This window comes from Providencia sp. NPDC089933 (assembly GCF_049545585.1).
Taxonomy (GTDB): Bacteria; Pseudomonadota; Gammaproteobacteria; order Enterobacterales; family Enterobacteriaceae; genus Providencia; species Providencia huashanensis.
This window is the reverse complement of record NZ_JBMWDT010000002.1, coordinates 1-57,671: the sequence shown is the minus strand read 5'-3', so window position 1 is coordinate 57,671 and position 57,671 is coordinate 1. Positions and strand designations below refer to the sequence as shown.

Annotated in this window: 56 protein-coding genes, 1 tRNA gene and 1 rRNA gene (1 of these 58 running past the window's edge); 43 read left to right on the top strand and 15 right to left on the bottom strand. The window is 40.8% G+C overall.

Going from position 1 to position 57,671, the window contains the following annotated elements; genetic code table 11:
- The 5 genes from miaB to lnt form a co-directional block, all read left to right on the top strand.
- Window positions 1–1,098: the 3' portion of a tRNA (N6-isopentenyl adenosine(37)-C2)-methylthiotransferase MiaB gene (gene miaB, locus ACPEH5_RS04025; protein ID WP_042848340.1), read on the top strand. It extends 333 nt beyond the left edge of the window; only the last 1,098 of its 1,431 coding nucleotides appear in the window; its start codon lies off the left edge, out of view; it ends in the stop codon at window positions 1,096–1,098.
- A 44-nt stretch (window positions 1,099–1,142) separates the two neighbouring features.
- Window positions 1,143–2,195, top strand: a complete 1,053-nt coding sequence (locus ACPEH5_RS04020; protein WP_042848420.1) for a PhoH family protein — start codon at window positions 1,143–1,145, stop codon at window positions 2,193–2,195.
- Window positions 2,196–2,669 carry an rRNA maturation RNase YbeY gene (gene ybeY / locus ACPEH5_RS04015; protein ID WP_042848341.1) on the top strand — a complete coding sequence of 158 codons (474 nt, stop codon included), beginning with the start codon at window positions 2,196–2,198 and terminating at the stop codon, window positions 2,667–2,669.
- A 242-nt stretch (window positions 2,670–2,911) separates the two neighbouring features.
- Window positions 2,912–3,796, top strand: coding sequence for a CNNM family magnesium/cobalt transport protein CorC (corC, locus tag ACPEH5_RS04010; RefSeq protein ID WP_042848343.1), 885 nt, complete (start codon window positions 2,912–2,914; stop codon window positions 3,794–3,796).
- Window positions 3,796–5,328 (top strand): apolipoprotein N-acyltransferase, encoded by a 1,533-nt coding sequence (lnt, locus tag ACPEH5_RS04005; RefSeq protein ID WP_281110675.1) that lies wholly within the window; start codon window positions 3,796–3,798, stop codon window positions 5,326–5,328. The genes corC and lnt overlap by 1 nt, the downstream gene beginning before the upstream one ends.
- 49 nt (window positions 5,329–5,377) lie before the next feature.
- On the opposite strand, the gene ACPEH5_RS04000 is transcribed toward lnt, so the two are convergent.
- Window positions 5,378–6,301 carry a sugar kinase gene (locus ACPEH5_RS04000; protein WP_042848345.1) on the bottom strand — a complete coding sequence of 308 codons (924 nt, stop codon included), beginning with the start codon at window positions 6,299–6,301 and terminating at the stop codon, window positions 5,378–5,380.
- Window positions 6,301–7,320, bottom strand: a complete 1,020-nt coding sequence (locus ACPEH5_RS03995) for an SPFH domain-containing protein (RefSeq protein ID WP_042848346.1) — start codon at window positions 7,318–7,320, stop codon at window positions 6,301–6,303. The genes ACPEH5_RS04000 and ACPEH5_RS03995 overlap by 1 nt, the downstream gene beginning before the upstream one ends.
- Before the next feature lie 151 nt (window positions 7,321–7,471).
- Here ACPEH5_RS03995 and ACPEH5_RS03990 point away from each other — a divergent pair, with 151 nt between their 5' ends.
- Window positions 7,472–8,185 (top strand): NUDIX hydrolase, encoded by a 714-nt coding sequence (locus ACPEH5_RS03990; RefSeq protein ID WP_042848348.1) that lies wholly within the window; start codon window positions 7,472–7,474, stop codon window positions 8,183–8,185.
- Between the two features lie 48 nt (window positions 8,186–8,233).
- Here the strand turns inward: ACPEH5_RS03990 and ACPEH5_RS03985 are convergent, their stop codons facing one another.
- From ACPEH5_RS03985 to ACPEH5_RS03965, 5 genes are all read right to left on the bottom strand, one after another.
- Window positions 8,234–8,761 carry a hypothetical protein gene (locus tag ACPEH5_RS03985; protein WP_210790194.1) on the bottom strand — a complete coding sequence of 176 codons (528 nt, stop codon included), beginning with the start codon at window positions 8,759–8,761 and terminating at the stop codon, window positions 8,234–8,236.
- A gap of 110 nt (window positions 8,762–8,871) precedes the next feature.
- Entirely contained in the window at window positions 8,872–9,372 is a 501-nt protein-coding gene (locus ACPEH5_RS03980) for a protein disulfide oxidoreductase (RefSeq protein ID WP_042848350.1), read from the bottom strand.
- 278 nt (window positions 9,373–9,650) lie between these two features.
- Window positions 9,651–10,382, bottom strand: coding sequence for a DsbA family protein (locus tag ACPEH5_RS03975; protein WP_042848351.1), 732 nt, complete (start codon window positions 10,380–10,382; stop codon window positions 9,651–9,653).
- Window positions 10,379–12,457 (bottom strand): protein-disulfide reductase DsbD family protein, encoded by a 2,079-nt coding sequence (locus ACPEH5_RS03970; RefSeq protein WP_048606351.1) that lies wholly within the window; start codon window positions 12,455–12,457, stop codon window positions 10,379–10,381. Before ACPEH5_RS03970 ends, ACPEH5_RS03975 begins: the two co-directional genes overlap by 4 nt.
- 48 nt (window positions 12,458–12,505) lie before the next feature.
- A complete protein-coding gene (locus ACPEH5_RS03965; protein WP_042848354.1) occupies window positions 12,506–12,916 on the bottom strand; it encodes a hypothetical protein in 411 nt (136 codons plus the stop codon).
- A 650-nt stretch (window positions 12,917–13,566) separates the two neighbouring features.
- Here ACPEH5_RS03965 and ACPEH5_RS03960 point away from each other — a divergent pair.
- The 4 genes from ACPEH5_RS03960 to ACPEH5_RS03945 all read left to right on the top strand — a co-directional run bounded on the left by ACPEH5_RS03960 (window position 13,567) and on the right by ACPEH5_RS03945 (window position 16,723).
- Window positions 13,567–14,460: an amino acid ABC transporter substrate-binding protein gene (locus ACPEH5_RS03960; RefSeq protein WP_042848356.1), complete on the top strand. Its 894-nt coding sequence runs from the start codon at window positions 13,567–13,569 to the stop codon at window positions 14,458–14,460.
- A gap of 118 nt (window positions 14,461–14,578) precedes the next feature.
- On the top strand, window positions 14,579–15,319 hold the full coding sequence (locus ACPEH5_RS03955; protein WP_166687230.1) for an amino acid ABC transporter permease: 741 nt from the start codon (window positions 14,579–14,581) through the stop codon (window positions 15,317–15,319).
- 1 nt (window position 15,320) lies between these two features.
- Entirely contained in the window at window positions 15,321–16,001 is a 681-nt protein-coding gene (gene gltK, locus ACPEH5_RS03950) for a glutamate/aspartate ABC transporter permease GltK (protein WP_042848358.1), read from the top strand.
- The gene (locus tag ACPEH5_RS03945; protein WP_042848359.1) at window positions 15,998–16,723 is read left to right on the top strand and encodes an amino acid ABC transporter ATP-binding protein; all 726 of its coding nucleotides are present in this window, start codon (window positions 15,998–16,000) and stop codon (window positions 16,721–16,723) included. Before gltK ends, ACPEH5_RS03945 begins: the two co-directional genes overlap by 4 nt.
- A 309-nt stretch (window positions 16,724–17,032) precedes the next feature.
- On the opposite strand, the gene ACPEH5_RS03940 is transcribed toward ACPEH5_RS03945, so the two are convergent.
- On the bottom strand, window positions 17,033–17,449 hold the full coding sequence (locus ACPEH5_RS03940) for a GFA family protein (RefSeq protein WP_042848361.1): 417 nt from the start codon (window positions 17,447–17,449) through the stop codon (window positions 17,033–17,035).
- Between the two features lie 374 nt (window positions 17,450–17,823).
- Here ACPEH5_RS03940 and leuS point away from each other — a divergent pair, with 374 nt between their 5' ends.
- From leuS to nadD, 4 genes are read left to right on the top strand one after another with little or no spacing between them, the layout of a single operon-like run.
- Entirely contained in the window at window positions 17,824–20,406 is a 2,583-nt protein-coding gene (gene leuS, locus ACPEH5_RS03935; RefSeq protein ID WP_048606348.1) for a leucine--tRNA ligase, read from the top strand.
- A gap of 31 nt (window positions 20,407–20,437) precedes the next feature.
- Window positions 20,438–20,977: an LPS assembly lipoprotein LptE gene (gene lptE, locus ACPEH5_RS03930; RefSeq protein WP_042848364.1), complete on the top strand. Its 540-nt coding sequence runs from the start codon at window positions 20,438–20,440 to the stop codon at window positions 20,975–20,977.
- A complete protein-coding gene (holA, locus tag ACPEH5_RS03925; RefSeq protein ID WP_042848365.1) occupies window positions 20,977–22,008 on the top strand; it encodes a DNA polymerase III subunit delta in 1,032 nt (343 codons plus the stop codon). The genes lptE and holA overlap by 1 nt, the downstream gene beginning before the upstream one ends.
- Window positions 22,001–22,675 carry a nicotinate-nucleotide adenylyltransferase gene (gene nadD / locus ACPEH5_RS03920; RefSeq protein ID WP_166687229.1) on the top strand — a complete coding sequence of 225 codons (675 nt, stop codon included), beginning with the start codon at window positions 22,001–22,003 and terminating at the stop codon, window positions 22,673–22,675. Before holA ends, nadD begins: the two co-directional genes overlap by 8 nt.
- On the opposite strand, the gene ACPEH5_RS03915 is transcribed toward nadD, so the two are convergent.
- Window positions 22,663–23,334, bottom strand: coding sequence for a YbgA family protein (locus tag ACPEH5_RS03915; RefSeq protein ID WP_226619104.1), 672 nt, complete (start codon window positions 23,332–23,334; stop codon window positions 22,663–22,665). The genes nadD and ACPEH5_RS03915 overlap by 13 nt on opposite strands.
- Window positions 23,335–23,655: 321 nt before the next feature.
- Between ACPEH5_RS03915 and rsfS the strand changes: the two genes are divergently transcribed.
- The 9 genes from rsfS to lipA all read left to right on the top strand — a co-directional run bounded on the left by rsfS (window position 23,656) and on the right by lipA (window position 32,276).
- Window positions 23,656–23,982: a ribosome silencing factor gene (gene rsfS / locus ACPEH5_RS03910; protein ID WP_080750930.1), complete on the top strand. Its 327-nt coding sequence runs from the start codon at window positions 23,656–23,658 to the stop codon at window positions 23,980–23,982.
- A 2-nt stretch (window positions 23,983–23,984) separates the two neighbouring features.
- A complete protein-coding gene (rlmH, locus tag ACPEH5_RS03905) occupies window positions 23,985–24,455 on the top strand; it encodes a 23S rRNA (pseudouridine(1915)-N(3))-methyltransferase RlmH (protein ID WP_048606343.1) in 471 nt (156 codons plus the stop codon).
- Between the two features lie 32 nt (window positions 24,456–24,487).
- Window positions 24,488–26,377: a peptidoglycan DD-transpeptidase MrdA gene (mrdA, locus tag ACPEH5_RS03900; protein ID WP_042848372.1), complete on the top strand. Its 1,890-nt coding sequence runs from the start codon at window positions 24,488–24,490 to the stop codon at window positions 26,375–26,377.
- 51 nt (window positions 26,378–26,428) lie between these two features.
- Window positions 26,429–27,541 carry a peptidoglycan glycosyltransferase MrdB gene (mrdB, locus tag ACPEH5_RS03895; protein WP_042848373.1) on the top strand — a complete coding sequence of 371 codons (1,113 nt, stop codon included), beginning with the start codon at window positions 26,429–26,431 and terminating at the stop codon, window positions 27,539–27,541.
- Window positions 27,542–27,554: 13 nt separating this feature from the next.
- Window positions 27,555–28,526 (top strand): endolytic peptidoglycan transglycosylase RlpA, encoded by a 972-nt coding sequence (gene rlpA, locus ACPEH5_RS03890; RefSeq protein WP_048606341.1) that lies wholly within the window; start codon window positions 27,555–27,557, stop codon window positions 28,524–28,526.
- A gap of 188 nt (window positions 28,527–28,714) precedes the next feature.
- Window positions 28,715–29,926, top strand: a complete 1,212-nt coding sequence (gene dacA, locus ACPEH5_RS03885; protein ID WP_042848376.1) for a D-alanyl-D-alanine carboxypeptidase DacA — start codon at window positions 28,715–28,717, stop codon at window positions 29,924–29,926.
- A 135-nt stretch (window positions 29,927–30,061) separates the two neighbouring features.
- Window positions 30,062–30,325: a DUF493 family protein YbeD gene (gene ybeD, locus ACPEH5_RS03880; protein ID WP_042848378.1), complete on the top strand. Its 264-nt coding sequence runs from the start codon at window positions 30,062–30,064 to the stop codon at window positions 30,323–30,325.
- A 246-nt stretch (window positions 30,326–30,571) separates the two neighbouring features.
- Entirely contained in the window at window positions 30,572–31,186 is a 615-nt protein-coding gene (gene lipB, locus ACPEH5_RS03875; RefSeq protein WP_370661216.1) for a lipoyl(octanoyl) transferase LipB, read from the top strand.
- Window positions 31,187–31,310: 124 nt separating this feature from the next.
- Window positions 31,311–32,276 carry a lipoyl synthase gene (gene lipA / locus ACPEH5_RS03870; RefSeq protein ID WP_042848383.1) on the top strand — a complete coding sequence of 322 codons (966 nt, stop codon included), beginning with the start codon at window positions 31,311–31,313 and terminating at the stop codon, window positions 32,274–32,276.
- 157 nt (window positions 32,277–32,433) lie between these two features.
- Here the strand turns inward: lipA and cspE are convergent, their stop codons facing one another.
- Window positions 32,434–32,643, bottom strand: coding sequence for a transcription antiterminator/RNA stability regulator CspE (gene cspE / locus ACPEH5_RS03865; protein ID WP_014657708.1), 210 nt, complete (start codon window positions 32,641–32,643; stop codon window positions 32,434–32,436).
- Window positions 32,644–32,860: 217 nt separating this feature from the next.
- Window positions 32,861–33,319 (bottom strand): methylated-DNA--[protein]-cysteine S-methyltransferase, encoded by a 459-nt coding sequence (locus ACPEH5_RS03860; RefSeq protein WP_042848385.1) that lies wholly within the window; start codon window positions 33,317–33,319, stop codon window positions 32,861–32,863.
- A gap of 287 nt (window positions 33,320–33,606) precedes the next feature.
- Between ACPEH5_RS03860 and nrdH the strand changes: the two genes are divergently transcribed.
- From nrdH to ACPEH5_RS03800, 12 genes are all read left to right on the top strand, one after another.
- Window positions 33,607–33,834, top strand: a complete 228-nt coding sequence (gene nrdH, locus ACPEH5_RS03855) for a glutaredoxin-like protein NrdH (protein WP_042848387.1) — start codon at window positions 33,607–33,609, stop codon at window positions 33,832–33,834.
- An 8-nt stretch (window positions 33,835–33,842) separates the two neighbouring features.
- Entirely contained in the window at window positions 33,843–34,256 is a 414-nt protein-coding gene (gene nrdI, locus ACPEH5_RS03850) for a class Ib ribonucleoside-diphosphate reductase assembly flavoprotein NrdI (RefSeq protein ID WP_042848388.1), read from the top strand.
- 12 nt (window positions 34,257–34,268) lie between these two features.
- Window positions 34,269–36,401 carry a class 1b ribonucleoside-diphosphate reductase subunit alpha gene (gene nrdE, locus ACPEH5_RS03845; protein WP_131680481.1) on the top strand — a complete coding sequence of 711 codons (2,133 nt, stop codon included), beginning with the start codon at window positions 34,269–34,271 and terminating at the stop codon, window positions 36,399–36,401.
- A complete protein-coding gene (gene nrdF, locus ACPEH5_RS03840; protein WP_261984780.1) occupies window positions 36,401–37,387 on the top strand; it encodes a class 1b ribonucleoside-diphosphate reductase subunit beta in 987 nt (328 codons plus the stop codon). The genes nrdE and nrdF overlap by 1 nt, the downstream gene beginning before the upstream one ends.
- A gap of 727 nt (window positions 37,388–38,114) precedes the next feature.
- Window positions 38,115–39,314 carry a glycine betaine/L-proline ABC transporter ATP-binding protein ProV gene (gene proV / locus ACPEH5_RS03835; RefSeq protein ID WP_281110676.1) on the top strand — a complete coding sequence of 400 codons (1,200 nt, stop codon included), beginning with the start codon at window positions 38,115–38,117 and terminating at the stop codon, window positions 39,312–39,314.
- Entirely contained in the window at window positions 39,307–40,470 is a 1,164-nt protein-coding gene (proW, locus tag ACPEH5_RS03830; protein WP_042848392.1) for a glycine betaine/L-proline ABC transporter permease ProW, read from the top strand. Before proV ends, proW begins: the two co-directional genes overlap by 8 nt.
- A 94-nt stretch (window positions 40,471–40,564) precedes the next feature.
- A complete protein-coding gene (gene proX / locus ACPEH5_RS03825; protein ID WP_042848394.1) occupies window positions 40,565–41,560 on the top strand; it encodes a glycine betaine/L-proline ABC transporter substrate-binding protein ProX in 996 nt (331 codons plus the stop codon).
- Between the two features lie 134 nt (window positions 41,561–41,694).
- On the top strand, window positions 41,695–42,894 hold the full coding sequence (locus ACPEH5_RS03820) for an MFS transporter (protein ID WP_042848397.1): 1,200 nt from the start codon (window positions 41,695–41,697) through the stop codon (window positions 42,892–42,894).
- A gap of 663 nt (window positions 42,895–43,557) precedes the next feature.
- A complete protein-coding gene (gene mprA / locus ACPEH5_RS03815) occupies window positions 43,558–44,073 on the top strand; it encodes a transcriptional repressor MprA (protein ID WP_042848398.1) in 516 nt (171 codons plus the stop codon).
- A 216-nt stretch (window positions 44,074–44,289) separates the two neighbouring features.
- On the top strand, window positions 44,290–45,471 hold the full coding sequence (gene emrA / locus ACPEH5_RS03810) for a multidrug efflux MFS transporter periplasmic adaptor subunit EmrA (RefSeq protein WP_042848400.1): 1,182 nt from the start codon (window positions 44,290–44,292) through the stop codon (window positions 45,469–45,471).
- Window positions 45,472–45,485: 14 nt separating this feature from the next.
- Complete coding sequence (gene emrB, locus ACPEH5_RS03805; protein ID WP_042848401.1) at window positions 45,486–47,021, top strand: multidrug efflux MFS transporter permease subunit EmrB; 1,536 nt, start codon at window positions 45,486–45,488, stop codon at window positions 47,019–47,021.
- Between the two features lie 109 nt (window positions 47,022–47,130).
- The gene (locus tag ACPEH5_RS03800; RefSeq protein WP_208292086.1) at window positions 47,131–47,553 is read left to right on the top strand and encodes a hypothetical protein; all 423 of its coding nucleotides are present in this window, start codon (window positions 47,131–47,133) and stop codon (window positions 47,551–47,553) included.
- Between the two features lie 150 nt (window positions 47,554–47,703).
- On the opposite strand, the gene ACPEH5_RS03795 is transcribed toward ACPEH5_RS03800, so the two are convergent.
- Window positions 47,704–48,066, bottom strand: a complete 363-nt coding sequence (locus ACPEH5_RS03795; RefSeq protein ID WP_042848404.1) for a winged helix-turn-helix transcriptional regulator — start codon at window positions 48,064–48,066, stop codon at window positions 47,704–47,706.
- A 103-nt stretch (window positions 48,067–48,169) separates the two neighbouring features.
- Here ACPEH5_RS03795 and ACPEH5_RS03790 point away from each other — a divergent pair, with 103 nt between their 5' ends.
- A complete protein-coding gene (locus tag ACPEH5_RS03790) occupies window positions 48,170–48,733 on the top strand; it encodes an NAD(P)H-dependent oxidoreductase (RefSeq protein WP_166687226.1) in 564 nt (187 codons plus the stop codon).
- A gap of 89 nt (window positions 48,734–48,822) precedes the next feature.
- Here the strand turns inward: ACPEH5_RS03790 and ACPEH5_RS03785 are convergent, their stop codons facing one another.
- Complete coding sequence (locus tag ACPEH5_RS03785; protein ID WP_131680476.1) at window positions 48,823–49,908, bottom strand: tRNA/rRNA methyltransferase; 1,086 nt, start codon at window positions 49,906–49,908, stop codon at window positions 48,823–48,825.
- 171 nt (window positions 49,909–50,079) lie between these two features.
- Between ACPEH5_RS03785 and ACPEH5_RS03780 the strand changes: the two genes are divergently transcribed.
- The 7 genes from ACPEH5_RS03780 (at window position 50,080) to ACPEH5_RS03750 (ending at window position 57,128) form a co-directional block, all read left to right on the top strand.
- Complete coding sequence (locus ACPEH5_RS03780; RefSeq protein ID WP_042848409.1) at window positions 50,080–50,781, top strand: tRNA-uridine aminocarboxypropyltransferase; 702 nt, start codon at window positions 50,080–50,082, stop codon at window positions 50,779–50,781.
- 227 nt (window positions 50,782–51,008) lie between these two features.
- Window positions 51,009–53,654 (top strand): bifunctional acetate--CoA ligase family protein/GNAT family N-acetyltransferase, encoded by a 2,646-nt coding sequence (locus tag ACPEH5_RS03775; protein ID WP_281110677.1) that lies wholly within the window; start codon window positions 51,009–51,011, stop codon window positions 53,652–53,654.
- Between the two features lie 159 nt (window positions 53,655–53,813).
- Complete coding sequence (pssA, locus tag ACPEH5_RS03770; protein ID WP_042848412.1) at window positions 53,814–55,169, top strand: CDP-diacylglycerol--serine O-phosphatidyltransferase; 1,356 nt, start codon at window positions 53,814–53,816, stop codon at window positions 55,167–55,169.
- 68 nt (window positions 55,170–55,237) lie between these two features.
- Window positions 55,238–55,570 (top strand): YfiM family lipoprotein, encoded by a 333-nt coding sequence (locus ACPEH5_RS03765; protein ID WP_166687235.1) that lies wholly within the window; start codon window positions 55,238–55,240, stop codon window positions 55,568–55,570.
- Window positions 55,571–55,715: 145 nt separating this feature from the next.
- Complete coding sequence (locus tag ACPEH5_RS03760; protein WP_281110678.1) at window positions 55,716–56,027, top strand: antibiotic biosynthesis monooxygenase family protein; 312 nt, start codon at window positions 55,716–55,718, stop codon at window positions 56,025–56,027.
- A gap of 5 nt (window positions 56,028–56,032) precedes the next feature.
- Window positions 56,033–56,458 (top strand): amino acid-binding protein, encoded by a 426-nt coding sequence (locus ACPEH5_RS03755; RefSeq protein WP_042848415.1) that lies wholly within the window; start codon window positions 56,033–56,035, stop codon window positions 56,456–56,458.
- Window positions 56,418–57,128 carry an ArsR/SmtB family transcription factor gene (locus ACPEH5_RS03750; protein WP_371025592.1) on the top strand — a complete coding sequence of 237 codons (711 nt, stop codon included), beginning with the start codon at window positions 56,418–56,420 and terminating at the stop codon, window positions 57,126–57,128. Before ACPEH5_RS03755 ends, ACPEH5_RS03750 begins: the two co-directional genes overlap by 41 nt.
- Before the next feature lie 82 nt (window positions 57,129–57,210).
- Here the strand turns inward: ACPEH5_RS03750 and ACPEH5_RS03745 are convergent.
- Both ACPEH5_RS03745 and rrf read right to left on the bottom strand, forming a co-directional pair.
- Window positions 57,211–57,287, bottom strand: a tRNA-Asp gene (locus ACPEH5_RS03745).
- A gap of 62 nt (window positions 57,288–57,349) precedes the next feature.
- Window positions 57,350–57,465, bottom strand: a 5S ribosomal RNA gene (rrf, locus tag ACPEH5_RS03740).
- Window positions 57,466–57,671 lie beyond the last annotated feature (206 nt).

Genomic DNA, 57,671 nt, shown 5'->3' with positions numbered 1-57,671 from the left:
CGCTTGCCTGAAATGATTAATCAGGTGCAAGGTACCCGTAGCCCTGTGATTGATATCAGTTTCCCTGAAATTGAAAAGTTTGATCGCTTACCTGAACCACGAGCAGAAGGCCCAAGCGCATTCGTTTCAATTATGGAAGGCTGTAATAAATATTGTACTTTCTGCGTAGTGCCTTATACACGAGGCGAAGAAGTTAGCCGCCCTTGTGATGATATTTTATTTGAAATTGCACAATTAGCAGCACAAGGTGTCCGTGAAGTTAACTTGTTAGGGCAAAACGTTAACGCTTATCGTGGTGAAACCTTTGATGGTGAAATTTGCTCATTTGCCGAATTATTACGCCTCGTTGCTGCTATCGATGGGATTGACCGTGTACGCTTTACAACCAGTCATCCAATTGAATTTACAGATGATATCATTGAAGTATACCGTGATACCCCTGAATTGGTGAGCTATTTACACCTTCCAGTGCAAAGTGGTTCTGACCGTATTCTTACCATGATGAAACGGGCTCATACCGCACTAGAATATAAAGCCATTATTCGCAAACTGCGTGAAGCTCGCCCTGGTATTCTTATTAGTTCAGATTTTATTGTTGGCTTCCCTGGCGAAACTAACGATGATTTTGAAAAAACCATGAAGTTAATCGCTGATGTGGATTTTGATATGAGTTTTAGCTTTGTTTACTCAGCGCGTCCCGGTACACCTGCGGCCGACCTTCCAGATGATGTCAGTGAAGATGAGAAAAAACAGCGTCTATACTTATTACAGCAGCGCATTAACCAACAAGCCATGAGCTTTAGCCGTGCCATGTTAGGCTCTGTACAACGCATCTTAGTGGAAGGCCCTTCACGTAAGAGCCTCATGGAACTTTCTGGCCGTACCGAAAATAACCGCGTTGTGAATTTTGAAGGCACACCGGATATGATTGGTAAATTTGTGGATGTAGAAATCGTGGACGTCTATGCAAACTCCCTACGCGGCAAAGTGATCCGCACAGAGGAGCAAATGGATCTTCGTGTTCACGAATCCCCTGCATCTGTCATTGCACGTACTCGTAAAGAAGATGAGCTAGGTGTTGGCAACTATCAACCCTAAGTAATAATCTAACGATAGGATATTCAGTGACCGATACAACAACTTTGCAAATCGCAACACAAGAAATCTTTCTAGAACCCGCAGATAACCAGCGTTTAATGAGCCTCTGCGGGCCATTTGATGACAATATTAAGCAACTTGAACGCCGTCTTGCCATCGAAATTAACCGACGCGATAACCGTTTTAAAATATCGGGCAAACCACTTAATGTACAAGCGGCAAGTAAAATTTTACGCCAGCTGTATGTGGATACCTCCCCTGTGCGCGGTGTTATTCCGGATATAGACCCTGAAAACATCCACTTAGCGATACTCGATAGCCGTGTCTTAGAGCAATCCGCTGACAGCGTGCCAGACTACGGTAAGGCCGTGAATATCAAAACAAAACGTGGTGTAATCAAGCCTCGTACACCAAACCAAGCGCAATATATCGCAAATATTTTAGACCATGATATTACGTTTGGGATTGGCCCTGCTGGGACAGGGAAAACATACTTAGCTGTTGCCGCTGCTGTTGATGCACTAGAGCGCCAAGAAGTTCGCCGAATATTGCTAACTCGTCCAGCTGTTGAGGCTGGTGAGAAGCTCGGTTTCTTACCGGGGGATCTAAGCCAAAAAGTTGACCCTTATCTTCGCCCCCTTTATGACGCCTTATTTGAAATGTTAGGCTTTGAAAAAGTTGAAAAACTGATTGAGCGAAACGTGATTGAAGTTGCGCCATTGGCGTATATGCGCGGTCGCACATTAAATGATGCTTTTATTATTTTAGATGAAAGCCAAAACACGACCATCGAACAGATGAAAATGTTTTTGACGCGTATTGGGTTTAATTCCAAAGCGGTGGTAACAGGGGATATTACCCAAGTTGACTTACCGCGCGGCAGTAAATCGGGTTTACGTCACGCCATAGAAGTCCTTTCTGGGGTTGATGATTTAAGCTTTAATTTTTTCCACAGTGAAGACGTTGTTCGTCACCCAGTAGTGGCTAAAGTTGTTATGGCTTATGAAGCATGGGAAGAGCAAGACAATAAGCGCCGCCAGCAGTTACGTGAAGAAAAAGAACGACAACAGCAATTTGAAAAGCAGGAAAACCAATAAATGAGTGGCATCGATATTATTCTCGATTTACAAATTGCATGTGAAAATCCGGACGGCTTACCCTCTGAAGCTTTATTTGAACGCTGGTTAGCCGCAGTACTGCCTAAATTTCAAGCGCAAAGTGAAGTCACCATTCGCATTGTAGACGAAGCGGAAAGCCATCATTTAAACTTAACCTACCGAGGAAAAGATAAGCCCACAAATGTATTATCTTTTCCTTTTGAAGCACCGCCGGAAATTGAGCTGCCATTATTAGGCGATTTAATTATTTGTCGTCAAGTTGTTGAGCAAGAAGCGATTGAACAACAAAAAAGTGCTGAAGAGCACTGGGCACATATGGTGATCCACGGTTGCTTACATCTACTAGGTTATGACCATATTGAAGATGATGAAGCTGAAGAAATGGAAAGCTTAGAAACGGAAATCTTAGCAGAATTAGGTTATGACGACCCCTATCTTGCAGAAAAAGCATGATCTAACTATAATTTTTCTAGTTATCTTTTATAAAAAAGCATTATTTTACAAAAAACTGACGGTAATTATGAGGATAAACCGTCAGTTTTATGCTAAAAAAGAATCAAGCAAGTTGTTTTTATTAACTAACCTAGCTCTAAATACTTTAACTTGTGCTATTAAACCCATAGCCGAGTACAGCTAACAACGCTGTAGTTCAAAGTATGTCGAGTATTTTATTGAGGAATACAAAATTAACCGCCATGAGCGACGATAACTCTTCGAGTAGCGATAACCCTGGTCCTAAGAAAGGGTTTTTTGCACTATTAAATCACCTGTTCCACGGTGAACCTAAAAATCGTGATGACTTAGTCGAATTAATCCGCGACTCTGAACAAAACGATTTGATTGATCCTGATACCCGCGAAATGCTTGAAGGGGTAATGGACATTGCGGATCAACGCGTACGCGATATTATGATCCCGCGTTCCCAAATTGTTACCTTAAAACGCAATCAAACGCTTGATGAGTGCCTTGATGTCATTATTGATTCAGCCCACTCACGCTTCCCTGTTATTAGTGAAGATAAAGACCACATAGAAGGTTTATTAATGGCAAAAGATTTGCTGCCATTTATGCGCACTGACGCAGAACCTTTTAGTATCGATAAAGTCTTACGTCAAGCAGTTGTTGTACCTGAAAGTAAGCGAGTAGACAGGCTACTCAAAGAGTTCCGCTCTCAACGCTACCATATGGCTATCGTCATTGACGAGTTTGGTGGTGTGTCAGGGCTTGTTACCATTGAAGATATTTTAGAGCTTATTGTTGGCGAAATCGAAGACGAATATGACGACCAAGATGACGTTGATATCCGTCAACTCAGTCGGCATTCTTATTCTGTCCGCGCGCTGACGCAGATAGAAGACTTCAATGATGCTTTTAATACACAATTTAGTGATGAAGAAGTTGATACCGTGGGCGGTTTAGTTATGCAAGCCTTTGGTCACTTACCTTCCCGTGGTGAAGTTATCACTATAGACAATTACCAATTTAAAGTTGCCATGGCAGACAGTCGTCGAATTCTTCTGCTTCACGTGAAAATTCCAGATGACGCGCCAGTTCCGACTTTGGAAGAAGAACAGACTTAATGAATTCAACGTCTATTTATCAAAGTCAGCGGTTACGGTTACTGCTGGCTTTACTATTTGGAGCCAGTGGAACACTGGCTTTTTCGCCTTTTGATATCTGGCCCGCTGCACTACTTTCTATTCTTTTCCTTCAATTACTCACCTTACAGCGGACGGTTAAGCAATCTTTTTCGATTGGCTTTGCTTGGGGGTTTGGTTTATTTGGTAGCGGTGTCAATTGGGTTTACGTGAGTATTGCTGACTTTGGTGGAATGCCTGGCCCTGTTAATGTACTTATCGTTATTCTGCTGGCGGCATATCTCTCTCTTTATACCGGTCTATTTGGGGCATTACTCACTAAATTTGCTCCCAGTGCCAATATCTGGCGTTTAGTCTTCCTTGCACCTGCACTTTGGCAGTTAACTGAATTCCTACGAGGTTGGGTATTAACTGGCTTCCCATGGCTCCAATTTGGTTATAGCCAAATTGATGGGCCAATGAAAGCATTAGCACCAGTTTTTGGTGTTGAAATGGTTACCTTGTTGCTATTTAGTATCAGTGGCCTATTAGTGCTAGCGATAATACGCCGCAGTTTTATGGCCTTAATAGCGGCTGCGGTTTTATTGTTTGCCCCCCTACTTGCCAAAAATATTCAATGGTTCACCCCTCTTGAAGCCAAAAAAATGCAAGTCGCTTTAGTACAAGGCAATATTCCCCAATCGATGAAATGGGAAGCCAGCTTTTTACAAAAGACCAAAGACACCTATATGGAGTTATCAAGGCCTTATATAGGTAAAGCTTCACTGATCATTTGGCCCGAATCTGCCGTCCCTTCCGTTGAACTCGATAACCAAGTATGGTTAAAATCCCTCGATCAACTGCTGGCAGGCTCTAATACGCGCTTAATAACTGGAATTGTCGATGCAAGGCCAGCGAATGGTGAGTATGAATTTTTTAATACTATTATCGTATTAGGTGATAAAACGCCGTATCTTTACCCTTCTAAAAATCGTTATAACAAACACCATTTAGTTCCATTTGGCGAGTTTGTTCCCTTAGAGGATATACTACGCCCTATTGCCCCTTTCTTTAACTTACCTATGTCAGGTTTTAGCCGAGGTGATTATCAACAAGCTCAGCTAGCGGTAGGGAATATGCATCTTACAGCCGCAATTTGCTATGAGATAATCTTAGGTACGCAAGTTAGAGATAACTTTAAGCCAGATAGCGATTACTTACTTACCGTATCGAATGACGCATGGTTTGGAAAATCGATTGGCCCATGGCAGCATTTCCAAATGGCTCGAATGCGTTCGTTAGAATTAGGTCGCCCATTACTACGCTCAACCAATAATGGAATTACTGCTGTGATCAGCGCTGACGGGACAATCCAAGATATACTGCCTCAGTTTAAAACAGCAGTACTTGCCAGTGATGTCATCCCGACGACAGGGTTAACGCCTTATGCACGTTGGAGCAATTACCCAATGTGGGCCGTGGTTGTCATCTTTGGCTTACTAGGTTTCACAATGAACCAACGTAGAAAAATTTAATCTGTCATCAGCCTCAATAAGCAAAAATATTGAGGCTGATGAAACTAAGCTAACCAACAAGTAACCCTCGTAAATCTGAGATTTTCACTGTAACAATACAGCCCGCATTAAACTGTAAAAAATCATCTTCTATTCCATCTGAGAAAATAACGCCATTATCAGGCATCAACGATTCAAGCATTAGAGGTGATTCTGTTTCTATCGTGCCAAACACCCATTTCGTGCCCGTTGTTTTACTTAAAAAAGGCTCCCTAACGCTAAATTGCAATTTATTGTCTCCCCAACCAAATCCATTAGAAAGGGGATGATGTGCCACGCCTGTAATCGCTTTAGCTCCAGCTAAAATAGATTGAAACCACCCCGTTGAACCCAACCCTGTTGAAACTATAATTCCAGAAGAAGATTGAAACTCTTTCTCCCCTTTCCAATTCAATAAATAACGCGCAGAGGTATGGCTTTTCGGGCCAATGAACAAGTCATTCACCGCTAATAATGATTGACCATCATTGGTTGTTGCTTGTGCAAAAGTAACTGTTTTTTGCTCTGCCTTGCCTTGTATTGTTTTTTGTACAACTTCCTTTAGTTGGCCTATTTCAAAAGGTAATAATTTGCCATCCCATCTCGCTGGGTCTGGGTTAATCGCAATAATAGGCTGCCCATTCAGGTACTTTAACGTATTGGCAACTAAGCCATCCTGCCCAATCACAACCACAATATCTTGCTTAGAAAATTGGTAACTGGGTAATAGTTTTCTTTCTAATAATTGAAACCTACCTAATGGTTTTAATATTGATTCAGCTTGGATTAATTGCCTCTGATAAAGATCATGCTCATTAAGATAATCATCAACTTCCACATGGTTATGCTCTAAATAGAATTTCGCTTGTGGCCATGTATTAAAGCGTTCAATCAATTCCTGTAAGCGCGTCTTACGTGTTACTAATACAAATCTAGCATTATCCATTCCTTCCATTACTTCCCTCCTTTTTTCATTAGTTGACCAAATAGATCAGGTGATAGATTAAGTTCCCCTATCTTCCCTGCATTTTGAGCCAGTGACTCAAAAGCCATTGCCATTAATTGTTCTGGGTTCATTTTTGCCAGCGCTAGCGCTTTTAAATTTTCAACGGGTAACTGGCTATAGGCTTTCATTTTGGTTTCAATAGCATAAGCATCTGCTTCTGATTGAATACGCTGGTTTCCCACACTGAGCGTGACTAACTCTTGGCGCTTTGCCTCTGCACTAACTTGTGCAACCAACTCTTCTTGCTCTATTTCTGCTCGTTCACGTAATAGCTTACGTTCATTATCAAGGCGAGCTTCTTCAATTTGTTGTTCTTTTGCTTGAACAGATAAATCCGTTTCTAATTCCGCTTCTTTAATCGTTCTTTCTTGTTCAACAGAAAATTTGCGTCTTGCGTAAATAGCATCATCCGCTTCTTTTAGAATTGACTCCCTCGCTTGCGCCTCTAACGCTTTAAGAGTTTCAGGTGAAGGCGCTATTGCAGCAAAAGAGACGTCTAAAATTTCAAGGCCTAATGATTCAATTAGCGTTTGTTCTGCCAGTTGTTGAGTGACTAAAGTCACTAATGATTGGCTAATAAGTAATGCATCACGCAATGAAGTCGTTTGAATTCTGGCTTGGATAATAGTTTGCGCAGCCCTCACTACTCTATCACTCAATTTAAGTGGGTCTTCAGAAGCGTGATTTTTTCCATCTTTAGTTAAATTGAAATTTAATACATTTGCTGTTTTTTCTGGGTTCTTCACTTGAAATGAAATTTGCCCCTGAATGCGTAAACTTTGAAAATCCGCAGTTTGTAAATTAAAAATAAAAGGAGCTTCTTGAGCACTTAACGGTAATGCCGCAATAGATGTCTTATCCGAGTTATACCAAAAACTAATCCCCTTTCCTTGCTTACGCACTTTCCCATTCACTGACTGAATAACAAATGTAGATGAGTCTGCTTTGAAATATTTAAAATTGAACATAGTCCACCTCTCATTAATGTCCTTATGACCTTAAGTAATTATTGTCCTATAGACACAAACAAGTCAAGCATTAAATGTCTTAATGACATTAATTGGCTTTTAGCGTATGATAGCTCTATTGATTTGAGTGCAATTTAAAGTAGGTAACAATATGAATGAAAAAGAATTTTTAGCAGGATATAACAAAAATGAATATCTCTCACCACTGCTGACTGTTGATGCCGTCTTGTTCACATATCATGAAAACACACTCAAAGTCTTATTAGTCGAAAGGGCAAATTTCCCTGAAAAGGGGAAATGGGGGTTACCTGGTGGCTTCGTTGATGAACAAAATGATAAAACTATCGAAGAGACAATCCTACGTAAGCTAAAAGAAAAAACTGGGGTTATCCCGCCTTATGTTGAACAACTTTGTACGGTAGGTAATAAACAACGTGATCCTCGGGGTTGGTCTGTCACTGTCTGTTATACCGCTTTAATTGCTTATCAAGATTGTGAAGCTCATATTGAGACCGTCGAATCAGTAAAATGGGTATCTATTGATGACATCGCTACATTGCCTCTGGCATTTGACCATTTACAACTCTATCAACAGGCTCGTGAGCGCTTACAACAAAAATCACTTTATTCCATCGTACCCGGCTTTGCTTTACCTGACGTTTTTACACTGTCTGAATTGCAGCATGTCCATGAGGTTTTAATTGGTAAGACTTTGCAAAACAAGTCTTTTAGACGTCGTTTAGAACAAGCAGACTTGCTTATCGATACAGGGGAAAAACGCCATGAGCGCGGCCGACCAGCCAATTTATACCGCTTAAAACCCCAATCGGCTGAATACCGTTTTATTCGTAATTTAGAGTTTTAATCATGAGTACGCCTGATAAATAGCGATTATCAGGCGCAATAATAAAGGTTAGAGGCAAATAGCAGGAGTAACAATATAGGTAAAAATTAATTTATTGGATTTATAATAATTATGCGTGATCCCATCAGGGAACATTTCATGTAAAATTTTCATTCCTGCATCCTTACCGCAGTAATTTATATCTAAGACCTTACGCATGTTCTGCTGCCAGCTATTACTCTCTAGCACATTGTCAGGGATCCCTTTGATAGTATATTGATAAAACAACATGCCATTTTTTTCTGTCACCTCTGTTAATAATGTTACATCATCAATCAACATAGGTAATGATTTCGCCATTTCAGACAAAAAAATGCCACGCAGCATTGTCGGGTCATCATCTGACTTGGCATTAAATGCATTGATTTTATCTTCTGTCGAATTGCTTTTAATTTCATCAACGCGCTGTTTTAATTCTGAATTCGCAGTTGCTACAGAAGACGGCTCAGATTTTGCTTTTTCTTCCGTATCAGGCGAGCACCCAGCCATTAATACTGCACCTAACAGTAAGCATACTGTTTTTTTGAACACTACCATCCCATCCACCTATTTTATTATTTATATAGCAGGATGAGTTTACCATAATGATAAATTAAACTTATAGACAGAAAAATCCCCTTTTAACGAGCGAGGGGATCATAAAAATATTAAAATGAGGCTAACCACATACGCATTTTTAAACCATAAGAGCTAGTCCAGCCTGAAGTAAAACTAACTAACTCGCCGTTATCAATTACCATAAACGTCGGTGTTGCACTGACTCCTACCGCATTCGAGAGCTGCCCACTACTGTCATTGATAACAGGGAAGTTTAAATCCTTTTTTTCCATCCCTGAGACTAAGCGAGCCGTTTCACCGGAACGTATGGCAACAGAAATAATCGGCATACCTGATTGATTTAAATCTGAAACTGTTGGCGAAGTTAGATTGCACACACCACACCATGTAGCCCAAAAATAAACCAATATCGGTTTTTCTTTACTTAACTCAGCTAATGAAACCGTTTCACCATTAACTAAAGTATGTTGTTCCAACAATGCAGGGGCTAAAGTTTGTGGTTTACGCCACAAGTCCATTACCGTAAAGGCAACAAACAATATAATGGCTAAAACGATAATTTCTTTAGACCACTTTTTCAGTCTATTCATACGGTTATTAACCTATTTGTTATCAAATAGTACAAATTTAAAGTGTAGCAAAGCAAAGCATTTAATCGAAATTAATGCTTTGTCATTAAGTTAAAATGCTTTCTTTGCTGATTCGCTAATACTTTTCTAAGTCAATCTTAAGCTTAGCTTTATCCCCTAAATAATTCGTGTTGTGGCTAGGCGGCAAGTGAAACTAAGCCCTAGGAGCATACATCAGTATGTGACTAGGGTTAGTATGCCAAACCAACAACGCCACAGCGCGAAGTATAACAAGGATATTATTTGAGCTTAGCCAACTGCTCTTTCACTATCGCTTCAAACTGCTGCGCATCAATAGCCCCTGGGATCATTTCTTCACCGACTAGTGTCGCTGGTGTCCCATTCACTCCCAGTTTTTCAGCTAACATCATGTTAGTACGAATACCTTCACGGCTTTTTTCGCTCGCTTTCAGTTTATCATTACCCGTCGCTTTCAGGGCTTCTTTGATATTCGCATCAGACAGCATGCCTTGCTTTTGCATAAATTTATGATGTAACGCTTCAAACGCCTTTGGATTCTCTTGCCATAATGTCATCGTTAATTGAGCCGAATCCATTGAAGTCTGGCCTTTAAATGGCAGATATTTGATAACCACAGCAACATCATTTGGATATTTTTTCACGATATCCTCTAGTTGTGGGTCAAAACGTTTACAGAATGGGCAGTTAAAATCAGTAAAGTTGACCAAAACTAGCTTCGCATTTTTATTACCTAAAACTGGGCTAGTTGGGTCATTAAATAATGCCTCTTTTTCCATTTTTAGCGTTTCTTTCATCTGCGCTTGTTGCTTCTCACCCTGTTTGGCTTGCAGTGCGACGATCGCCTCTTCTAAAATCTCAGGGTTTTCTACTAACGTATCTCTGACTAACTTACGAACTTGTGCTTCCTGTTCTGCATTTAGTGGCGCGGCTTGTGCCATTGCACCAAACATAAGTGATGAAAATAGAACAGCTAAAATTGTTTTATTCATTTTGTGGCTCCTTTGGCCTGATTCATAACTGATATTAACGACTCACGGTCAAGTATAGTTGACAGTACTTCGCCTTCGGCCAAGTTAGGGCCATAAATTTGATTAAATGGAACAGCTACCTGCCCACGTTTTTGTAAGAAGGCAGTAATTTCTGGTGATGGTTTCGTCCAATCACCACGTAAAGCGACGACGTCAGGCTCACTAAGAAGCTGCTGAATATCATCTCTCAATAACACATTGTATTTATTCGCCTTACAAGTCACACACCATTCAGCGGTTACATCAATAAAGACACGTTTATTATCGGCCAGTGCATCTGTAATTGCCTGCTCAGTTAATGGCTGCCAATCTACACTATCCTTTACTAAAGAACGGCTTCCGGTATGTTGCTCTTGCGTCATCCACACAAAACCAATAGCGAAAACAGCAAATAACAACAATGGCAAGAACGCAGCTCGCACCCCTCTTTTTATCGCAATAAAAACCACCAGCAGTACTAAGAAAATTACCGCTATAGCTGTTGATACTGTGACACCAAAATGAGGAATTAATAAGCTAATTAACCACAAGCTGGAGAGGAGCATCATCACCCCAAGCACAGCACGTAATTTTAGCATCCACATGCCAGGTTTTGGTAATAACCTTGATATTACTGGGAAAGCGGCGATTAATAACCAAGGCAAACTCATCCCGACTCCCAGAGCCGTGAAAATCAACCATAACTCTTCCATCGGGGCGGTAAGTGCAAAAGCAACTGCGGTGCCCAAAAATGGTGCAGAGCAAGGAGTCGCTAGCAGGGTTGCAAAAACGCCTTGCCAAAAATGCCCACTATTTCCATGCCCACCAGCAGTTGCAAGACGAGTGTTGGCCTTACTCCCTAAATTAATTTCAAATAAACCAAATAAATTAGCAGTAAACAGTGCTGTAACTAGCACCATAAAACCAATAAACCATGGGTTTTGAAACTGAATTCCCCAGCCAACGGCTTGTTGCCCAACACGTAACAGCGTCATGAGTAAAGCAAGTAACCAGAAGGAAACTAAAATTCCTAAGGAAGATAATAAAAATTGGCGACGAATGGTTTTTTGTTCACCTTGAGGCACCATCAATACAGAGCCCAGCTTCATCGCAAGCACAGGAAGAACACATGGCATTAAGTTAAGGATTAACCCACCAACCAAGGCAAATACCACCACTTGCCATAAGGAAATTGCACTTCCAGCGCTACTTCCACCAATAGTTCCTGAAAATGAACCAACTTGGCTATTAATTTGCTGAGAAATATCACCATCACTCACAACAAATGAAACAGTTTTACCGGTTAAATCTGGGGATTCCCCCCCCCAATCATCACCAACGTCGATAGTTGCTGTTAAATGCTCCCCTGAGACTTCAATCTCAGGCACCCCTAATGTTGCACCTTCAACAACATCAGTGAAGATATTCGGTTTCCCCCACGAGCTACCTGAATTTTTTTGTAATTCGATAACGAGCTTGTCATGGGCAAAACCAACTTTAGTTTGCTCAACTAAACCACTTGTTGGCGGTACTGCCCCTTTCGCTTGGTTAAACGCCCAAGTAAAATCAGCAGGAACAGGCTCAGTTAAATCGAGCTCAAACGGATAATCCGTTAAAATACAAACGTTACTACAAGTCGATAATGTTAATGTCCCAGCCAGTTTATCTAGTTTTTCAGTACTTTTGACTGTAATAGGGAAAACAACATCCCCCATATAGCCTTGAGTTGATACCCCTGCGACATCAAAACGCCCAGGCGTTGGCCATTGCCAATCGGTGGACTCTACAGGTGATGACCACACAATTTCAGGTGCAACGCCCCCCTCTCCCGGTGAGCGCCAATAAGTTTTCCAGCCATCATCCAGTTTCACATCAAGCAAAATATCGATTTTACCCTGTTCTTGGGTAGAACTGAGTAACCTCACTTGTGCATGCCTTGGGGTGTTATCACTCATCCACCCGTTATTCGCTGGTTGCAACCACCCCGTATCCGCAGCATGAATGCTGCTCGAAAAAAGAGCAAATAAAATTAAAAATGAATTAATCAAAAAACGCATTGTTTCCTCCAGAATAAATTACACAAACAGATCCCTATTTGTTGTGTGCTAATTCCGAAGATTACAAAACTGTAAATGTCGTCTGACACGAGGGGGGGCATGTTTCTCTTCATTGTTAGCTCTAGATATAAATAGATTAGTGCAAAATAGAGTTAATGCAGCTAAAGAAAGAAACATAAAGAAGAATGGTTCAATAACAGCAGGCAACAATGTCATTAATGACTTCGCGCTAAGTTCACAACTGGAAAGTTGAGTACTACTGTTATCACTCTGTTCTATTTGAGGTTGTTCGACATAGCTAAAGCTATACCCGGTAGGGTCTTGCGCCTGTACTAACACATTAGGCACAAAAAAATTGGCGAACAGACGCTCTCCGACAGCACGTTGGTTCATACAAACCAACACCATCAGACAGGCGAGTATCACTAATCCTTTACCTAATTTCAAATGCCTGTTCATGCGTATCTCGGTATATCTTCCTGAAATAACACCAATTATATGGTTTACACGCTAGTAGCAATGATAAAAACCATGCTTTGATTAATACCATTACACCATCTATAAGTTAAATAGAGGTTACATCTTACACAGCAAAACATTCCGTACAAGTATCATCATCTAACTTTACAAAAAAACATTCCTTTTTAGCTCAATGAAAATCTAAACACATCTAAAAGTAGGCACAAAAATTGCTTTATTTTAATCATCGAGTGAAAACGAAATGATTTGCACTCTAACGGTGCATGATTGTCGGATTTAAACAAATTTTAGCCGCTGTTTATCATGTTAGTGCAGCAATTCAAGAAATCGCCAAATAATATGCGAGACAGCTCCCGAAATTGAAACAATTTGTTTTCATTAATTAACAAATTTAATTACTTTTTAACAATAATAAAACATATAGCGGATAATCGCGGCATTGTCTAAATCAGCAAAATATCCGCAAACACAACACAACAAAGCCAAAGTCATTCAAGGGGTATCTAACGGAAGAACAACAGTTTAGCTAACAGCAGCTTTAACCGCAATTAGCCCAACTGACGCTCGCCCGTCAAGATAGCGTTTGAAATACGATGGGTTTACACCGATGGTCTAAAGGAGCTGTAATTATGCGTATAAGTAAGCTTGTATTATCAATGATGATTTTAGGTGCAACCTGCGCTGTTCAAGCAGAAGAGCTAAACGGTACTCTGAAAAAAATCAAAGACAACGGTGTAATTGTTGTTGGCCACCGTGAATCCTCTGTCCCATTTTCCTACTATGATAATAGCCAAAAAGTCGTTGGTTACTCACAAGATTATTCCAACGAAATTGTCGATGCAGTAAAGAAAAAACTCAATATGCCTGATTTACAGGTCAAACTGATCCCGATTACTTCACAAAATCGTATTCCATTACTGCAAAATGGCACATTTGATTTCGAGTGTGGCTCAACCACCAATAACTTAGAGAGACAAAAACAAGCTGCATTCTCTAACACTATCTTCGTGGTCGGCACACGCTTGTTAACCAAAGGCGATTCAGGTGTGAAAGATTTCGCAGATTTAGCTGGGAAAAACGTCGTGGTTACCTCTGGTACCACCTCTGAAATTCTACTCAATCAGTTAAATGACGAAAAAAATATGAAGATGCGCATTATTAGCGCCAAAGACCACGGTGATTCATTCCGTACCTTAGAATCCGGTCGTGCAGTTGCCTTTATGATGGATGATGCGCTGTTAGCGGGTGAGCGTGCTAAAGCTAAAAAACCTGAAATATGGGAGATAGTCGGTACACCGCAAACTGAAGAGGCCTATGGCTGCATGTTACGTAAAGATGACCCTCAGTTTAAAGCTCTCGTTGATGAAACTATCGCCAATGCACAAACATCAGGCGTCGCAGAGAAGTCCTTTGAGCGTTGGTTCAACCAGCCAATTCCACCCAAAAATCTCAACCTGAAATTTACGTTATCCGATGAAATGAAAGCCTTATTTAAAGCACCGAATGACAAAGCATTAAACTAATAAAAAGACAAACAGGGTATTACTGTGAAGTAGATAGTGGCAAGGCGGTCGTTCCCCGCCTTGCATACTTATCGATAACAGTATTCGGGGATCTAATTGCCCACAGGAAGTCAACATTATGTCTATTGATTGGAATTGGGGGATTTTCCTTCAGGAAGCCCCGTTTGGGAATACCACCTATCTAGGGTGGTTAATATCTGGCCTTGAAGTCACCGTTACACTTTCTATTTGTGCATGGATTATCGCATTCTTAGTCGGTTCAATTTTTGGTATTCTACGTACCGTACCTAATCGTTACTTAGCCTTTATTGGCACTGCCTATGTTGAGTTATTCCGTAATGTACCATTGATTGTGCAATTCTTTACATGGTATTTGGTGATCCCTGAGCTGCTGCCTCACTCCATTGGGGATTGGTTTAAAATGGAGTTAGACCCTAACTACCAATTTTTTATTTCTTCAATGTTATGCCTTGGGTTATTCACAGCCGCACGGATGACCGAACAAGTTCGAGCCGCTATTCAATCGCTCCCTCGCGGGCAGAAAAGCGCAGCTCTGGCGATGGGGCTAACTCTCCCACAAACATATCGTTACGTTTTATTGCCGAATGCTTACCGAGTAATATTGCCACCAATGACCTCAGAAATGTTGAATTTGGTCAAAAACTCAGCAATCGCATCAACAATCGGCTTAGTTGATATGGCTGCACAAGCGGGGAAACTACTGGATTACTCTGCTCATGCATGGGAATCATTTACAGCCATAACGTTAGCTTATGTTGGTATTAACGTCATCATTATGATTTTAATGTCGCTACTCGAACGAAAAGTTCGTTTACCTGGCACTATTGGAGGGCGATAAGATGCTTTACGAATTTGACTGGAGCTCAATTGCACCGAGTATCCCCTTCTTAATTGATGGCTTTATTGTCACCGCTAAAATTACACTTACCGCCATTGTCGTCGGGATTTTATGGGGAACAGTCTTAGCTGTTATGCGGCTATCACCTTTCAAGCCTATCAGTTGGTTTGCTGCCTTATATGTTAATACCTTTCGTTCTATCCCGTTAGTCATGGTTTTATTGTGGTTTTATTTGATTGTGCCTAGCTTATTACAAAATGTTCTAGGCTTATCACCAAAAAATGATATTCGTTTAATTTCAGCAATGATAGCCTTCTCCCTTTTTGAAGCGGCCTACTATTCAGAGATTATTCGTGCGGGTATACAGAGTATTTCCCGAGGTCAGGCATCAGCAGCATTAGCTCTTGGTATGACAAATATGCAAACCATGAGGCTAGTTGTATTACCACAGGCTTTCAAAGCAATGGTACCATTGCTACTAACTCAAGGTATTGTCTTATTTCAGGACTCCTCATTGGTATACGTCCTAAGTTTGACGGACTTCTTCCGGACAGCCACTAACATTGGCGAACGGGATGGCACACAGGTGGAAATGGTACTATTCGCAGGTCTGGTGTACTTTATAATCAGTTTTGGCGCTTCCATGTTAGTGAATTATCTTAAGAAAAGGACTGTTTCATGATTACCCTGAAAAATGTATCTAAATGGTATGGCCAATTTCAGGTGCTTACAGACTGCACAACTGAAGTCAAAAAAGGCGAAGTCGTGGTAGTGTGTGGGCCATCTGGCTCTGGTAAATCCACATTAATAAAAACAGTGAATGGCTTAGAACCTATTCAGCAGGGTGAAATTTTTGTGAATGATATTCAAGTTAATAGCAAAAAAACTGACCTTGCAAAGTTGCGTTCTAAGGTGGGAATGGTGTTCCAGCACTTCGAGCTATTTCCGCATCTATCAATTATAGAAAACCTAACATTGGCACAAGTCAAAGTATTAAACCGAGATAAAAAAGCCGCTGAAGCTAAAGGGTTGAAACTCTTAGAACGAGTTGGCTTAACAAGCCATGCGAACAAATTCCCTGCTCAATTATCAGGGGGACAGCAACAACGTGTCGCCATTGCCCGCGCACTTTGTATGGACCCTATTGCAATGTTATTTGATGAACCAACATCTGCTCTTGACCCTGAAATGATCAACGAAGTACTTGATGTCATGGTTGAATTAGCTCATGAAGGGATGACCATGATGGTGGTTACCCATGAAATGGGCTTCGCCAAAAAAGTAGCAAACCGCGTGATCTTTATGGATGAAGGGAAAATTGTTGAGGACAGTAAAAAAGAAGACTTTTTCGCTAACCCACAATCTGAACGTGCTAAAGATTTCCTTGCGAAAATACTTCATTAATTCATCTCAATAATATATCTAAACAACGTGGCAGGGCTCCCTTGGAGTCGCTGTCACGTAATCTTCCATAATTTATCGTCTAACCGCATTTTTCTTAACAACCATGAAAATCAACCGACAAAATATTTCCATCTTATAGATTACTCACCCCGACGAATTAGACTGTACTCACTGCGATTTCACCACGTTATTTACACAAGAATTATGTACACAAGAATTGTTGTGTCGAGGGTTATAATAAAGCGCTATACCGTTGCACCAAAAACGCTCATGAAACCGCACTATTTTGGTATAAAGCGCTTTAGCTCGTCATTCTTCTTTAGTCATTTTTTTAAATATTAACTGCCCCATTACGCCACCGCCACCATCATTTGGGTGGTTAACACCATCCATTACATTCACAGATGCAAAATCAAATGGTGAGACACCTTCTAAACAGGCAGCATTTACCCCGTATTCCTCTGGGTTTGATCGCCGTTGATGAAAGGTATAAATACCGCACACCGAACAAAAAAAATGAACAGCTTGATGAGTATTAAAACGATATTCTGTTAACTTATCTTTTCCTTCCAAAAGTTTAATCCCTGATAATGGTGCAGAAACAGCGACAGCCCCTCTCATCGCACAGAAAGAACAATTGCAGCGCCTAGCCGTATTTAACCCATCGGTTAATTTCACTGTAAACTTTATTGCCCCACAGTGGCATTGAGCTTTAATCGCGTTCATTTGTTTCCCCTTTTATCGGTATCACCTCTAATTTACGTTCAATGAGTTCATCTTATTTAAGGAATTCATGCTTTTTCATTCGGGACAATAAAGACAATGCTCTTTCTATAGAAATAAACAACAACTTGCTGAATTCAAAATAGTTCAACAAACCACTACCATTTAGCTGTTTTTTTAGTTAAGTTGTTTGGTTATCGGCATAAAATATGCTGATCCCGTTCCCCGAAAAGCAATATTCAGCTTCCCCCCGCAGGTTCAGCTAATCAACTATTGTTGTTTTCGGTACAGATCCGCTATGCTATGCGGATCTAAATAAAGATAGACATCCACGCTACAGATGTAGCATTTATATTCACCATAGGATTATCGGTGCCATGCAAGAACAATATCGTCCAGAAGATATAGAGCCTAAAGTACAGCGTCACTGGGATGAAAAAGAAACTTTCAAAGTGACAGAAGACAACAGCAAAGAAAAATACTACTGCCTGTCCATGCTACCTTACCCTTCTGGTCGACTACACATGGGCCACGTACGTAACTACACCATCGGTGACGTTATTTCTCGTTACCAACGCATGTTAGGGAAAAATGTACTCCAACCAATCGGTTGGGATGCGTTTGGCCTACCTGCTGAAGGTGCTGCGGTTAAAAACAATACAGCTCCTGCACCTTGGACATACGCCAATATCGATTACATGAAAGGCCAGCTAAAAATGTTGGGCTTTGGTTACGACTGGAACCGTGAAGTCACAACCTGTACCCCTGAGTATTACCGTTGGGAACAATGGTTCTTCACTAAATTATATGAAAAAGGTTTAGTGTATAAAAAAACCTCAGCGGTTAACTGGTGCCCACACGATTTAACTGTACTCGCCAATGAGCAAGTTGTTGATGGTTGCTGCTGGCGTTGTGATACCCCAGTTGAACGCAAAGAAATCCCACAATGGTTTATTAAAATCACAGATTACGCAGAAGAACTGCTCAATGACCTCGATAAACTCGAAGATTGGCCAGAGCAAGTCAAAACGATGCAACGTAACTGGATAGGCCGCTCAGAAGGGACTGAAATCACCTTTAATGTAGCCGAACGTGATGAAACATTAACCGTTTATACTACCCGCCCAGACACTTTTATGGGGGCGACTTACGTGGCTGTTGCCGCAGGTCACCCTTTAGCTAAAGAGGCAGCGACTAACAACCCTGAATTAGCTCAATTTATTGATGAGTGCCGTAATACCAAAACCGCAGAAGCGGATATGGCAACCATGGATAAAAAAGGGATGGCAACAGGGTTATTCGTTGTGCATCCATTAACCCAAGAAAAACTGCCAATTTGGGTCGCTAACTTTGTTTTAATGGAATACGGTACGGGTGCTGTCATGGCAGTTCCTGCTCACGACCAACGTGACTGGGAGTTTGCACACAAATACAACTTACCTATCAAAGCCGTTATTGCTGATGCAGAAGGCAACGAGCCTGATTTATCGCAAGAAGCTATGACGGATAAAGGTTCTCTGATTAATTCAGGTGAATTTAGCGGGTTAGATCACGAAGCTGGTTTCAATGCGATATCAGACAAACTGGTTGCTCTTGGCGCAGGTCAACGTAAAGTAAATTATCGTTTACGTGACTGGGGAGTTTCACGTCAACGTTATTGGGGTGCACCTATCCCAATGGCAACATTAGAAGATGGCACAGTCGTTCCAATTCCTGAAGATCAACTGCCAGTAATTTTACCTGAAGATGTCGTAATGAATGGTATTACTAGCCCGATTAAAGCCGACCCTGAGTGGGCTAAAATCACGATTAATGGTCAGCCAGCCCTACGTGAAACAGATACCTTCGATACTTTCATGGAATCATCTTGGTATTACGCTCGGTATACATGCCCACAACACAATGAGGGTATGTTAGACCCAACTGCGGCTAACTATTGGTTACCGGTTGATCAGTACATTGGTGGTATCGAACACGCTATCATGCACTTAATGTATTTCCGTTTCTTCCATAAATTAATGCGTGATGCAGGCTTAGTAAACTCCGATGAGCCAGCTAAACGTCTGCTGTGCCAAGGCATGGTATTAGCTGATGCATTCTACTACACCGGGAGTGACGGCCAGCGCGTTTGGGTTTCTCCAGCAGAAGCGATTGTTGAACGTGACGATAAGAACCGTATTATTAAAGCTGTAGACGCAGAAGGCCATGAACTGGTTTATACCGGTATGAGCAAGATGTCTAAGTCGAAAAACAACGGTATTGACCCACAATTAATGGTCGAAAAATACGGTGCCGATACCGTTCGTCTGTTTATGATGTTCGCCGCACCACCTGAATTAACCCTTGAATGGCAAGAATCTAGCGTAGAAGGTGCGAACCGCTTTGTTCGCCGTGTTTGGCGTTTAGTACACGAACACTCACAAAAAGGGGCAACCTTACCTTTAGATATCAGCACGTTAACGCCAGAGCAAAAAGACTTACGTCGCGACCTGCACAAAACGATAGCTAAAGTTACCGACGATGTTGGCCGCCGCTATGCATTCAACACTGCTATTGCTGCTGTGATGGAGTTCATGAACAAACTCGTTCGTGCCCCACAAGAGAGCGAACAGGACCGTGCGTTAGTTCAAGAATCTCTAGAAGCAATTACGTTAATGTTGTCACCGATTATCCCACATGCTTGCTTCGAAATGTGGCAAGCGCTTGGGCATAATGAAGATATTGATTTTGCTTCTTGGCCAGTTGCTGATGAGCAAGCGATGATTGATGACACCAAGCTGGTTGTTGTTCAAGTTAATGGTAAAGTCCGTGGTCGCATAACAGTTCCTGCTGATGCAAACCAAGAGTTTGTACTGGATATGGCACAAAAAGAGTCTAGCGTAGCGAAATACCTTGAAGGTGTTAGCATCCGCAAAGTAATCTATGTTCCAGGCAAATTGCTAAACCTTGTTGTAGGTTAATAGTTAGGTTGATGGCTGATAAGGAGGCCAGGTGCGTTATCTGATAACTTTATTTTTGAGCCTGGCGGTGCTAGTCACCGCAGGCTGCGGTTTTCGCCTTCAAGGAACCACCCAAATTCCTGAAGAACTGAAAACGTTGCAGCTGAGTTCAAGTGACCCATATGGCTATCCTACAAGGGCACTTAGGGAGCAGTTACGGCTGAATAACGTAACAATCCTTGAAACAGGCAACGCAAGTGTCCCTATTTTGAAAGTCCTCGGTTCCAATGAAAACACGGAAACCGTTTCGATTTATCAAGATGGTAAAGCAGCAGAAAAGCAACTTACACTTGTTATGAATGCGCAAGTGTTGATGCCTGATGGCGCTATTTACCCGCTACAAAGTCGTGTTGAGCGTACTTTCTTTGACAACCCTTTAGAAGCACTTGCGAAAGATGCAGAAAAAGAAATTGTTAGGCAAGAAATGCAGGAGCAAGCTGCACGTAACTTAGTTCGTAAGTTACTGCTTGTCCACTCAGCCGAACTTGAAAAAGCAAAAAACCAAGCGGCTGATACGAACACGCAACCATAATGACGCGTATTTACCCTGAACAGCTGGCCTCTTCGTTACAAGAAACGCTAAGAGGCCGCTATTTGATTTGGGGCAATGAGCCCCTTCTACTTCAAGAAAGTCAAGATGCCATCCGCAAAGCTGCCCAACAACAAGGCTTTGAGGAACATTTTGTGTATTCTCTTGAGCAGAACACTGACTGGGATGAAATTTTTAGCCAATGTCAGGCGCTAAGCTTATTCGCTAGTCGTCAAACTCTGACGCTGTTATTACCTGAAAATGGCCCCAACGCAGCAATGGCGGAAAAATTAAGCCAGTTGTCGCAGTTACTTCACCCAGATCTACTCCTTGTACTACGTGGACATAAACTAACAAAAGCCCAAGAAAACAGCGGGTGGTTTAAAGCCCTCAGTAAAGAGGCCGTGTATGTCAGTTGCCTGACGCCTGAATACCAACGGCTCCCTCAGTGGGTATCGAAACGCGCCTACAGTATGCGCTTATCTTTAGAAGCCGAAGCCAACCAACTGCTCTGTTATTGCTACGAAGGTAATTTACTAGGTTTGGCGCAAGCCCTTGAACGCCTGTCATTACTGTACCCTGATGGCAAACTCACCTACCCCCGAGTTGAAAATGCAGTTAATGATTCTGCCCATTTTACACCGTACCATTGGGTCGACGCGTTACTTGCAGGTAAATCACGCCGTTCATGGCATATTTTAGAACAACTTCAACATGAAGATGTTGAACCCGTCATTTTGTTACGTTCAATACAACGTGAATTAATACTGCTTATTACGTTAAAACGCCAATCAGTCACAACACCATTGAAAACGTTATTTGACCAACACAAAGTTTGGCAAAACCGCCGTGGAATGATCTCTGAAGCACTACAGCGTTTAACGTTGCATCAATTACAATCTGCACTAATGTTATTAACACAAGCTGAAATCCATATTAAACAAGATTTTAGTCACTCAGCATGGCCTGACCTACAATCACTATCTATGTTATTATGTGGTAAAGCATTTGCAGAGAATTTTATTCATGACTGACCATTTTTCGCCTAAAGATAAACACAATCACCTTCAAGCGTTATTTGGTGGGACATTTGACCCGATCCACTTCGGTCATTTACGCCCTGTTCAGGCTCTAGCTCAACAAGTTGGGTTAGAAAAAATTATTTTATTACCCAATCATGTCCCGCCACACCGTCCGCAACCAGAGGCTACCCCATTGCAGCGTTTGGAAATGGTAAAATTAGCGGTTAAAAATAACCCGTTATTTGCCATCGACACTCGTGAGCTAGAAAAAGATAGCCCTTCATATACGATAGAAACACTTTCTCAACTACGCCAAGAAATGGGACCAACCCAACCCCTTGCGTTTATCATTGGGCAAGATTCATTGTTATCTATTAATACATGGTACAAATGGGAGAAAATTCTTGATAATTGCCACTTATTAGTTTGTGCCCGCCCAGGATATGCTACGCAATTTACCGACCCCAAAATGCAAGCTTGGCTGGTACAACATCAAGCCACAACACCCTCGCAACTAAGCCAATCTGCCAATGGTTATATTTTTATTGGTGACACCCCTCTTATCAATATTTCTGCCACAGAAATACGTGAAAAACTAAATGCAGGGGACACCTGTAGCGAGCTTATCCCTGAAACCGTTCTTCAATATATTCACCAACAGCACCTTTACCAACGATAAGGAAGTTCTCTTATGGGGATGCAATTAGGGTAAGGTTCAAAAAAATATTGTTCACTCAAATAGTTATCAGGGTATTGCACCAATAATTGGCGCATCATTGCTAACGGCTGGCTTATTGGTAAATTCCCTTCTCGATAATCATTGATCAACCATAACAACCGTTTTTTTTCATCTGAGGTTGCTTTACGTTTAAAATATCCTTGCATATGGCTAAGCGCATTTACTTGAATATTTCTAGCTGGAAGGGACGAAAATATTTCCATTAGCCCTGCTTTGTAGTGGTTAAAAAAACCGTGGAGATCGCTTCCCTTACAAATACTTGCCACTAAGCGGCCAGTTAATTGATACCCCACAGGAGAATATGCCATTATCAAATATTTATGGCGGCTATGAAATTGGATGATTTCAGCCTGTGTTAGGTGTTGGCATAAGTTATTAAGCCTTTGCAAAACATACAGTTTCGTTAAGAAACTATCCCAGTAGTCGACATCATGCCATTGCTCGTCAGTGATCACCGCAATACTCGCTGGAAATAACCCAGCCAATTGAAGCCTATCTTGCGCAGCACAAATAATGCCATCTACGCGGTTGTGGGCTGAATTGACAACATCAGCCGTTAGGTATTCCACAATAGGCTCTACCCATGGTTGAATTTTCATGGGGAGATGACTAACCCCTTCAAATACGAAAATATTTGGCTTCATTATTTGCACAATATCCATCTCACTCTAAAATATTTGCTAGGGTGCGAATTTGTTGAGTTATTTTGTAAAGTTAACACAAACCTCTTGCTCAAGTGAGCAGATATCCCTATAAATTTCACTCCATAATGAATAAAAAAGAATTTAGCCGATTTTTCTTAAAATCTAGGGTAAAATGGCTTCGCTGAGAATGATTTTGATTCATTAGCTATCAGCAAACGCTTTATCTACAAACTACAAACAGTGTTTAATGTAATATTCTGTTTATTTGAATGAAAGGTGAACCTTTTGCAAGGAACTGAACTCCAACAATTTATTATCGATCAGCTTGATGATGCCAAAGCAGAAGACATTATCACTATCGATGTTCAAGGGAAATCAAGTATTACCGATCAGATGATCATCTGTACAGGGACATCAAGCCGCCATCTGATGTCTGTCGCTGACCGGTTAATAGATGCCTGCCGTAAAAATGGTTTAATGCCATTAGGTGTTGAAGGGCAAGGCATTTCTGATTGGATCGTAGTAGACCTAGGTGATGCTATTGTGCATATTATGCAAGACGAAAGCCGCCGCATGTACGAATTAGAAAAACTCTGGAGCTGAGTTTGAAATTACAACTCATCGCCGTTGGAACAAAAATGCCGGACTGGGTCCAGACCGGCTTTATGGATTACCTCCACCGTTTCCCTAAAGATATGCCGTTTGAATTAACGGAGATACCCGCTGGGAAACGCGGGAAAAACGCAGATATAAAACGCATTTTAGAAAAAGAAGGCGAGTTAATGCTCGCAGCCGTGGGTAAAGGAAACCGTATTGTCACCTTGGATATTCCAGGAGATCGCTGGGATACTCCCAAACTGGCCATTCAATTGGATAAGTGGAAACAAGATGGCCGTAATGTCAGCTTATTGATCGGTGGTCCCGAAGGGCTAGCTCCCGCTTGTAAGGCGGCGGCTGAGCAAAGTTGGTCATTATCACCACTTACGCTTCCTCACCCACTAGTTCGTGTCCTTGTTGCCGAAAGTCTTTATCGCGCATGGAGTATTACGACTAATCACCCTTATCATAGGGAATAGTTTGGTTTGAATAAGTTCAAAATGGCAATGGGATGAAAACACAACGCACCCCTTTTCGCGACCACACCGCAGAATCTGTTTTGTTTATCCGCCGAGCGCTTATTGCTTTCGGCGTGATTGTCATTTTAACCTCGATCCTCGTGACCAATTTGTACCATTTACAAATTGTTCGCCATGAGGATTACCAAACTCGCTCTAATGATAACCGAATCAAATTGGTGCCCATTGCACCAAGCCGTGGCATTATCTACGATCGGCAAGGAACACAGCTCGCCCTAAATAGCACTTTTTATCAGTTAGAAATCGTGCCAGAGAAAGTCGATAACCTACAAGAAACCTTAGACAAACTTCGTGATATCGTTGATTTAACCGATGAGGATATTGCTAATTTTGAAAAAGAACGTAAGCGCTCACGTCGTTTTACCTCTATCGCCTTAAAAACACAATTAAATGAAGTTCAAGTGGCTCGCTTTGCCGTAAACCAATACCACTTCCCCGGTTTAGAAGTTAAAAGTTATCAACGTCGCTCCTATCCATATGGTTCTGCATTGACCCATGTCATCGGCTACGTCGCTAAAATTAATGATAAAGACATCGAGCGCCTTGATAAAGACGGGTTATTACCTAACTATGCGGCTAGCCATGATATTGGTAAATTAGGCATCGAGCGTTATTATGAAAGTGTATTACACGGTAAAACAGGCTATGAAGAAGTCGAAGTTAACAGCCGAGGGCGGGTTATTCGCCAGCTTCATGAACAACCGCCTCAAGCTGGCCGGGATATCTATTTAACGATTGATCTCGAGTTACAAATCTATATTGAAAAATTATTAACCACTAGCCGTGCTGCTGTCGTAGTGACAGACCCACGCAACGGGGAAATACTGGCGCTGGTTTCTAACCCAAGCTATGACTCAAACCTGTTCGTCAACGGTATCTCAAACAAAGATTACCAAGCGTTACTGAATAACCCTGATAGGCCGTTGATTAACCGAACAACCCAAGGGCTTTACCCCCCAGCCTCAACCGTAAAACCCTTTATTTCTGTTGCCGCATTGAGTGAAAAAGTCATCACGCCCAACACCACAATATTTGACCCCGGTTGGTGGCAACTCCCCGGCTCAGAAAAACGCTACCGAGATTGGAAACGCTGGGGCCATGGTAAGCTGAATGTGATGAAATCTATTATTGAGTCTGCAGATACCTTCTTCTACCAAGTTGCCTATGATATGGGTATTGACCGTCTCTCTGTATGGATGACCCGCTTTGGCTTTGGCGAGTACACTGGGATCGACCTTGCCGAAGAGCGTTCAGGCATTATGCCTACTCGTGAGTGGAAACAAAAACGTTATAAGAAACCTTGGTACCAAGGGGATACTATTCCAGTCGGGATCGGCCAAGGCTATTGGACTGCTACCCCAATTCAAATGTCAAAGGCCTTAATGACCTTAATCAATGACGGTCAGGTCAAAACGCCTCACTTACTTTATGGCACCAAACTTGGTAATGCCATGGTGCCTTATGAAGATAAAGAAACCACTCAAATTGGGGACATTCATTCGGGTTATTGGGAACTCGCTAAACAGGGGATGTATGGCGTAGCCAATGCACCTAATGGTACAGGTCGTCGTAGTTTTATCGGTACCCCTTATAAAGCTGCCGCGAAGTCTGGAACGGCTCAAGTCTTTAGTTATGAAACCTATAATGCAAGTAAACTCGCCGAGCACTTGCGTGACCATAAATTGATGATTGCTTATGCGCCTTATGATAAGCCAACTATCGCTGTCACTATTATTTTAGAAAATGGCGGCGCAGGTCCTTCTGTAGGGGACATAGTGCGGCAAATATTTGACCATGTTCTTCTTGGTGATAACCGTACAGAAATTGCCACCTCACCAACTAGCGCTGGGGAGGACCGCTGATGTCCCGTTCAAGCTATCAGCTTCAACCAAATACAGTGAGCTATAAAAAAGATGACAGACGATAAGAAAAAAATTTCATTATCAACACGTCTGCACATAGATGTGCCTATGCTATTAATTATCATGGCATTGCTTGCCTATAGCGCGTTTATTATGTGGAGCGCTAGTGGTCAAGACCCTGAAATGATGGAGCGAAAGCTAGGGCAAATAGCTTCTGGCTTTATTGTAATGATCGTTATGGCTCAAATTCCCCCTCGAATGTATGAAAATTGGGCTCCACATCTGTTTATCTTTTGTGTCATTTTATTAGTTTTTGTCGATGTGTTTGGGCAAATCAGTAAAGGGGCCCAACGTTGGCTAGACCTCGGTTTTATTCGTTTCCAACCTTCAGAAATTGCAAAGATAGCGGTGCCACTTATGGTTGCCCGCTTTATGAATCGTGATTTGTGTCCCCCTTCATTTAAAAATACACTGATTGCACTCGTCCTCATTTTTGTACCGACATTATTAGTGGCTGCGCAGCCTGACCTTGGAACATCAATCCTTGTGGCGGCTTCGGGGTTATTTGTCTTATTTCTTGCTGGGATGAGTTGGCGGCTGATTGCTATTGCTGCTATCGCCCTAGCGGCCTTCATTCCATTGCTGTGGTTCTTCTTGATGCATGGCTACCAACGGGCTCGTGTCATGATGTTATTGGACCCAGAAACTGACCCATTAGGTGCGGGCTACCATATTATTCAATCAAAAATTGCGATTGGTTCTGGTGGGTTAATGGGGAAAGGTTGGCTGCACGGTACACAATCACAACTTGAATTTTTACCTGAAAGGCACACTGACTTTATTTTTGCTGTATTAGCCGAAGAACTTGGCTTAGTCGGTGTTCTTATCCTTCTTGGCTTATATATTTTGCTGATTATCCGCGGGCTCTATATTGCCGCCAGCGCACAAAATACCTTTGGTCGAGTGATGGTTGGTGGTTTGATCTTAATCCTTTTTGTATATGTGTTTGTGAATATCGGCATGGTCAGTGGTATATTACCTGTCGTTGGCGTTCCCCTCCCCTTAGTGAGTTATGGCGGTTCTGCCTTAATTGTTTTAATGGCTGGATTCGGTATTATCATGTCGATACATACACACCGAAGATTCCTTTCAAAAAGTTTATAAAATGAGGCTTAGTATGCGTTTACAATGGATAATGCTTGGTGTCACTGCCGCGCTACTTAGTGGCTGTGTTACAGAAGAGGTTAAGCAACCCGCCCAAGTGCCAACCAATGTGCCCACTCAAGATGTATTAGGTGCTGAACCTCATTATGAGCCATATCACCCAACAGCAAATAGTGATTACTCACGTAATGGCCAGCAATACCAAATCGTACGTGACCCGGCACAATTTAGCCAAGTTGGCTACGCTTCAATTTATGGTGCTGAATCAACAGGCAATATGACTGCCATTGGTGAACGAGTTAACCCCGTAGAATTAACCGCAGCACACCCGACTTTGCCAATCCCTAGTTATGTGCGTATTACCAATATGATGAATGGCCGCATGATGGTGGTTCGAGTCAACGACCGTGGCCCTTATATGCAAGGTAAAAGCATTGCTATTTCTCGGGCTGCGGCTGACCGCTTAAATTTATTACCAACCACTAAGATTAAAATAGACGCTATCCAAGTCGCCCAAGACGGTACACTTTCTGGTACCGGTACTGTCGGCTCTAATTTTGTTAAGCAGAGCTATGCACTACCTGGGCGCCCACAGCTAGGTTCAGGCCCTATGGGAACGCCTGTGATGGAAAACTTACCAACGCCAGAAAATGCGTTGCCTGTCCAACAGCCCAAAGAACCTATGCAACCAGTGATGCCAGATATGAGCTTACAAACCCCTACGCCAGAGCCACAACCCGCGGCCGAAGAAGCGGTGCCTGAGCGTGGCTTTTTAGTCCAAGCGGGTGCAATTAGCAGCCAACCGAACGCACAAAAAATGCTGGATGAACTAAAAACACAATTTAATGTTCCTGGGCGTTTACAACCCTACAATGGTATCTACCGGGTTCAATTAGGGCCGTTTAGTACTCGACAACAAGCTGTTGAAGTACAGGGCCGTCTACAATCAGAAAAAAACCAAACTTCGATGGTAGTCGCACCTTAAATCTGAATACATACCAAACATTTTAGGTCTCTCAACATTGTGATGATGTTGATGGGGCCTAAAGTATGACTGTATCAAACTGACAAAAATAATTGGTGGAGCGCAAAAGTGGCTTTTTTCTTGCCCTATTCTTTTGCTAAACTGCGCCTCCTTGTGTTAACCGAATTTCGGATGTAAATGGTAAAACCATGAATAATGTCGCTCCATCACGCATCGTGCGTTATACAGTGCTGGGTTCTGCTCTGCTTCTTTTGACTGCCAGTATTGCAAATGCCAATGACAGCTTTCCAAATACTTCAATTCCCGCAGCACCAGCCATAGATGCTGAAGCCTATATACTCATTGATTATAATTCAGGAAAAGTTCTCGCTGAAAGTAATGCGGATCAGCGTCGTGACCCAGCCAGTTTAACCAAGATGATGACCAGTTATGTTATTGGTCAGGCGATTAAATCAGGTAAAATTGGTGCAAATGACATAGTCACCGTGGGTAATGATGCATGGGCAACCGGTAACCCTGTGTTTAAAGGCTCATCCTTGATGTTCTTAAAACCAGGAGATCGAGTCAGCGTTTCTCAACTGACTCGTGGGATTAACCTGCAATCAGGTAACGATGCTTGTGTTGCAATGGCTGATTATATCGCTGGAGATCAAACCAATTTTGTTCAATTAATGAATGGATATGTGAATAAATTAGGTTTGAAAAACACCCATTTTGAAACTGTTCATGGCTTAGATGCAGAAGGCCAGTATAGCTCCGCACGTGATATGGCGCTTATTGGTCAAGCTTTAGTACGTGATGTACCAGAAGAATATGCCATTTACAAAGAAAAAGAATTTACCTTTAACAACATCCGCCAAATTAACCGTAACGGTTTGTTGTGGGATAAGAGCCTTGCTGTTGATGGGATCAAAACAGGTCACACAAATGCCGCAGGTTTCAACCTTGTTGCATCCGCAACAGATGGTGATATGCGTTTAATTTCCGTTGTGATGGGTGGGAAAAGCAGCAAAGGACGTGATGCTGAAAGTAAAAAATTACTCACTTATGGTTTCCGTTTCTATGAAACAGTTAAACCATTACAAGCTAACGTTGATTTTGCGAGTGTTCCTGTTTGGTTTGGTGATGAAAATGAAGTGAAATTAGGTGTAGTGGATGACCTATACTTAACGATACCTCGGGGACGGTTAAAAGATTTAAAAGCCAGCTATGAACTGTCAACGACAGAATTACAAGCGCCTTTGACCAAAGGTCAGCAAGTCGGTACGATCAGCTTCCAGCTCGATGGAAAAACTATTGAACAACACCCTTTAGCCGTTCTAAAAGATGTTGAAGAAGGTGGCTTTTTCAGCCGATTAATTGACTATATCAAACTATTATTTCACCGTTGGTTTGGCTAGGGCTTGAAACAAAAATAAATCACCCCCATATAGTAAGCATCGAAATGTTTGTTGGATGAATACTTTTGATTGGCTGGTTTAATACCAGCCAATCTTTTTCAACCAGCGACACAATTTAAAAAATTAGGAGTGCCCATGAAAACGAAATTAGGTGAACTGCTTGAGTTCCCATGTCCATTAACTTACAAAGTGATGGGCTTGGCACAGCCTGAGTTGGTTGATCAAGTGATTGAAGTTGTTCAGCGTCATGCGCCTGGTGATTACTCTCCCGATGTGAAACCAAGTAGCAAAGGCAACTATCACTCAGTTTCTATTACTATTAATGCAACACATATCGAACAGGTTGAAACCTTGTATAGCGAATTAGGCGCATTAGAATTAGTTAAAGTTGTGCTTTAATCAACGAGTAAATAAAAAACCAAATAGTGAAGTGACCCCCAATAGCTGGACAACCAATTACTGGGGGTTTTTTATGCCAAAATACAGCCGAGATTTAAAAATTATCATTGCTAACCATTAATTCTGTATCTACTCACTTATATACAACAAGCTAATACCTTGACAACTTGATGTGTAACAAACATAGGCGTTATACTGACCTAACGATAATGACAACGTGGACGCTTAATTTTGTCAGACAGAAGTATAATCATCCGCCAACTTGGCCTCGCGCCTTACCAACCCGTTTCTGATGCGATGCACCAATTTACGCAATGCCGTACGCCTGAAACCTGCGACGAAATTTGGCTCGTTGAACACCCCCGAGTATTTACTCAAGGCCAAGCTGGTAAAGCCGAGCACGTACTTGCTCCTGGCGATATCCCAGTCATTCAAAGTGATCGGGGAGGCCAAGTTACCTACCATGGCCCCGGCCAGCAAGTCATGTATGTTATGCTAGACTTAAAACGCAATAAACTTGGTGTGCGTGAGTTAGTCACCGCACTAGAAAACACGGTTGTGAATACCCTCGCCCATTTTCATATCGAAGCTTACCCTCGCCCCGATGCGCCCGGTGTATATGTTAACGGGGACAAAATTTGTTCTCTTGGTTTACGCATTAGGCAAGGCTGTTCTTTCCATGGACTTGCTTTAAATATCGATATGGACCTTGAGCCATTTAACCGTATAAACCCTTGTGGTTACAGTGAATTAAAGATGACTCAGATTAGTGATCTTGCTCCCAAAGTGTCATTATCTGATGTTCAGCCTGTGCTAATCCGTCAATTCTGTGACACACTAGGATTTCATATTGTTCAATAATAATGCTATAATTTTTTAACATTTTTAAACTATTTTTTAATGAATGGGTTACGGCTTTCCATTCGGTTTTATTTAGAATTAAAAATTATCCATCAGCATAAAAGATAACTGGAACCGTCATATTATGAGTAAACCAATTCAGATAGAACGCGGAATTAAATATCGTGACGCCGACAAAATGGCGCTGATCCCTGTCAAAAACGTTGTGACTGAACGAGAAGAAATTCTACGTAAACCTGACTGGATGAAAATTAGGCTTCCCGCTGACTCAACTCGTATTCAAGGCATTAAAGCCGCTATGCGTAAAAATGGTCTACATTCGGTATGTGAAGAAGCCTCCTGCCCAAACCTTTCCGAGTGCTTTAACCATGGTACAGCAACCTTTATGATCTTAGGTGCTATCTGTACTCGACGTTGCCCATTTTGTGATGTTGCCCACGGTCGTCCAAACGCGCCAGATGCCAATGAGCCAGAAAAATTAGCGCAAACAATCAAAGATATGGCATTACGGTATGTCGTTATTACTTCTGTGGACCGAGACGACCTACGTGATGGTGGCGCACAGCACTTTGCGGATTGTATTCGTGCTATTCGCGAAAAAAACCCTTCAATTAAAATTGAAACATTAGTCCCTGACTTTCGTGGGCGTATGGATCGCGCACTAGAAATTCTGACCGCAACGCCACCAGATGTCTTTAACCATAATCTTGAAAACGTACCACGCGTTTATCGCCAAGTTCGCCCAGGCGCGAATTATGAATGGTCATTAAAATTACTCGAAAAATTTAAAGAAGCGCACCCTGATATCCCGACTAAATCAGGGCTAATGGTTGGGTTAGGCGAAACGAACGCCGAAATTATTGAAGTTATGCGTGATTTACGCCGTCATGGCGTAACAATGCTAACGCTTGGTCAATACTTGCAACCGAGTCGCCATCATCTGCCTGTAAAACGCTATGTTAGCCCAGCAGAGTTTGACGAAATGAAAGAAGAGGCAATGGCAATGGGCTTCACCCACGCAGCTTGTGGGCCTTTTGTACGCTCGTCTTACCATGCAGACTTACAAGCTAAAGGTGAAGAGGTCAAATAACCCCCTAGCTTTTTGGTATGCTACATTATTTCTATAAAGCCGGATTCAACCTATTTGTTTAAATCCGGCTCTTGTCTTTTACTGCTTAATAAAAAACTCGCCCCAGTTAACTAGAGCGAGTTTATAGCTGTTAGTTTCTAATTGTTAATTATTAAAATTACAGAGAGACAACGTTAACAGCAGATGGGCCTTTAGCACCTTCAGTGATTTCAAATTCGACTTTCTGGCCTTCCGCTAAGGTTTTGAAACCTTCGCTTGCAATCGCAGAAAAGTGCACAAATACATCTTTGCTACCATCTTCTGGAGTGATAAAACCAAAACCTTTAGACTCGTTGAACCACTTAACGTTACCTTTAACTTTAGACATCAAATTATTACCTTTAAAATAAAATAGACACACCATCTGTATCAGGCTCAGTACATCAGATATCTAAGTTACTTGTCTACAACCTAGATCACGAAAATTGACTAAAAAAGTAAAAATATATTATTTATCGGTATTATCTGTGCAAATTCCACCCATAATTCTTACAAATAGCAATTATTACAACTAATAGTATTAGCTATAGTGAATTATTTAGATATTACTTCTCATGCAATAGTAACCAACCTTTAATATCTAGGCCGCCAGTATAACCGACTAGCTTTCCATCATGCCCTAATACACGATGACAAGGTACAATTAAAGAAATGGGGTTACGTGAATTAGCCATTCCAACAGCACGACAGTAATTTACAGAACCTAACTTTAAAGCCAAATCTTTATAGCTCCATCGCTCACCATAAGGTATCCCACATAAATGCTTCCAAACTTTCTTTTGAAACTCAGTTCCCTGAGGATTTAAAGCAACCGTAAAAACTTTTCTTTTATGACTAAAATATTCTTTTAACTCTTTCACGCAAAGTTTGGAGTGTTCATTCTTAATTTCTTTTTCTGTTTTTTCTTCAACAAAGTACAGGCTCGTTATTCCGTCATCATCAGCCGTAATATGGATCCACGGTTTAGGAAACTTTTCCGGTGTTTCTAAATATTGATGGTACATAGTATCTCCTTAAAAGGAATCAATTACCTGATTGTATATACAGTTATAGAGTAAATTATTTCCGCTTTGCAATAATCTTTTTTCTTAGTGTCACCAACTGAATCACTAAATCCACTTATTTTTTATTTTCAATGTTAATAACAACCTAGCAAATAATTAGAATAATTATCATTCAACTTTTCATATCCACTACATATTGTGTGGTTGATAAATAACTCACCCATATATAGTATTTACTTATTAATCTTGTTGGCTATGACACGTTAAAAAATCAAAAGGTAAATAATATGACTGAGATTACCATTTATAGTAAGCCTAATTGCGTTCAATGTAATGCAACATACCAAGCGCTAGATCGCAAACAAATTTCCTATCAGGTAATTGACCTCACTCAAGATGACCAAGCCCTTGAGCTAGTTAAAAAATTAGGCTATCAACAAGTCCCTGTAGTCATTGCTGGGGACAAACATTGGTCTGGGTTTCGTCCAGATATGATTAGCTTATTAGCGGCCTAGAGGTTCTTATGGCAACGGAAGCGCTTATCTATTTTTCCAGTCGTTCTGGAAATTGCCATCGCTTTGTTAAAAAGTTAGGCCTTCCAGCAACACGGCTCCCCATTGGTCGCCAAGAAAACAGCCTAATTGCAACAAAACCTTATGTTTTGTTGCTGCCTACTTATGGTGGTGGAGGCTTAAAGGGTGCCGTCCCAAAAGAAGTGATCCAATTTCTAAATATTGAAGCCAATCGCTCACTTATCCGTGGAGTGATCGCTGCGGGTAACACCAACTTTGGCGATGCCTATGCCATTGCTGGGGATATTGTCGCGCAAAAGTGCCGTATTCCTTACCTTTACCGTTTTGAGCTTCTTGGCACAGAAAAAGATGTTCAATCCGTTAAGCAAGGCCTTCAAATATTTTGGCAGCGTACTGACAACTAGAGTTATTTCAAAATGGATAAAATGCAAAATACCACTGATATAGACTATCACGCACTTAATGCTATGTTGAATTTATATGATAGCGAAGGCCACATTCAATTTGATAAAGACAAGGAAGCTGCACATCATTATTTTAGGCAACATGTAAATCAAAACACTGTATTTTTTCATGACTTAAAAGAAAAATTAGATTTCTTAGTGCAAGAAAACTATTACGAAAGTAGCGTATTAGGTCAATATGATTTTGAGTTTATCAAATCATTATTTAAACAAGCTTATGCGCATAAATTTCGTTTCCAGACTTTTTTAGGTGCCTTCAAATATTACACCAGCTATACCCTAAAAACCTTTGATGGTAAACGTTATTTAGAGCGTTATGAAGATCGTGTCTGTATGGTGGCATTAACACTTGCACAAGGCTCAGAAAGCCTCGCGATGTTATATGTGGATGAGATCATCAGCGGTCGTTTTCAACCTGCTACCCCCACATTCCTGAATTGCGGTAAAAAGCAAAGAGGTGAACTAATTTCTTGTTTTCTTTTGAGAATCGAAGACAACATGGAATCCATCGGTCGCTCCGTAAATTCAGCATTACAATTATCCAAGCGCGGCGGTGGTGTCGCATTTTTAATGAGCAACTTACGTGAACAAGGCGCTCCAATAAAATTGATTGAGAATCAATCATCTGGTGTAGTCCCTGTCATGAAAATGCTAGAAGATGCCTTTTCCTACGCTAACCAATTAGGGGCTCGTCAAGGTGCCGGAGCCGTTTATTTACACGCGCATCATCCTGACATTATGCGTTTTCTTGATACTAAACGGGAAAATGCCGATGAAAAAATACGCATCAAAACGCTTTCTCTAGGGGTTGTTATTCCTGATATCACTTTCCAGTTAGCAAAAGATAATCAAGATATGTATTTGTTCTCTCCTTATGATATTGAACGCATATATGGTGTTCCAATGTCCGAAATTAGTGTGACAGAGAAATACCATGAAATGGTAAATAACAAGGGGATCAAAAAATACAAAATTAATGCGCGAGAATTTTTCCAAACCTTAGCTGAAATTCAATTTGAATCGGGATATCCCTATATTCTCTTCGAGGACACTGCCAACCGGGCCAACCCAATCGCAGGGCGAATTAATATGAGCAACTTGTGTTCGGAAATACTGCAAGTTAATCGCCCTAGTACTTATGAAGATGATTTAAGCTACCAACAGATTGGTAAAGATATTAGCTGTAACTTAGGTTCAATGAATATCGCTAAAACAATGGACTCCCCTAATTTTGCTCAGTCTATTGAGGCTGCTGTGCGGGCTTTAAGTGCAGTTTCAGATATGAGTGATATACGCTCAGTCCCTTCTATTGCACAAGGTAACCGCCAATCCCATGCCATTGGCTTAGGGCAAATGAATTTACATGGCTACCTTGCAAGGGAGCACATTCATTATGGTTCTGAAGAAGCGTTGGATTTTACCAATATTTATTTTTACTGTGTCACTTATTATGCGCTAAAAACATCCAACCAATTAGCCAGAGAAAGAAAAACTGCATTTATTGGCTTTGAACACTCTACATATGCCTCTGGTGAATATTTCGATAAATATATCAACAACCTTTGGTTACCAAAGACACAGAATGTGCAGGAATTATTCCGACGTTCGGGTATCGAAATTCCAAGTCGTGAAGATTGGCTAGCCTTGAAACAGTCAATTATGACCCACGGAATTTACAACCAGAATCTGCAAGCTATCCCTCCGACAGGTTCAATTTCCTATATTAATAATTCAACATCTAGCATTCATCCTATCGTTTCACGAATAGAAATTCGTAAAGAAGGTAAAATTGGGCGCGTCTACTACCCTGCTCCTTTTATGGATAACAAAAATCTAGAGTATTACCAAGATGCTTACCAAATCGGGCCAGAAAAAATTATTGATACCTATGCAATGGCCACTCAACATGTTGACCAAGGTTTATCTTTAACCCTATTTTTTAAAGATGATGCCACTACCCGCGATATCAATCGTGCGCAAATATATGCATGGCGAAAAGGGATAAAAACACTGTATTACATTAGGTTACGCCAAACCGCCCTAGAAGGAACCGAAGTCGAAGGCTGCGTATCTTGCACTCTGTAATAGGAAAAAATCAAATGACCACCAGCACATCTTATACACCTGTTAAAGCTATCAACTGGAACCGACTTCAAGACGATAAAGATTTAGAAGTTTGGAACCGGTTAACCACCAACTTTTGGTTACCTGAAAAAATCCCGCTCTCCAATGACACACCATCTTGGAACACGCTTACTGCGGCAGAAAAACAGCTCACTATTCGAGTATTCACTGGCTTAACGTTACTCGATACCATCCAAAATACGGTTGGTGCTCCTTGTTTAATGCCTGATGCTCAAACCCCTCATGAAGAAGCCGTATTATCTAATATTAGCTTCATGGAAGCGGTACACGCTCGGTCTTATAGCTCAATATTTTCAACATTGTGCTCGACCACTGATGTCGATGACGCATACCGTTGGAGTGAAGAAAATACAGCGTTACAGAATAAAGCCAAAATCATCCTTTCTTATTATTGCAATTCACATCCACTGAAGAAAAAAATTGCGAGTGTATTTTTAGAATCATTCCTTTTTTATTCAGGGTTTTATTTACCTATGTATTGGTCAAGTCGAGGTAAATTAACTAATACCGCAGACCTCATTCGATTAATTATTAGGGATGAAGCTGTACATGGATATTATATTGGCTATAAATTTCAAAACTCATTACAACAATATGATAATGAAGTACAAAAAGAAATTAAAGATTTCACTTTTTCATTATTACTTGATTTATATGAAAATGAAGTTAAGTATACGCAAGAACTGTATGACTCGGTGGGTTGGTCAGAAGATGTAAAAAAATTCCTTCATTATAATGCGAATAAAGCATTAATGAATTTAGGTTATGAAGCATTATTCCCAGATACAGTGACAGATGTTAGTGCTGCAATATTATCCGCATTATCCCCAGATGCGAATGAAAACCATGATTTCTTTTCGGGCTCTGGCTCATCTTATATTATTGGAAAGGCAGTAAGTACCGAGGATGATGATTGGAACTTCTAATAAACCAGTAAATTTAGTTTATCTATCAAAGCAAATCCCCTAAAAAACTATATCATGATGAATAATAATGATTTTATTTATCATGATATTTTTTAGCTCAAAAAACAGACGATTTATTTCGTTTTTTATATGTATATCTGTTTAATTACTCATTTTTAATGAGTCAATCTGGCAAATTATTTGAAAATAATCCATATTTCAATTATTTTTGATAAGATAAATTAATATAAACTAGTGTATATTACATTTATTTTTCTACTCTAAATGTTAATTTTTATCCGTATTAATAATAAATTAAAAACTTATTACTCCAATAGATTGTATTAAATGCGCTATCTAATAAATTCAGTCTCACCAGTTAGTTAACCTATAGGATCTTAAATTAACGCACTAACGAATTAGGCTAATTATTTCTTTAATCAGCAAGAATAATTCGTCTTTTCTGCATGTGATTTTTTTGATTAATTATGCTTAACCGAGGGTTGTCAGTCGATTTTATTATGCTAGGGTTTATTGCTTGCAAGTTTTGCTAATAACTAAAACAGGAATAATTAAATTTAAACCATAATGATCGAACCCATTAAACTAAAATAGGAATTTCTGCCCTAATAATTTTCAACCGATAGTCGCAATTTTAAAATATTGTTTAAGCTATCACGACAGAATTAATCACATTCAATATGGGCAATCATTCTTCCTTATTGATTGAAAGTTGGGTAAATAATATATGGCAACAAAATTAGAAGTTAAAAATTTATATAAAATTTTTGGGGAAAATCCTGATCCGGCCTTCAAGCTACTGAAATCAGGAATGAGTAAAGATGATATCTTTGAAAAAACAGGCCTAACCGTAGGTGTTCAAGATGTTAATCTGACGATTGAAGAAGGCGAGATCTTTGTCGTGATGGGGCTTTCTGGCTCAGGGAAATCCACGTTGGTACGCCTCCTCAATCGCCTGATAGAACCGACAAGTGGCCAAGTCATGATTGATGGAGAAGACATCTCCGGAATTACTGACAAAGCACTGCGTGAAGTTCGACGAACTAAAATCAGTATGGTGTTTCAATCATTTGCACTTATGCCGCATATGAACGTGATTGATAACACTGCTTTTGGTATGGAACTTTCTGGTATTTCGAAAGAAGAACGGCATAAAAAAGCAATGGATGCCCTTCAACAAGTCAACCTAGAGAAATGGGCTAACTCATACCCTGATGAACTGTCAGGAGGTATGCGTCAACGTATAGGGTTGGCAAGAGCACTAGCCAATGACCCTGATATCCTATTAATGGATGAGGCTTTTTCTGCGCTAGATCCCTTGATCCGAACTGAAATGCAAGATGAGTTGCTCTCTTTACAAGGGGATAAACAGCGCACCGTTGTTTTTATTTCCCATGACCTTGATGAAGCCATGAGAATTGGTGATCGCATTGCCATCATGCAAGGGGGAGTCGTTGTTCAAATAGGCACTCCAGATGAAATTCTGAATAACCCTGCGAATGATTACGTCAAAACATTCTTCCGTGGCGTTGATATTAGCCAAGTCTTTAGCGCCAAAGATATTGCTCGTCGGCGACCTGATGCTCTTTTACATATCGCACCGGGTTTTGGTCCGCGTTCTGCCCTTAAAGTTCTAAATGACGAGGACCGCTATCATGGTTATTTGATCTCTCGAGGTCATACCTTTGTCGGTGTCGTTTCTGTTGAATCCCTCGAAAAAGCGCTCCGTGAAAAAGCCGGTATTGAATCTGCAATTTTAACCGATATCGAGCCTATTCAAGGCGATACATCTTTGAATGAAGTTATCTCAACTATAGCGCAAGCTCCTTGTGCGGTACCAGTCATTAACGAAAAAAATCGTTATTTGGGGGTAATTTCGAAAGGAATGCTGTTGCAAGCACTGGATAAGGAGACGCCAAATGAGTAAACATAATCAAGAACAAACAACTAACCAGCAAGATCCATGGGCGGATGCTTCAGTGCAAGAAGCCCCAACACAAACCCCAGAAACTGCTGCTGATGATCCATGGGCTGCGAGCTCCGATAATAGCCAAACATCTTCAGATGACCCATGGGGTAATGCCCCAACAACAGATGCACCAGCGGAATCTGGCAGCAACGACTGGTTAGATGCAGCGCCAACAGATGGCGTATCAATTGATCAATTTAACTTTATGGACCCATTTCAGCACACATTGTTACCATTAGATTCGTGGGTAACTCACGGTATTGATTGGGTAGTACAAAATTTTCGCCCAGTATTCCAAGCTATTCGTGCACCAATTGATTTTATTCTCAGTGGGTTCGAGCAATTTTTAACCTCCCTGCCCTCCCCCGTTGCCATTATTTTATTTGCTTTATTAGCATGGCAATTCGCAGGAAGAGCAATGGGTATTGCAACATTCGTTTCAATGATTGTTATCGGGGCAATCGGAGCATGGTCAGAAGCCATGGTCACATTATCATTAGTATTAACGTCTCTGTTATTTTGTATTGTTATCGGGTTACCCCTCGGAATATGGCTTGCACGTAGTGATAGAGCAGCAAAAGTAGTCCGTCCACTACTCGATGCCATGCAAACAACACCCGCGTTTGTCTACCTAGTCCCCATTGTGATGTTATTTGGTATTGGTAATGTACCTGGCGTGGTGGTCACCATTATTTTTGCATTACCCCCGATCATTCGTTTAACCATTTTAGGTATTAAACAAGTCCCAGCAGACTTAATTGAAGCCGCAGAGTCATTCGGAGCCAGCCCTAGCCAAATGCTATTCAAAGTCCAGTTACCTTTAGCTATGCCGACAATTATGGCAGGGGTAAACCAAACATTGATGTTAGCACTATCCATGGTGGTGATCGCCTCTATGATTGCTGTCGGGGGCTTAGGACAAATGGTACTACGCGGGATAGGACGCTTAGATATGGGATTAGCCTCTGTTGGTGGGGTTGGGATCGTCATCCTTGCTATCGTATTAGACCGCTTTACACAATCGTTAGGCCAAGATACACGTGGCAAAGCACTATCACGCTGGTATCAAAAAGGCCCTATTGGGTTAATCACTCGCCCATTCAGTAAAAAATAAACACGTTCAACACATCCTCCATCCACGATAGAGCCATTATTTGGCTCTTCGCTTGCAAAGCCAAGCGACGAACCAAAATAGAAGGATAAACATAATGAGAAAGCCAATTATTCTTGCAACTGCCCTGACTGCTATTCTTAGCTCTTCACTCGCGTATGCGGAGTCATTACCGGGTAAAGGAATTAAAATAAACCCTGTACAAAGCACCATCAGTGAGGAAACATTCCAAACCTTAATTGTCTCAAAAGCCCTTGAAAAGCTCGGCTATGATATTAACCCTATCAAAGAAGTGGATTACAACGTTGCCTATTCCTCTATTGCCAATGGAGACGCAACTTTCCTAGCCGTAAGTTGGGTACCTTTACATGATGCACAATATGAAGCTGCCGGTGGTGATAAAGCCTTTTATCGCCAAGGGGACTATGTTGTCAATGCAGCACAAGGCTATTTAATTGATAAAAAAACCGCTGATAAATATAACATTACCAACATTGAGCAATTAAAAGACCCAAAAATCGCAAAATTATTTGACTCTAACGGTAACGGTAAAGCGGACTTAACTGGCTGTAACCCCGGTTGGGGCTGTGAAGCTGCGATCAATACACATTTAAAAGCTTACGACCTTGAAAAATCTATCGATCACAATCAAGGAAACTACGCGGCTATGATGGCCGATACCATCACGCGCTACAAAGAAGGGAAACCTATTTTCTACTATACCTGGACCCCTTACTGGATCAGTGATGTGTTAAAACCAGGCCGTGATGTAGTTTGGTTAGAAGTGCCTTTCTCGGCAATGCCGAATGGTGAAAAAACAGATACTACGCTTCCTAATGGCAAAAACTATGGTTTCCCACCAAACACAATGCACATTGTAGCGAATAAAAAATGGGCTGCCGATAACCCTGCTGCGGCGAAATTGTTTTCCATTATGAAATTACCTATTGCCGATGTGAATGCGCAAAACTTAAGGATGCATAATGGAGAAGCTTCTCAAGCTGATATTGAACGCCATGTGAATGGATGGATTAAAGCACACCAATCCACTTTCGATGGCTGGGTTGAAGAAGCAAAACAAGCTGCCAAATAAGTTAAACTACTGAGCAAAAACTAAAAACCATCTTCTTCTTGAAGATGGTTTTTTTTATAAATAGCGAAAAGAAATAAACCAAGCTTTTGAATTTTGTTTATAGTATTTGCCTAATTGATGATTGGTAATAAAAAATGAAACAACCACAAACGGCTGAACTCACTACTGGCCTAACCATTTTAATGGCAATTTCAACAGGTTTAGTTGTCGCTAGTAATTACTATGCCCAACCTCTGTTAGAGACTATTGCCGAGCAATTTAACCTTACCACTAATATGGCTGGGTTTATTGTGACCGCTGCCCAGTTGGGGTACGCTGCTGGTTTACTATTTTTAGTCCCTTTAGGGGATTTATTTGAACGTAAACGCTTAATTTTGGTTATGACCTTTCTTTCCGCGTTAGGTCTCCTAATTACAGCTTTATCAAATCATGTATGGCAAATATTATTAGGTACAGCTCTCACTGGTTTATTTTCAGTGGTCGCTCAAGTACTTATTCCACTAGCAGCATCTATCGCCAAACCACATCAACGCGGTAAAGCGGTTGGTATCATTATGAGTGGGTTACTGCTTGGAATTTTACTTGCAAGGACAGTTTCAGGGGCTGTCGCCATGGTGGGTGGCTGGAGAGCTATCTATTGGGTAGCTTTCGCTTTATTGATCCTATTGATGATTGTGCTAGCCATCAAATTGCCTCGCTATCACCAAAAAACCAATCTGAACTATTTTCAGTTACTTGGCTCTATCGGTCGCTTATTTTTTGGTACTCCCGTGCTTGCCGTAAGAGCCTCGCTCGGAGCACTTTCATTTGCTAATTTTGGTTTACTATGGACAGCGATGGCTTTTTTATTGGCAAGCCCACCGTTTAATTACTCTGAAGGCACTATTGGCTTATTTGGTCTGGTTGGGGCTGCTGGAGCATTCATGGCATCTCAGGCAGGACATCTTGTTGATAAAGGGAAAGGTAAACTCCTGACCACAATTGGGCTCGTTTTGTTGTTGTTATCGTGGATACCTATAGGGTTAGCTAAACACTCTCTCGTTGCATTTATTATTGGCGTCTTAGTTCTCGACCTTGCAGTACAAGCTGTTCACGTAACAAGTCAAAGTACGTTATACCGTATTTTACCAGAGGCTCGTAATCGGCTTACTGCCGGTTATATGACCAGTTATTTTATTGGTGGAGCGCTAGGCTCACTACTTTCGGGTTATGCTTATGAACATGCAGGATGGGAAGGCGTAGCCATTTCCGGTGTTATCTTAACTGCAATCAGTTTAATTATTTGGGCAATTGGTATTCGTTTTGACCCTACCATCACCGCGCAGGATCAATAACGTTTCTGCAGATAAAAACGCAGCTAACATTTCAGACAAAATGCTAGCTGCAGTGCTTTAACACATAAACAAACCTAACATATCAAAGTGATACCCTATAAGTTTATCAAATAAATATTTTGAATATTGAATTAATAAATATTCATATATTCATTAAATAGTTTTATTTGTTATAATAACTAAGGCGAAAGTTAGCAAATGACACTGTTAAACAAATACTATATCTTAATTAAAAGGTATACTAATAGTTAGTTGTGGCAATTATTAACACATAGAATAATATATAAATTAAACAAAACTCGGTATTTATACGTAATAATTAAAATGTTCCATCTAACTTGTAATTATTGAGTAATAAAAAAAGTGGTATTGAGTTAATGTGATGTGATTATATATTGTTTTATATGATTATATTTAGTGCCTAAATCGATTTATTTTTGGTTGCTTCATAACCAATCATGTCTAAAAAAGCAAAAATGATTGGTTACGCTATACTGAAACCTGTAAATTACATTCATAAAATTTATGAATGATGTATCATAATCAAAATAAAATCGACGGTATTAAGTAAGTATAATTGCTAATTCTATCTTTTAATATACCATTTAGGTGGTTGATGACAGTTGTAATCTTACCAACTGAAACTAATAAGGTATCCAAATAATGGAAAGTTCATTTACACCGACTGAAGAACTACTAAACGCTCGTGTTGCACAGCAAGATTCACATGAAGCACCGATTCCGTATCAAGAAATTCTCTTAACACGCCTATGTATGCATGTTCATGGCAAGCTACTTGAATCACGTAATAACATGTTAAGAGCTCAAGGTATTAATGAAACTTTATTCATGGCATTAATGATCCTTGATACAAAAGACTCCCGTAGTATCCAGCCCTCTGAACTTAGTGCAGCACTCGGTTCCTCACGAACCAACGCCACACGCATAGCCGATGAGCTTGAAAAAAATGGTTGGATTGAACGTAAAGAAAGCCATAACGACAGACGTTGCCTACACTTGCATTTGACTGAGAAAGGAACTGAATTCTTAAATGGTTTATTGCCACCTCAGCATGGCGCCCTTATTGATATTTGGTCTGTTTTGGATGCTAATGAAAAACAACAGCTGGATATGCTGATGCGTAAATTACTCACCAAACTGGATACGATAAAAGATTAACCATGATCTTTATAGGGTTAATGTATTTGAGGCATTCTTACGCTCAAAGGTGAAAAAAAACTTTTCAGCTAACAATATTTCGTTATCCTTTCATTCTTATGCTTTGCGATATCCCATCGAGCAGCAAAATCATTTGTAGTCTTAGTTTCCAGTGGTTAATCCCTAACTACTGGAAACAATTGTGATCCCTATCCATCGAACATGGAGAATATGAGTATGAGTTCCCCTGAGGAAATGCAACAAACGCAGACTCCCCAACCAAATAAAAAAAGACAACGTAGAAATGCGCTCGTGTTTTTAACCATTATTTTTATTGCTATTGGCGTTGGCTGGGCTGTTTACTGGTATCTCGTACTTCGTCATTATGAGTCTACAGACAATGCATATGTCGCAGGTAACCAAGTACAAATTCAATCTCAAGTTTCTGGAAGTGTCATGACGGTCAATGTTGATAACACTGATTTCGTCAAAAGTGGGACCACGCTAGTCACGCTCGACCCTAGGGATGCAGAAATAGCACTTGAAAAAGCAAAAACAGAACTTGCCAATAGTGTGCGCCAAACACGCCAACACATAATTAACAGCCGCCAATTGCAAGCGAACATTGCCGTTAAGCGTTCAGAACTTAACCGATTACAAAATGATTTAAAACGCAGAGAAGTTCTAGGTAGTAGCAATGTTATCGGCAAAGAAGAACTACAACATGCCAGAGAGGCTGTCGTCAGTGCAAAAGCCGCATTAGATATGGCAATTGAACAGTACAATGCCAATCAAGCCATTGTTCTTAACACCCCAATAGCAAAACAACCCGCTGTAGAACAAGCCGCAACACAAGTGAGAAACGCTTGGTTAACCTTACAACGAACTAAAATCGTCAGCCCCGTCGATGGTTATGTTTCCCGCCGCAGTGTACAAGTAGGTTCACAGATTACGCCTTCAACACCATTAATGGCTATCGTCCCTTCTAGTGGCATGTGGATTGACGCTAATTTTAAAGAAACTCAACTTGCGGATATGCGTATTGGCCAAACTGCAAAGGTCACCACTGATTTCTACGGTAAAGATATTGTTTTCAATGGAACCGTCGTCGGTTTAGATATGGGGACAGGAAGTGCATTTTCATTACTCCCCGCACAAAATGCGAGCGGTAATTGGATCAAAGTCGTACAACGTCTCCCCGTTCGTATCGCCTTAGATGCTAATCAAGTTGAAGAGCATCCCCTGCGCATAGGGTTATCAACTGAAGTGACCGTCGATACTTTAAATAAAGATGGCAAAGTACTTTCTAAAGGCATGCGCGATACACCTGCATACCACACTGCAGCATTAGCCGTTGATATGTCACCTGCCGATAAAATAGTTACTGAGATAATTAATAATAACTCAGGGAATAAATAAGTGAGGGAGCAACCGTGACGCCAGCACCGTTAACAGGATCAAAACTTGCTTGGATGACTATTGCCCTTTCATTGGCAACCTTTATGCAAGTACTTGACTCTACGATTGCTAACGTAGCGATCCCAACTATTGCGGGTAACTTAGGTGCTTCTAACTCACAGGGAACTTGGGTAATTACCTCCTTTGGTGTCGCTAATGCAATTTCAATTCCAATCACTGGCTGGCTAGCTCGCCGGATAGGCGAAGTAAGATTATTTTTGTGGTCGACAGGGCTATTTGCTTTAACTTCATGGCTATGTGGCATTTCTAGTAGTTTAGAAATGCTAATTTTATTCCGTGTATTACAAGGCTTAGTTGCGGGGCCACTGATCCCATTATCTCAGAGCCTGCTTCTTAATAACTACCCACCAGCTAAGCGAAATATGGCATTAGCTCTTTGGTCAATGACCATTGTCATTGCGCCTATTTGCGGGCCAATTCTTGGTGGGTACATTAGTGACAACTATCATTGGGGCTGGATATTTTTTATCAACGTACCATTTAGTATCGCGATTATTTTTGCCATCATGAAAACGCTAAAAGGTCGTGAAACAAAAATATCGATACAACGCATTGATACTATTGGTTTAGTATTGCTTGTAGTAGGGATTGGCGCATTACAAATCATGCTTGACCAAGGCAAAGAACTCGATTGGTTTAACTCTACCGAAATTATTGTTTTGACCATAATTGCCGTTGTTGCTATTGCTTTCCTGATCGTATGGGAGCTCACGGATGAACACCCCGTAATTGACCTTTCACTATTTAAAGAACGGAATTTTACTATTGGCTGCTTATCCCTAAGCCTCGCTTACATGCTATATTTTGGGACCATTGTATTACTGCCCCAATTATTGCAGGAGGTTTACGGCTATACCGCAACATGGGCAGGCTTGGCTTCTGCACCCGTTGGTTTATTACCCTTGTTAATTACCCCAATAATTGGTCGTTTTGGTAACCGAATTGACATGCGCTATCTGGTTACATTCAGCTTTATTATCTATGCTGTTTGTTACTATTGGCGAGCTTATACCTTTGAACCGGATATGAGTTTCGCAGCAGCAGCATGGCCACAATTTGTACAAGGCCTAGCCATCGCCTGTTTCTTTATGCCACTAACAACCATTACCTTATCAGGCCTACCGCCTGAGAAAATGGCTTCAGCATCCAGCCTATCCAACTTTACCCGTACATTAGCAGGGGCAATAGGAACATCGATTACTACCACGATGTGGACACAAAGGGAATCAATGCACCATGAAAACCTCACAGAGTTTGTCAACCCTTACAACCCTAATGCCCAATATATGTATCATGAACTGGCAAAGATTGGTTTGAATGAGCAACAAAGTGCTGCATATTTAGCGAAAACTATTACAGACCAAGGGCTTATTATCTCCGCAAATGAGATCTTTTGGTTATCCGCAGGGATTTTTATCTTATTAATGGTCATTGTTTGGTTTGCAAAACCCCCATTCGGTGCAGGTTCAAAAGGTGGTGGTGCACATTAGCCCCCGATTTATCATCCTAGCCCCACTTTTTATGTGGGGTTATTTTTTTGCTTATCGCCTTTCTAACCAATACACTAATTCACTAATCAGATTGCTCAGGTAAATTATCATGAAATCATGGGTTGAAAATAGCCAGCTAGTAGAACTGATCAACACCTTAGATGACTTCCAAGCAGAGCAATACCGCAAAAAACTTATTTGCTATGTCAATCAATACCAAGAAATTTACCCTTTCGATATATTGGACGATGTTCAGGCTTATCTGCAGCTAAAACTTGAAGCTGATGACCTTGATTTTACTTGTATTCCACAAGAAATTACTCAAGCCATCGAAACAGGCTATTATGAATACTGCATCAGTTTAAATGAAATTTCTGCAGCTTATAAAATCGTGACAAAAGTAACACCATTAACCCGCTTAGACCTTATTCAATTCGCAAATCATTTGCTAGAAGCTTATTCATGTAATTATTCCGAAGAGGAATTTTTAGCCCCTAAATTAACTGAGCTAGTTTGCTTATTGCATAAATAATATTCTTTATACAAAAAATATTACATATTTGCTCAGTCATAGGCTTATAGCGCAATAACAACTCAACGAGTGAAACTCATTAAGCCATAAATAATTAATCGGCTATTGCTAAAAATACCCCCCATAATAGAAGTTAAGCCCGCATGACTTTTAATTTGCTATTTCGTCACGTATTTGTTCCCCCCACTCACACATCATATTGAGAACTGGAATTAACGTTTTTCCTCGGGGAGTTAAACTATATTCTACTTTAGGGGGGATTTGAGGGTATTCCTCTCTAAATACTAAACCATCTTTTTCTAACTCTTTAAGCGTCGAACTTAATGTCTTGTAAGTAATCGTTCCGATACAACGTTGTAACTCATTAAAACGGATCACTTCTTTATGTTGGGCTAACCAATACAAAATGATCATTTTATATTTGCCATTGATCACGGAAAGCGTATACCCGAAGCCAGTTTCTTGCGGGTTAATACCACTCAAAGCACATAATATTTCCTCTCTATTTTTCATATTATCACTATCCTTTAGGTAAGTATGTGTCGTCAGTGTGCGTATTTTCTTTTTTGAAATTGGATTTTATACTGCCAATACTTTCAAACAAAGGAATAATTTAGTGAAAACTTTAATCGTCGTCGCTCATCCTAATATGCAAGACTCTGTTATTAATCGTCATCTATTAGAACAAGCCGCCAAACAAACCAATAACTTTACGATCCATAATATTTATGAAGCTTATCCAGATTGGAATATTGATGTTGCTAGAGAGCAAGCGCTAATTGAAGCCCATGACAATGTGATCTTACAATTTCCTATTTATTGGTTTAACTCTCCGCCATTACTTAAAAAATGGCTAGACGATGTATTTACTTATGGGTGGGCATATGGTTCACAAAGTCACGACAGACTGAAAGAAAAAACGATCGCTTTAGCCGTTACCGCTGGAATTAGGGATGAGGACTACCATTCTGAAGGAAAATATCAGTATACACTCGCTGAGATATTGCGGCCGTTCGAAGTTACCGTCTTATACATTAATGCTAAATGGGGCGGCTTTTTTGGGTTTTATGGTACCGAAACATATGACGAAAAAGGACTAACTGAATTATCACCTGAAGGGAATATTACGGATAAACAAATGACCCAATATTTAGAATTTATTGAATCAATAAATCGTTAAGTTAGCTCTCACTTTATACGAGCTAAATGTAAATCCAGAACTAGCTTTACATTTAGCTAGCCTGGATTTAATTTTTACTCAGTGCGCTATTACTTAACTTGGTTTTGCTGCCACCATTGCGCCAACATAATTCCAGTTGCAACAGACACGTTCAAGCTTTCTACTTTACCTGTACCGCCAATATACAGACTCATATCCCCTTGATCCCACGTGCTATCACTTAAGCCATCACTTTCTTGGCCTAATACTAAGACCATTTTAGCGGGTAACTTAGCTTTCGCTAAATCTTGGCTTCCTTTATGGCTAGAGGTAGTCACAATGGTATAACCTGCTTGACGAAATTTATCCAACGTTGAGGTTAAACCGTCAGCATCAATCGCTTTAATATGCTCAGCGCCGCCTTCTGCGGTACGAATTGCTGCACCAGACTCTAGCATGCCAGCATCTTGCAAAATAACGCCTTTCACACCGAAGTGGGCACAGCTACGCATCATTCCGCCTAGGTTATGTGGGTTACCTACATCTTCTAGTGCTAATACACAATCTTTCTCTGCCGCTTGCTGTATATAAGCATCTGCGCTCATTCCACCACGCTTTTTGATGATAAAACAGACACCACCATGGTGTTCAGTGCCCGATGCCTTTGATAACTCTTCATCATCAACAACATGGTAAGCTTTACGGTTTGCCGCCATCCATTTTAATGCATCACGAAAACGTGGCGTCACAGATTGTAAGAACCACGCACGAACAATCGCATCAGGCCGGTTCTTAAACATAGCTTGGCATGCGTTTTCACCATAGATACGCGTTTCTTCCTGACGTTGCTTACGTAATTGCTCCGGGTCTATTTGGCTTTTACCCGCAATTCCACCATGGTCGTTAACCAGTTCTTCGCTATCTGGTTTAGAAACAGTGCGCCATGGTGAACGCTCACGAGATACATCATCGCGGCTATCAGAACGACGCTCCGGACGATTAGGGCGCCCACCACGGTCATTTCTTCCATCACGTCGGTCATTACTGCGTTTATCATTACCACGTCTATCGTCACGCCCTCCGTCACGACCGCCACGGCGTTTATCATTATTTTTATTGTTGTCCGCTTCTTCACTACGGACATACATCACTTTTACTTTGCCGTTTTTACCACTAAATTCATTCGAGTCGTTCATCACTATCCCCTACTAAGCTATGGCGCGAAGATTACATGATGTTGCAAGGCTACGCCACCGATTCACGCTATTATCTCACCGAAAACTTATTGAATATACTTCTATCGTATAGAAATCGTTTTGCGTACAATAAGCCCCTCATTTTAAATCCTCTAAAAACCTTAATTAACCATGACCCCGAATGCAGTTTATCACCTTCGCCAGCAGCGCCTTGCATTATCAACTAAGCCTTTTAAAGCCAGAGGTTGTCGAGTAAAACGCTGTGAATATTGCTTGTTACCTGTTCCACAATGCTTATGCAAAGATACGGTATCATCACAAGCAAAAAGCCAATTTTGCTTAATTATGTTTGATGGCGAAGTATTTAAACCAAGTAATACTGGGAAATTGATTGCAGATATTTTGCCTAATACCCTCGCATTCCAATGGTCAAGGACTGAACCGGACGCGCAGTTATTAGCTATATTACAAGACACCACAAAACAACCATATCTTATTTTTCCAGAGAGCTACGCTGAAAGTGAACGCACCGTGGTAAATCAACCAAATATCTCTGAAAAACCCCCGTTGTTTATTTTATTGGATGGCACTTGGCCTGAAGCCCGTAAAATGTTTCGAAAAAGCCCTTATCTCAATAATCTTCCAATGCTTTCAATCAATACCAAAGCAAGAACTGATTATTTATTACGGACGCCATCAAGGGAAGAACAACACTGTACAGCGGAAGTTGCTGCAACAGTTTTAGAATTAGCTGGGGATACCAACGCATCTCAACAATTGTTCAGCCACTTCAACCTATTTCGCCACAAATATCTTGAAGGTAAACCTCACCATCCAATGGCACAAATGATGCTAAATGAAACCTCGCTCTAACTATTTTTGGGTAATTTTTTAATTTATTTTACGCACGTAGTACCAAGAAATTTTAACTTTCGGACCATCATCATCATAAAACGTGAACGTGCTTGTATAAATTAATTAAATTGGCAGGATAAACTAGCGCAAAGTCAAAGTTAGGGCATAGTATTCATAAGTATTACTCAGCCTATTTTATCTATTGAGCTTTTAGTTCGTTCCAGCAAAACGGAAGGTTACCAATCATGGGTTTAGTGAGTCAGCTAGAATCTTTATTCAGACCAAAGTCTATTGTTGTTATTGGGGCATCTGAAAATCCGAACCGTGCAGGTTCGGTGATGATGAAAAATCTCCTAACCAGTGGCTTCAAAGGGCCAATCCTTCCTGTTAACCCAAACCGTCATTCAGTACTTGGTGTATTTGCTTATCCATCAGTTGATGAACTCCCTCTTAAACCTGATCTTGCTGTAATTTGCACTCATTACTCACGGAATATCGATTGTTTGCATCAATTAGGTGCTGTTGGTTGTAAGGTTGTGATTGTTTTATCATCCCCTTCTATTCAATTTAATGAACTTAAAAAAGTTGCTCAACAGTACCAAATGCGGTTACTTGGCCCAAATAGCTTAGGCTTCCTTGCCCCATGGCAAGGGCTAAATGCCAGTTTTTCACCTATTCCAATTTTAAAAGGAAAACTCGCCTTTATCTCTCAATCTGCCGCGGTCTCAAACACTGTTCTTGACTGGGCAAGGCACAGAGAAATCGGTTTTTCCTACTTTATTGCCCTTGGTGATAGCATCGATATCGATATCGATGACTTATTGGATTACTTAGCTCGGGACAGTAAAACAAGTGCTATTTTGCTTTATCTTGAGAACATCAGTGATGCAAGGCGCTTTTTGTCTTCATCTCGTAGTGCATCACGTAATAAGCCAATTTTAATCATAAAAAGTGGTCGTACGCGTAAAGCACAAGAACTACTCGGTGATAAACCTAGCTTAGACGCCGCCTATGATGCGGCTATCCAACGGGCCGGGCTTTTACGTGTACAAGACACTCATGAAATGTTTTCCGCCGTAGAAACATTAAGTTATATGACGCCATTACGGGGGGAACGCCTGTCTATCATGAGCAATGGTTCAGCACCCGCAGCGATGGCATTAGATGAACTACTGTTACGCAATGGTAAGCTGGCTAAGCTAAGTATTGAAACCGAAAATGAATTAAGCTCTTTATTGCCTCTTGATTTATCAACGCAAAATCCTATCGACTTAGGGGATGACTCAACGGTTGAACGCTACATCAATGTGCTAAATAAAATGCTTGATAGCCACGACCACGATGCTTTGTTATTGATCCACACACCGAGTGCGATCACTGAAAGCAAAATAATGGCAGAAAAAATTATTAAGGCCATAAAGCAGCACCCTAGGGGGAAATGGCTAACCATCCTAACCAATTGGTGCGGCGAATATTCATCTCAAGAATCACGCCGACTTTTCAGTGAAGCTGGTATTCCAACTTATCGTACTCCTGAAGGGGCTATTACCGCCTATATGCATATGGTGGAATACCGCCGTAATCAAAAACAACTCAAAGAAACTCCAGCGCTCCCTGTGGGTATTACGGCAAACACTCAGCAAGCTCATGAATACATCCAACAAGCATTAACTAACAACAACCTTCATTTAGATACCCATGAAGTCCAGCCTATCTTAAAGGCATATGGCTTAAACAGCCTTCCAACATGGATTGCCCATTCAAGTGATGAGGCCATTGAAATTGCAGAAAAAATTGGTTATCCCGTTGCATTAAAACTACGTTCTCCAGATATTGTCCATAAATCTGAAGTACAGGGGGTTATGCTTTATTTACGTAATGCGAAAGAAGTCGAGGATGCCGCAAAAGCAATTATTGAGCGTGTTTCCACTAATTTCCCTAATGCACGCATTGAAGGGTTACTGGTACAAAGTATGGCAAACCGAGCTGGGGCCCAAGAGCTAAGAATTGCTGTTGAATTAGACCCCGTATTTGGTCCCTTAATTATGTTAGGAGAAGGCGGTATTGAATGGCAACAAGAAAGCCAAGCAGCCGTCGCCTTGCCGCCACTTAATATGGCTTTGGCCCGTTATCTGGTAATCAATGCAATTAAAGGATATAAAATCAAATCCAGAAGTGCCCTAGAACCTTTAAATATACTAGGGCTATCTAGCTTATTGGTCCGTGTTTCAAATCTAATTATTGATTGCCCGAATATTACACGTTTAGACATTCATCCATTGTTAGCTTCAGGTGACGAATTTACCTTGCTTGATGTCTCTATGACATTAAGTCCAACAGATAGTGCAACAACATCGAGGCTTGCTATTCGCCCTTATCCGAGCGAACTCGAAGAAACTATCGCCTTAAAAGAAGACCTAACCTGCCTGCTACGGCCTATTCTTCCTGAAGACGAACCATTACTGAAGTCCTTTATCGAACAAGTCACCAAAGAAGATCTTTACTATCGTTATTTTAGCGAGATCAGCGAATTCACCCATGATGATCTCGCAAACATGACTCAAATTGATTACGACAGAGAAATGGCTTTCGTGGCCGTCAAAAACCAAGGTTCTAATCCTGAGATTATTGGCGTTACCCGTGCAATGGCCGATCCAGATAACCAAGAAGCTGAATTTGCTGTATTAGTGCGCTCAGATATGAAAGGGCAAACTCTTGGTTACCAGCTAATGCAAAAGCTGCTTAATTACACCCGTAACCACGGTATAAAAAAATTGACGGCAATAACCATGCCTGAAAATAGAAATATGATCAGCTTGGCAAAAAAATTAGGCTTTGAAATTGATGTTCAGTTTGAGGATGGGGTCGTAAACCTAACACTCTATCTGTAAAAAAACTGGGTATAACTACATAACTTGTATGGTAATTAAACAGGCTGTTAATTTGTACTAAATGGTTTGGCTAAATATGCTATCATCCATAGATCATTCGCTTGAAAATGTGCGTAAAGCGATTTGCTATTGGACTAATAAGAGAAAATTCACACTGTGATGTTGTCAAAATTAAAACAAGCAAAACATCAACAATATTTGGTTAGTTTACCTAAACTGTCTCAAGAAATTGCTGATGTAAAAACGCTATATAAGACAGAAGATTTTCGTGATGAACTGCTGAAACAAATTTCTCAGGCTCAAAATACTATCTACATAACCGCTTTGTATTTAGAGAAAGATGATGCAGGCAAAGACGTACTTCATGCGTTATATGCTGCAAAACAAGCTAATACATCATTGGATATCAAAATTCTCGTAGACTGGCACCGTGCTCAACGTGGCAGAATAGGCGTTGCAGCAAATGCAACTAACGCCGATTGGTACTATGACGTTGCTCAGCATTATCCTAATATCGATATTCCAGTCTATGGCATTCCTGTTAATACTAGGGAAGCCTTAGGTGTGTTGCACCTAAAAGGTTTCTTGTTTGATGATACTTTACTGTACAGCGGTGCAAGTATTAATGATGTTTACTTACAACGTCATGATAAGTACCGTTATGATCGGTATCATTTGATCAAAAATAGCCAACTTACCGCATCAATGAAAAAATTTATTGATGACTCGTTATTACAAGCCGAGGCTGTTCATTTACTAAATACAACAACTCGCCCTAAAACAGCTGAATTTAAACACTTAATCAAACAATTTCGTTTGGGGTTAAGGGGTTCTTCTTATCAATTTATCGGGAATGCCTCAAACGATGAGCTATCCGTAACTCCATTTGTCGGTCTTGGTAAAAAGAATGATTTAAACCGTGTGATCACTCATTTAATGGGCTCTACCAATAAAAAGCTCACAATTTGTACGCCCTATTTTAATCTACCAGCAGTTTTAGTTAGAATTATTAGTCGGTTGCTAAGAGAGGGTAAGCAAGTCGAAATTATTATTGGTGATAAGACAGCTAATGATTTCTATATCCCACCTGAAGAACCATTTAAAATTATAGGTGCACTACCTTATCTCTATGAGATAAACCTGCGCCGCTTTGTAAGCCGTCTGCAACGTTTTATCGATAATCAACAACTGACCGTTAGGCTGTGGAAAGATGGTGAAAATACCTATCATCTAAAAGGGATGTGGGTAGATAATCAGTGGCAGTTAATAACAGGTAATAACTTGAATCCTCGGGCATGGGGGCTAGATCTTGAAAATGCAGTGCTTATCCACGATCCAAAACAAGAATTACAAGATCAACGTAGCCACGAATTAGAGTGCATCCGCACGCACACAAAAGTGGTAGGCCATTTTCGGGAACTTGATAGCATTCAAACCTACCCAGTAAAAGTAAAAAAACTTATCCGCAGATTACGTCGAATACGTGTGGATAGGCTAATTAGCCGGATTTTATAACCCCAGTCCAAGTCAGCGTCACTTTAGTGGCGCTTTTTATGGCCGTTGACTCGGTGATGATACCTACTATGTTTAAGCCATTCATTATTAGTATATTCATAATGTTAATCACTGGATGTAGTGGTTATCATTGGTCTAATGATAACTGGAAAGGCAAAGATAAAGCCCAACACTTCGCATTTTCCGCAGCAATGGCTGCAGCAGGAAATGCATATGCTGATAGGCAAAATATGCGACATAGAGACGCAGCACAATTCGGTGTTTTATTTTCAGTCTCACTAGGTGCTGCAAAAGAATTATATGATAGTCGGCCAGAAGGAACAGGTTGGAGCTGGCATGATTTTACTTATGACGTTGCTGGAGCTGTAGCAGGATATAGCTTATATCAATCATTTAAATAATCTTTGGTTTCATCTTTATCGTCCCCTTTCACTAAATCATTCCTTACCGGATGCCCCCTCTTCACTATCTTATACATTTCGTTCTCTATCGAAGCATCCCTAAAAAAATTGACTATATTAAGGCTTTCTAACTGAAGGGGGTTTTATGATCGCAGTACTATTTGAAGCAAATCCAATTCCTGAACAACAAAGCCGTTACTTTCAGCTAGCCGCTGAACTCAAGTCAGAGTTGCTAAATATTAAAGGATTTATTTCTATTGAGCGTTTTCAAAACCTAACAACCACTGGGAAGATTTTGTCTCTATCGTGGTGGGAAAATGAAGAAGCCATAATTGAATGGAAAAACAATATGCAACACCAACATGCTCAATTTGAAGGGAAAAGCACCATTTTTTCACAATACCATATTCGGGTAGCACAAGTTATCAGAGATTATTCATTAAATAAAAGAGACTAACCTTTATGTATGATATTTATGTGATCCTTGATAATCAACCGGGCAAATTAGCGATACTTGGCGCTACATTAGGCCAACATGGCATCAGTCTCGAAGGTGGCGGTGTTTTTTCTGTCGAGGGCAAAAGCCATGCACATTTTTTAATTGAGCACACAGAAAATATTCATCAAGCTCTATTCTCCGTAGGTTTACAGCTTGAAAGCATTTCACAACCTGTAATTTGTCAACTCAATCAAGATTGCCCAGGAGAGCTTGGCAAAATAGCTGCACACCTCGCTCATTATCATATTAATATCCTTGTGCAATATAGTGATCACAACAATAGGTTGATACTATTAACCGATAACAATGAGCTCGCTATTAAAATCACGAAAAAATGGAGTGTTCCCCGTGAGATCAACCCAGCCAGACCTCCTAACCGAGGAAAATGAACACTTAGAACGCTCAATTTCAAATGTTGCCTCTGCAATTGCTGACCCCTCAAGGGTCAGTATTCTTTGTGCGCTAATGGATGGCAAGGCTTGGACTGCAACAGAGTTAAGTACCGTTGCAGGGGTCACACCTTCAACGGCCAGTGCCCATCTGGCAAAATTGTTAAATAGTCAATTAATTACCTATCTGTCTCAAGGGCGACACCGCTACTATCGCCTCGCTGGTACAGATATCGCAGCTCTAATTGAAACTTTAATGGGGGTTTCAATGAAAATGAAGAGTCAACCCCCCACCACCACACCTATTACCTTACGCAAAGCGCGCACCTGTTATAACCACCTAGCAGGAGAAATCGCAGTAAAAATCTATCAATCTATGCAAAAAAGAGGCTGGATATTAATCGAAGAGAACAAACTTTCTACATTTGGCATTGACGGTTTTAAACAGCTAGGCATCAAATTACCAATAAAGACAACAAAAAAAATGGTGTGTGAATGTTTAGACTGGAGCGAACGAAGTATGCATCTGAGTGGAGTCGCTGGCGCTGAATTATTAAAAATATTTGAGCAAAACGGATGGATAAACAGAATAAAAGGCTATAGGGAAGTAAGTTTTACATCAACGGGCAAAAAAGCCTTAAAGCGCTATTTTGAAATTGATATCACCTAATTTAACTATTTAATATTATTAGCATTCTTCGGTTTATATATGTAAAAAAGCCCCGTGATTTTCATCACGGGGCTTGATTAAGTGGCGGAACGGACGGGACTCGAACCCGCGACCCCCTGCGTGACAGGCAGGTATTCTAACCAACTGAACTACCGCTCCACTTATTCTTTTCGCCTTTCGGCAATTTACTGCTTCTTATAAGCAATAAATTTTTAATTAATGTCTGGCAGTTCCCTACTCTCACATGGGGAGACCCCACACTACCATCGGCGCTACGGCGTTTCACTGCTGAGTTCGGCATGGGGTCAGGTGGGACCACCGCGCTATTGCCGCCAGACAAATTCGGTTTGTTCCCGTTTAGCACATTTCGTCACTAAACCAGAACTGCAATCTTGAACAAGCTGCCATGTCCCTCGCCTCTCGGCTTCTCACGCTCATTGAATCAACGTCATCTCTCAATCTCTAAAACACCTTCGGTGTTGTCAGGTTAAGCCTCACGGTTCATTAGTATTGGTTAGCTCAACATATCGCTATGCTTACACA

Coding starts and splice junctions, on each gene's coding strand:
- ybeY (WP_042848341.1), top strand. CDS start 2,196: ATGAGTGGCATCGATATTATTCTCGATTTACAAATTGCATGTGAAAAT.
- corC (WP_042848343.1), top strand. CDS start 2,912: ATGAGCGACGATAACTCTTCGAGTAGCGATAACCCTGGTCCTAAGAAA.
- lnt (WP_281110675.1), top strand. CDS start 3,796: ATGAATTCAACGTCTATTTATCAAAGTCAGCGGTTACGGTTACTGCTG.
- ACPEH5_RS04000 (WP_042848345.1), bottom strand. CDS start 6,301: ATGGAAGGAATGGATAATGCTAGATTTGTATTAGTAACACGTAAGACG.
- ACPEH5_RS03995 (WP_042848346.1), bottom strand. CDS start 7,320: ATGTTCAATTTTAAATATTTCAAAGCAGACTCATCTACATTTGTTATT.
- ACPEH5_RS03990 (WP_042848348.1), top strand. CDS start 7,472: ATGAATGAAAAAGAATTTTTAGCAGGATATAACAAAAATGAATATCTC.
- ACPEH5_RS03985 (WP_210790194.1), bottom strand. CDS start 8,761: ATGGTAGTGTTCAAAAAAACAGTATGCTTACTGTTAGGTGCAGTATTA.
- ACPEH5_RS03980 (WP_042848350.1), bottom strand. CDS start 9,372: ATGAATAGACTGAAAAAGTGGTCTAAAGAAATTATCGTTTTAGCCATT.
- ACPEH5_RS03975 (WP_042848351.1), bottom strand. CDS start 10,382: ATGAATAAAACAATTTTAGCTGTTCTATTTTCATCACTTATGTTTGGT.
- ACPEH5_RS03970 (WP_048606351.1), bottom strand. CDS start 12,457: ATGCGTTTTTTGATTAATTCATTTTTAATTTTATTTGCTCTTTTTTCG.
- ACPEH5_RS03965 (WP_042848354.1), bottom strand. CDS start 12,916: ATGAACAGGCATTTGAAATTAGGTAAAGGATTAGTGATACTCGCCTGT.
- ACPEH5_RS03960 (WP_042848356.1), top strand. CDS start 13,567: ATGCGTATAAGTAAGCTTGTATTATCAATGATGATTTTAGGTGCAACC.
- ACPEH5_RS03955 (WP_166687230.1), top strand. CDS start 14,579: ATGTCTATTGATTGGAATTGGGGGATTTTCCTTCAGGAAGCCCCGTTT.
- gltK (WP_042848358.1), top strand. CDS start 15,321: ATGCTTTACGAATTTGACTGGAGCTCAATTGCACCGAGTATCCCCTTC.
- ACPEH5_RS03945 (WP_042848359.1), top strand. CDS start 15,998: ATGATTACCCTGAAAAATGTATCTAAATGGTATGGCCAATTTCAGGTG.
- ACPEH5_RS03940 (WP_042848361.1), bottom strand. CDS start 17,449: ATGAACGCGATTAAAGCTCAATGCCACTGTGGGGCAATAAAGTTTACA.
- leuS (WP_048606348.1), top strand. CDS start 17,824: ATGCAAGAACAATATCGTCCAGAAGATATAGAGCCTAAAGTACAGCGT.
- holA (WP_042848365.1), top strand. CDS start 20,977: ATGACGCGTATTTACCCTGAACAGCTGGCCTCTTCGTTACAAGAAACG.
- nadD (WP_166687229.1), top strand. CDS start 22,001: ATGACTGACCATTTTTCGCCTAAAGATAAACACAATCACCTTCAAGCG.
- ACPEH5_RS03915 (WP_226619104.1), bottom strand. CDS start 23,334: ATGAAAATTCAACCATGGGTAGAGCCTATTGTGGAATACCTAACGGCT.
- mrdA (WP_042848372.1), top strand. CDS start 24,488: ATGAAAACACAACGCACCCCTTTTCGCGACCACACCGCAGAATCTGTT.
- mrdB (WP_042848373.1), top strand. CDS start 26,429: ATGACAGACGATAAGAAAAAAATTTCATTATCAACACGTCTGCACATA.
- rlpA (WP_048606341.1), top strand. CDS start 27,555: ATGCGTTTACAATGGATAATGCTTGGTGTCACTGCCGCGCTACTTAGT.
- dacA (WP_042848376.1), top strand. CDS start 28,715: ATGAATAATGTCGCTCCATCACGCATCGTGCGTTATACAGTGCTGGGT.
- ybeD (WP_042848378.1), top strand. CDS start 30,062: ATGAAAACGAAATTAGGTGAACTGCTTGAGTTCCCATGTCCATTAACT.
- lipA (WP_042848383.1), top strand. CDS start 31,311: ATGAGTAAACCAATTCAGATAGAACGCGGAATTAAATATCGTGACGCC.
- cspE (WP_014657708.1), bottom strand. CDS start 32,643: ATGTCTAAAGTTAAAGGTAACGTTAAGTGGTTCAACGAGTCTAAAGGT.
- ACPEH5_RS03860 (WP_042848385.1), bottom strand. CDS start 33,319: ATGTACCATCAATATTTAGAAACACCGGAAAAGTTTCCTAAACCGTGG.
- nrdH (WP_042848387.1), top strand. CDS start 33,607: ATGACTGAGATTACCATTTATAGTAAGCCTAATTGCGTTCAATGTAAT.
- nrdI (WP_042848388.1), top strand. CDS start 33,843: ATGGCAACGGAAGCGCTTATCTATTTTTCCAGTCGTTCTGGAAATTGC.
- nrdE (WP_131680481.1), top strand. CDS start 34,269: ATGGATAAAATGCAAAATACCACTGATATAGACTATCACGCACTTAAT.
- proV (WP_281110676.1), top strand. CDS start 38,115: ATGGCAACAAAATTAGAAGTTAAAAATTTATATAAAATTTTTGGGGAA.
- proW (WP_042848392.1), top strand. CDS start 39,307: ATGAGTAAACATAATCAAGAACAAACAACTAACCAGCAAGATCCATGG.
- proX (WP_042848394.1), top strand. CDS start 40,565: ATGAGAAAGCCAATTATTCTTGCAACTGCCCTGACTGCTATTCTTAGC.
- ACPEH5_RS03820 (WP_042848397.1), top strand. CDS start 41,695: ATGAAACAACCACAAACGGCTGAACTCACTACTGGCCTAACCATTTTA.
- mprA (WP_042848398.1), top strand. CDS start 43,558: ATGGAAAGTTCATTTACACCGACTGAAGAACTACTAAACGCTCGTGTT.
- emrA (WP_042848400.1), top strand. CDS start 44,290: ATGAGTTCCCCTGAGGAAATGCAACAAACGCAGACTCCCCAACCAAAT.
- ACPEH5_RS03800 (WP_208292086.1), top strand. CDS start 47,131: ATGAAATCATGGGTTGAAAATAGCCAGCTAGTAGAACTGATCAACACC.
- ACPEH5_RS03795 (WP_042848404.1), bottom strand. CDS start 48,066: ATGAAAAATAGAGAGGAAATATTATGTGCTTTGAGTGGTATTAACCCG.
- ACPEH5_RS03785 (WP_131680476.1), bottom strand. CDS start 49,908: ATGAACGACTCGAATGAATTTAGTGGTAAAAACGGCAAAGTAAAAGTG.
- ACPEH5_RS03780 (WP_042848409.1), top strand. CDS start 50,080: ATGACCCCGAATGCAGTTTATCACCTTCGCCAGCAGCGCCTTGCATTA.
- ACPEH5_RS03775 (WP_281110677.1), top strand. CDS start 51,009: ATGGGTTTAGTGAGTCAGCTAGAATCTTTATTCAGACCAAAGTCTATT.
- pssA (WP_042848412.1), top strand. CDS start 53,814: ATGTTGTCAAAATTAAAACAAGCAAAACATCAACAATATTTGGTTAGT.
- ACPEH5_RS03765 (WP_166687235.1), top strand. CDS start 55,238: ATGTTTAAGCCATTCATTATTAGTATATTCATAATGTTAATCACTGGA.
- ACPEH5_RS03760 (WP_281110678.1), top strand. CDS start 55,716: ATGATCGCAGTACTATTTGAAGCAAATCCAATTCCTGAACAACAAAGC.
- ACPEH5_RS03755 (WP_042848415.1), top strand. CDS start 56,033: ATGTATGATATTTATGTGATCCTTGATAATCAACCGGGCAAATTAGCG.